Source organism: Mycobacterium sp. SMC-17 (assembly GCF_045310915.1).
GTDB lineage: Bacteria > Actinomycetota > Actinomycetes > Mycobacteriales > Mycobacteriaceae > Mycobacterium.
Genome location: NZ_JBJIAK010000021.1, coordinates 1 through 56,839, shown reverse-complemented (window position 1 = coordinate 56,839; position 56,839 = coordinate 1). Strand labels below are relative to the sequence as shown.

At 67.6% G+C, this 56,839-nt stretch carries 55 protein-coding genes and 1 tRNA gene (1 of these 56 cut by a window edge); 20 read left to right on the top strand and 36 right to left on the bottom strand.

Annotated features, from left to right (window positions below; translation table 11 throughout):
* The 4 genes from dnaJ to ACJH7A_RS15475 form a co-directional block, all read right to left on the bottom strand.
* Positions 1–153, bottom strand: the 5' portion of a protein-coding gene (gene dnaJ, locus ACJH7A_RS15490) for a molecular chaperone DnaJ (RefSeq protein ID WP_133428483.1). 1,032 nt of this gene lie to the left of the window's left edge; the window shows 153 of its 1,185 coding nt (coding positions 1–153); its start codon is at positions 151–153; its stop codon lies beyond the left edge, outside the window.
* A 28-nt stretch (positions 154–181) separates the two neighbouring features.
* Entirely contained in the window at positions 182–829 is a 648-nt protein-coding gene (gene grpE / locus ACJH7A_RS15485; protein WP_406802282.1) for a nucleotide exchange factor GrpE, read from the bottom strand.
* Entirely contained in the window at positions 826–2,688 is a 1,863-nt protein-coding gene (gene dnaK, locus ACJH7A_RS15480) for a molecular chaperone DnaK (protein ID WP_133428481.1), read from the bottom strand. Before dnaK ends, grpE begins: the two co-directional genes overlap by 4 nt.
* 191 nt (positions 2,689–2,879) lie before the next feature.
* Entirely contained in the window at positions 2,880–3,527 is a 648-nt protein-coding gene (locus ACJH7A_RS15475) for a pyridoxamine 5'-phosphate oxidase family protein (protein WP_406802281.1), read from the bottom strand.
* 78 nt (positions 3,528–3,605) lie between these two features.
* Between ACJH7A_RS15475 and ACJH7A_RS15470 the strand changes: the two genes are divergently transcribed.
* Entirely contained in the window at positions 3,606–5,027 is a 1,422-nt protein-coding gene (locus ACJH7A_RS15470; protein ID WP_406802280.1) for a PLP-dependent aminotransferase family protein, read from the top strand.
* 1 nt (position 5,028) lies between these two features.
* Positions 5,029–5,751 (top strand): hypothetical protein, encoded by a 723-nt coding sequence (locus ACJH7A_RS15465; RefSeq protein WP_064857514.1) that lies wholly within the window; start codon positions 5,029–5,031, stop codon positions 5,749–5,751.
* On the opposite strand, the gene ACJH7A_RS15460 is transcribed toward ACJH7A_RS15465, so the two are convergent.
* The 15 genes from ACJH7A_RS15460 to ACJH7A_RS15390 all read right to left on the bottom strand — a co-directional run bounded on the left by ACJH7A_RS15460 (position 5,748) and on the right by ACJH7A_RS15390 (position 15,981).
* Positions 5,748–6,038 carry a hypothetical protein gene (locus ACJH7A_RS15460; protein ID WP_406802279.1) on the bottom strand — a complete coding sequence of 97 codons (291 nt, stop codon included), beginning with the start codon at positions 6,036–6,038 and terminating at the stop codon, positions 5,748–5,750. The two genes, ACJH7A_RS15465 and ACJH7A_RS15460, sit on opposite strands and share 4 nt — an antisense overlap.
* 257 nt (positions 6,039–6,295) lie before the next feature.
* A complete protein-coding gene (locus ACJH7A_RS15455; protein ID WP_406802278.1) occupies positions 6,296–6,637 on the bottom strand; it encodes an amino acid aminotransferase in 342 nt (113 codons plus the stop codon).
* A gap of 149 nt (positions 6,638–6,786) precedes the next feature.
* Positions 6,787–7,323 (bottom strand): type II toxin-antitoxin system VapC family toxin, encoded by a 537-nt coding sequence (locus ACJH7A_RS15450; RefSeq protein ID WP_406802277.1) that lies wholly within the window; start codon positions 7,321–7,323, stop codon positions 6,787–6,789.
* A complete protein-coding gene (locus tag ACJH7A_RS15445; RefSeq protein ID WP_406802276.1) occupies positions 7,316–8,134 on the bottom strand; it encodes a hypothetical protein in 819 nt (272 codons plus the stop codon). The genes ACJH7A_RS15450 and ACJH7A_RS15445 overlap by 8 nt, the downstream gene beginning before the upstream one ends.
* 356 nt (positions 8,135–8,490) lie before the next feature.
* A complete protein-coding gene (locus ACJH7A_RS15440; RefSeq protein WP_406802275.1) occupies positions 8,491–8,859 on the bottom strand; it encodes an HNH endonuclease in 369 nt (122 codons plus the stop codon).
* Between the two features lie 110 nt (positions 8,860–8,969).
* Complete coding sequence (locus tag ACJH7A_RS15435; RefSeq protein ID WP_406802274.1) at positions 8,970–9,107, bottom strand: hypothetical protein; 138 nt, start codon at positions 9,105–9,107, stop codon at positions 8,970–8,972.
* Between the two features lie 23 nt (positions 9,108–9,130).
* On the bottom strand, positions 9,131–10,306 hold the full coding sequence (locus tag ACJH7A_RS15430; RefSeq protein ID WP_406802273.1) for a phage major capsid protein: 1,176 nt from the start codon (positions 10,304–10,306) through the stop codon (positions 9,131–9,133).
* Positions 10,303–10,644 (bottom strand): hypothetical protein, encoded by a 342-nt coding sequence (locus tag ACJH7A_RS15425; protein WP_406802272.1) that lies wholly within the window; start codon positions 10,642–10,644, stop codon positions 10,303–10,305. The genes ACJH7A_RS15430 and ACJH7A_RS15425 overlap by 4 nt, the downstream gene beginning before the upstream one ends.
* 206 nt (positions 10,645–10,850) lie before the next feature.
* The gene (locus ACJH7A_RS15420) at positions 10,851–11,162 is read right to left on the bottom strand and encodes a hypothetical protein (protein ID WP_406802271.1); all 312 of its coding nucleotides are present in this window, start codon (positions 11,160–11,162) and stop codon (positions 10,851–10,853) included.
* Positions 11,159–11,422 carry a hypothetical protein gene (locus tag ACJH7A_RS15415; RefSeq protein ID WP_406802270.1) on the bottom strand — a complete coding sequence of 88 codons (264 nt, stop codon included), beginning with the start codon at positions 11,420–11,422 and terminating at the stop codon, positions 11,159–11,161. Before ACJH7A_RS15415 ends, ACJH7A_RS15420 begins: the two co-directional genes overlap by 4 nt.
* The gene (locus tag ACJH7A_RS15410; protein ID WP_406802269.1) at positions 11,419–11,694 is read right to left on the bottom strand and encodes a hypothetical protein; all 276 of its coding nucleotides are present in this window, start codon (positions 11,692–11,694) and stop codon (positions 11,419–11,421) included. The genes ACJH7A_RS15415 and ACJH7A_RS15410 overlap by 4 nt, the downstream gene beginning before the upstream one ends.
* A 450-nt stretch (positions 11,695–12,144) precedes the next feature.
* Positions 12,145–12,519: a hypothetical protein gene (locus ACJH7A_RS15405; RefSeq protein ID WP_406802268.1), complete on the bottom strand. Its 375-nt coding sequence runs from the start codon at positions 12,517–12,519 to the stop codon at positions 12,145–12,147.
* A 224-nt stretch (positions 12,520–12,743) separates the two neighbouring features.
* The gene (locus tag ACJH7A_RS15400) at positions 12,744–12,968 is read right to left on the bottom strand and encodes a helix-turn-helix domain-containing protein (protein ID WP_406802267.1); all 225 of its coding nucleotides are present in this window, start codon (positions 12,966–12,968) and stop codon (positions 12,744–12,746) included.
* 298 nt (positions 12,969–13,266) lie between these two features.
* Positions 13,267–14,790: a recombinase family protein gene (locus ACJH7A_RS15395; RefSeq protein ID WP_406802301.1), complete on the bottom strand. Its 1,524-nt coding sequence runs from the start codon at positions 14,788–14,790 to the stop codon at positions 13,267–13,269.
* Between the two features lie 75 nt (positions 14,791–14,865).
* Positions 14,866–15,981 (bottom strand): DUF222 domain-containing protein, encoded by a 1,116-nt coding sequence (locus ACJH7A_RS15390; RefSeq protein WP_406802266.1) that lies wholly within the window; start codon positions 15,979–15,981, stop codon positions 14,866–14,868.
* 501 nt (positions 15,982–16,482) lie between these two features.
* On the opposite strand from ACJH7A_RS15390, the gene ACJH7A_RS15385 reads away from it, so the two are divergent.
* Genes ACJH7A_RS15385 through ACJH7A_RS15365 form a run of 5 tightly spaced genes read left to right on the top strand, consistent with a single transcriptional unit; the run spans position 16,483 to position 22,467 of the window.
* Positions 16,483–17,958: an NAD(P)/FAD-dependent oxidoreductase gene (locus ACJH7A_RS15385; protein WP_133428268.1), complete on the top strand. Its 1,476-nt coding sequence runs from the start codon at positions 16,483–16,485 to the stop codon at positions 17,956–17,958.
* 14 nt (positions 17,959–17,972) lie between these two features.
* Positions 17,973–18,950, top strand: a complete 978-nt coding sequence (locus ACJH7A_RS15380; protein WP_133428267.1) for an alpha/beta hydrolase — start codon at positions 17,973–17,975, stop codon at positions 18,948–18,950.
* Between the two features lie 51 nt (positions 18,951–19,001).
* A complete protein-coding gene (locus ACJH7A_RS15375; RefSeq protein WP_406802265.1) occupies positions 19,002–21,851 on the top strand; it encodes an AMP-binding protein in 2,850 nt (949 codons plus the stop codon).
* A 33-nt stretch (positions 21,852–21,884) separates the two neighbouring features.
* Positions 21,885–22,151, top strand: coding sequence for a hypothetical protein (locus ACJH7A_RS15370; protein ID WP_167838060.1), 267 nt, complete (start codon positions 21,885–21,887; stop codon positions 22,149–22,151).
* Between the two features lie 19 nt (positions 22,152–22,170).
* Positions 22,171–22,467: a hypothetical protein gene (locus ACJH7A_RS15365; protein WP_020103971.1), complete on the top strand. Its 297-nt coding sequence runs from the start codon at positions 22,171–22,173 to the stop codon at positions 22,465–22,467.
* A gap of 5 nt (positions 22,468–22,472) precedes the next feature.
* Here ACJH7A_RS15365 and ACJH7A_RS15360 read toward each other — a convergent pair whose 3' ends face one another.
* Together ACJH7A_RS15360 and ACJH7A_RS15355 are read right to left on the bottom strand one after the other, a co-directional pair.
* The gene (locus ACJH7A_RS15360; protein ID WP_406802264.1) at positions 22,473–24,230 is read right to left on the bottom strand and encodes a SulP family inorganic anion transporter; all 1,758 of its coding nucleotides are present in this window, start codon (positions 24,228–24,230) and stop codon (positions 22,473–22,475) included.
* On the bottom strand, positions 24,227–25,276 hold the full coding sequence (locus tag ACJH7A_RS15355) for a sulfate ABC transporter substrate-binding protein (protein WP_267324564.1): 1,050 nt from the start codon (positions 25,274–25,276) through the stop codon (positions 24,227–24,229). The genes ACJH7A_RS15360 and ACJH7A_RS15355 overlap by 4 nt, the downstream gene beginning before the upstream one ends.
* 101 nt (positions 25,277–25,377) lie before the next feature.
* Here ACJH7A_RS15355 and ACJH7A_RS15350 point away from each other — a divergent pair, with 101 nt between their 5' ends.
* From ACJH7A_RS15350 to ACJH7A_RS15340, 3 genes are read left to right on the top strand one after another with little or no spacing between them, the layout of a single operon-like run.
* A complete protein-coding gene (locus ACJH7A_RS15350) occupies positions 25,378–25,923 on the top strand; it encodes a hypothetical protein (protein WP_135357223.1) in 546 nt (181 codons plus the stop codon).
* A gap of 18 nt (positions 25,924–25,941) precedes the next feature.
* On the top strand, positions 25,942–26,871 hold the full coding sequence (locus ACJH7A_RS15345) for an LLM class F420-dependent oxidoreductase (RefSeq protein ID WP_133428264.1): 930 nt from the start codon (positions 25,942–25,944) through the stop codon (positions 26,869–26,871).
* Between the two features lie 6 nt (positions 26,872–26,877).
* On the top strand, positions 26,878–27,267 hold the full coding sequence (locus ACJH7A_RS15340; protein WP_060998993.1) for a hypothetical protein: 390 nt from the start codon (positions 26,878–26,880) through the stop codon (positions 27,265–27,267).
* On the opposite strand, the gene ACJH7A_RS15335 is transcribed toward ACJH7A_RS15340, so the two are convergent.
* From ACJH7A_RS15335 to ACJH7A_RS15310, 6 genes are all read right to left on the bottom strand, one after another.
* Positions 27,264–28,505, bottom strand: coding sequence for a DUF445 domain-containing protein (locus ACJH7A_RS15335; RefSeq protein ID WP_406802263.1), 1,242 nt, complete (start codon positions 28,503–28,505; stop codon positions 27,264–27,266). The two genes, ACJH7A_RS15340 and ACJH7A_RS15335, sit on opposite strands and share 4 nt — an antisense overlap.
* Entirely contained in the window at positions 28,505–29,188 is a 684-nt protein-coding gene (locus ACJH7A_RS15330; RefSeq protein ID WP_406802262.1) for an Abi-alpha family protein, read from the bottom strand. The genes ACJH7A_RS15335 and ACJH7A_RS15330 overlap by 1 nt, the downstream gene beginning before the upstream one ends.
* Positions 29,189–29,239: 51 nt before the next feature.
* The gene (locus ACJH7A_RS15325; RefSeq protein ID WP_267324560.1) at positions 29,240–30,754 is read right to left on the bottom strand and encodes a dynamin-like GTPase family protein; all 1,515 of its coding nucleotides are present in this window, start codon (positions 30,752–30,754) and stop codon (positions 29,240–29,242) included.
* Positions 30,751–32,592 (bottom strand): dynamin family protein, encoded by a 1,842-nt coding sequence (locus tag ACJH7A_RS15320; RefSeq protein ID WP_406802261.1) that lies wholly within the window; start codon positions 32,590–32,592, stop codon positions 30,751–30,753. The genes ACJH7A_RS15325 and ACJH7A_RS15320 overlap by 4 nt, the downstream gene beginning before the upstream one ends.
* A gap of 97 nt (positions 32,593–32,689) precedes the next feature.
* Complete coding sequence (locus ACJH7A_RS15315; protein ID WP_406802260.1) at positions 32,690–33,808, bottom strand: IniB N-terminal domain-containing protein; 1,119 nt, start codon at positions 33,806–33,808, stop codon at positions 32,690–32,692.
* A gap of 254 nt (positions 33,809–34,062) precedes the next feature.
* Positions 34,063–34,599 (bottom strand): Rv0340 family IniB-related protein, encoded by a 537-nt coding sequence (locus tag ACJH7A_RS15310; protein ID WP_318984689.1) that lies wholly within the window; start codon positions 34,597–34,599, stop codon positions 34,063–34,065.
* Between the two features lie 215 nt (positions 34,600–34,814).
* On the opposite strand from ACJH7A_RS15310, the gene ACJH7A_RS15305 reads away from it, so the two are divergent.
* The 4 genes from ACJH7A_RS15305 to ACJH7A_RS15290 all read left to right on the top strand — a co-directional run bounded on the left by ACJH7A_RS15305 (position 34,815) and on the right by ACJH7A_RS15290 (position 43,798).
* The gene (locus tag ACJH7A_RS15305; RefSeq protein WP_406802259.1) at positions 34,815–36,800 is read left to right on the top strand and encodes an Hsp70 family protein; all 1,986 of its coding nucleotides are present in this window, start codon (positions 34,815–34,817) and stop codon (positions 36,798–36,800) included.
* Complete coding sequence (iniR, locus tag ACJH7A_RS15300; protein WP_406802258.1) at positions 36,797–39,289, top strand: isoniazid response ATPase/transcriptional regulator IniR; 2,493 nt, start codon at positions 36,797–36,799, stop codon at positions 39,287–39,289. The genes ACJH7A_RS15305 and iniR overlap by 4 nt, the downstream gene beginning before the upstream one ends.
* A 212-nt stretch (positions 39,290–39,501) precedes the next feature.
* Positions 39,502–42,399, top strand: coding sequence for a heterodisulfide reductase-related iron-sulfur binding cluster (locus ACJH7A_RS15295; RefSeq protein ID WP_406802257.1), 2,898 nt, complete (start codon positions 39,502–39,504; stop codon positions 42,397–42,399).
* A gap of 115 nt (positions 42,400–42,514) precedes the next feature.
* Positions 42,515–43,798 (top strand): pyridoxal phosphate-dependent aminotransferase, encoded by a 1,284-nt coding sequence (locus ACJH7A_RS15290; protein WP_133428259.1) that lies wholly within the window; start codon positions 42,515–42,517, stop codon positions 43,796–43,798.
* A 57-nt stretch (positions 43,799–43,855) separates the two neighbouring features.
* On the opposite strand, the gene ACJH7A_RS15285 is transcribed toward ACJH7A_RS15290, so the two are convergent.
* On the bottom strand, positions 43,856–44,485 hold the full coding sequence (locus ACJH7A_RS15285) for a TetR/AcrR family transcriptional regulator (protein WP_406802256.1): 630 nt from the start codon (positions 44,483–44,485) through the stop codon (positions 43,856–43,858).
* A 36-nt stretch (positions 44,486–44,521) separates the two neighbouring features.
* On the opposite strand from ACJH7A_RS15285, the gene ACJH7A_RS15280 reads away from it, so the two are divergent.
* Together ACJH7A_RS15280 and ACJH7A_RS15275 are read left to right on the top strand one after the other, a co-directional pair.
* Complete coding sequence (locus ACJH7A_RS15280; protein WP_212808111.1) at positions 44,522–44,986, top strand: SRPBCC family protein; 465 nt, start codon at positions 44,522–44,524, stop codon at positions 44,984–44,986.
* A 10-nt stretch (positions 44,987–44,996) separates the two neighbouring features.
* Positions 44,997–46,229 carry a YibE/F family protein gene (locus tag ACJH7A_RS15275; RefSeq protein WP_406802255.1) on the top strand — a complete coding sequence of 411 codons (1,233 nt, stop codon included), beginning with the start codon at positions 44,997–44,999 and terminating at the stop codon, positions 46,227–46,229.
* Here ACJH7A_RS15275 and ACJH7A_RS15270 read toward each other — a convergent pair.
* The 6 genes from ACJH7A_RS15270 to ACJH7A_RS15245 all read right to left on the bottom strand — a co-directional run bounded on the left by ACJH7A_RS15270 (position 46,198) and on the right by ACJH7A_RS15245 (position 53,169).
* A complete protein-coding gene (locus ACJH7A_RS15270; protein ID WP_061007081.1) occupies positions 46,198–46,560 on the bottom strand; it encodes a nuclear transport factor 2 family protein in 363 nt (120 codons plus the stop codon). The two genes, ACJH7A_RS15275 and ACJH7A_RS15270, sit on opposite strands and share 32 nt — an antisense overlap.
* Positions 46,561–46,577: 17 nt before the next feature.
* Positions 46,578–47,327: a maleylpyruvate isomerase family mycothiol-dependent enzyme gene (locus ACJH7A_RS15265; RefSeq protein WP_406802254.1), complete on the bottom strand. Its 750-nt coding sequence runs from the start codon at positions 47,325–47,327 to the stop codon at positions 46,578–46,580.
* Position 47,328: 1 nt separating this feature from the next.
* The gene (locus tag ACJH7A_RS15260) at positions 47,329–48,636 is read right to left on the bottom strand and encodes a cytochrome P450 (protein ID WP_204158589.1); all 1,308 of its coding nucleotides are present in this window, start codon (positions 48,634–48,636) and stop codon (positions 47,329–47,331) included.
* 60 nt (positions 48,637–48,696) lie between these two features.
* A complete protein-coding gene (locus ACJH7A_RS15255; protein WP_133428254.1) occupies positions 48,697–50,025 on the bottom strand; it encodes a UDP-glucose/GDP-mannose dehydrogenase family protein in 1,329 nt (442 codons plus the stop codon).
* Positions 50,026–50,095: 70 nt separating this feature from the next.
* Entirely contained in the window at positions 50,096–51,610 is a 1,515-nt protein-coding gene (locus ACJH7A_RS15250; RefSeq protein WP_406802253.1) for a hypothetical protein, read from the bottom strand.
* A 248-nt stretch (positions 51,611–51,858) separates the two neighbouring features.
* Complete coding sequence (locus tag ACJH7A_RS15245; RefSeq protein WP_212808106.1) at positions 51,859–53,169, bottom strand: ammonium transporter; 1,311 nt, start codon at positions 53,167–53,169, stop codon at positions 51,859–51,861.
* A 166-nt stretch (positions 53,170–53,335) separates the two neighbouring features.
* Here ACJH7A_RS15245 and ACJH7A_RS15240 point away from each other — a divergent pair, with 166 nt between their 5' ends.
* Positions 53,336–54,184, top strand: a complete 849-nt coding sequence (locus ACJH7A_RS15240; RefSeq protein ID WP_406802252.1) for a superoxide dismutase family protein — start codon at positions 53,336–53,338, stop codon at positions 54,182–54,184.
* Positions 54,185–54,416: 232 nt separating this feature from the next.
* On the opposite strand, the gene dcd is transcribed toward ACJH7A_RS15240, so the two are convergent.
* Entirely contained in the window at positions 54,417–54,986 is a 570-nt protein-coding gene (gene dcd / locus ACJH7A_RS15235; protein ID WP_073696683.1) for a dCTP deaminase, read from the bottom strand.
* 45 nt (positions 54,987–55,031) lie between these two features.
* Here dcd and ACJH7A_RS15230 point away from each other — a divergent pair.
* The 3 genes from ACJH7A_RS15230 (at position 55,032) to ACJH7A_RS15220 (ending at position 56,489) form a co-directional block, all read left to right on the top strand.
* Positions 55,032–55,105 (top strand) — tRNA-Gly (locus ACJH7A_RS15230).
* A gap of 329 nt (positions 55,106–55,434) precedes the next feature.
* Positions 55,435–56,016 carry a hypothetical protein gene (locus ACJH7A_RS15225; RefSeq protein ID WP_406802251.1) on the top strand — a complete coding sequence of 194 codons (582 nt, stop codon included), beginning with the start codon at positions 55,435–55,437 and terminating at the stop codon, positions 56,014–56,016.
* The gene (locus ACJH7A_RS15220; protein WP_406802250.1) at positions 56,013–56,489 is read left to right on the top strand and encodes a hypothetical protein; all 477 of its coding nucleotides are present in this window, start codon (positions 56,013–56,015) and stop codon (positions 56,487–56,489) included. The genes ACJH7A_RS15225 and ACJH7A_RS15220 overlap by 4 nt, the downstream gene beginning before the upstream one ends.
* On the opposite strand, the gene ACJH7A_RS15215 is transcribed toward ACJH7A_RS15220, so the two are convergent.
* The gene (locus ACJH7A_RS15215; protein ID WP_406802249.1) at positions 56,486–56,758 is read right to left on the bottom strand and encodes a tyrosine-type recombinase/integrase; all 273 of its coding nucleotides are present in this window, start codon (positions 56,756–56,758) and stop codon (positions 56,486–56,488) included. The genes ACJH7A_RS15220 and ACJH7A_RS15215 overlap by 4 nt on opposite strands.
* Positions 56,759–56,839 lie beyond the last annotated feature (81 nt).

The window sequence follows — 56,839 nt, the reverse complement described above, 5'->3', positions numbered from 1 at the left end:
GCGTTCCTCGGCCGCGGGGTTGTTCGGATTGCGGTCCGGATGGTTGTCGGCCAGCACCTTGCGCGCGGCGCGCTTGATCTCATCCTTGGTGGCGTCAGAGGTGACGCCGAGTTCCTTGTAGAAGTCCTTCTCGACCCATTCACGTTGAGCCATGTCGCGTCACCTCCTCAGCGTCGCTCGGTTACTCGTTTGATTCTGATTTCTGTTCGGTCGCAGCGTCGGTATTGGCGGGCGTGTCGGGCGCATCAGCTGCGGGTTCGGCGTCGACGACACCGACCAACGCGTGCCGCAGCACCTGCTCACCGAGCTTGTAGCCGCGACGCATGACGGTGCCCAACACCGGGTTGGAGCCGTCGCCCTCGTGCTGAACGGCCTCGTGCAGCGACGGGTCGAACGCGTCGCCCTCGGCGCCGAACGACGTCAGCCCTAGGCCCTCCAGCGCACCGGAAAGCTTGTCCGCCACCGACTTCAGCGGTCCGGACTCCAGATCGCCGTGGGCGCGGGCCCGCTCGAGGTCGTCGAGCACCGGCAAGAACTGGTGCACGACAACCGCTTTGGCCCGTTCGGCCGCGGCCTGCTCCTGACGGACCGACCGCTTGCGGTAGTTGTCGTACTCGGCCTTCAGCCGCTGCAGGTCTGCTTTCAGCTCGGCGGCTTCGTCGGTCACCGGAGCCTCCGCGGCCTCGCCACCTTGACCAGTGGCCGGGGAGCCCGGCGCCGACCCCTCAGGGGCCGACGCCGGAGCGCCCTCACGCGGTTCGCCGGTTTCCGGATCGATGCACCGCTTGTCGGTGATGGTCACCGGCTCGTGCGAATCGTCCTGGCTCACTTGTTCTCCTGATCGTCCTCGACAACCTCGGCGTCCACGACGTTGTCATCTGCGGCGGCGCCACCCGGAGCACCCGCACCGGCGCCGGCGGCCTGCTCGGCCTGAGTGGCCTCGTAGATCGCCTGGCCCAGGGCCTGGCTCTCGACGCCCAGCTTCTCCATGGCCGTCTTGATGGCGGCGATGTCGGTGCCGGCGAGCGCCGTCTTGGCCTCGGCGATGGCACCGTCGACCTTGGTCAGCGTCTCCTCGGGGACCTTCGAGCCGCCCTCGGCTTCACGCTGGTCCTTGACGAACTTCTCCGTCTGGTAGACGAGCGACTCGGCCTGGTTGCGGACGTCGGCCTCTTCGCGACGCTTCTTGTCCTCTTCGGCGTGCGCCTCGGCGTCCTTGATCATCCGGTCGATCTCCTCCTGGGACAGGCCGGAGCCTTCCTGGATCTTGATCGTGTTCTCCTTGCCCGTGCCCTTGTCCTTGGCGGTCACGTGCACGATGCCGTTGACGTCGATGTCGAAGGTGACCTCGATCTGCGGCACACCGCGCGGGGCCGGCGGGATGCCGGTCAGCTCGAAGCTGCCGAGCAGCTTGTTGTGCGCGGCGATCTCACGCTCGCCCTGGAAGACCTGAATCTGCACCGACGGCTGGTTGTCGTCGGCCGTGGTGAAGGTCTCGGACCGCTTGGTCGGGATGGTGGTGTTGCGCTCGATCAGCTTGGTCATCACGCCACCCTTGGTCTCGATACCGAGGGACAGCGGGGTGACGTCAAGCAGCAGAACGTCCTTCACCTCACCCTTGAGCACACCGGCCTGCAGCGCGGCGCCGACGGCGACGACCTCGTCCGGGTTGACGCCCTTGTTGGGCTCCTTGCCACCGGTCAGTTCCTTGACCAGCTCGGTGACGGCGGGCATACGGGTCGAGCCACCGACGAGGACCACGTGGTCGATGTCGGAGACCGAGATGCCGGCGTCCTTGATGACCTGCTGGAACGGCTTACGGGTGCGGTCCAGCAGATCCTGGGTGATGCGCTGGAACTCCGAGCGGGTCAGCTGCTCGTCGAGGAACAGCGGGTTCTTGTCGGCGTCGACCGTGATGTACGGCAGGTTGATCGAGGTGCTCTGGCTCGAGCTCAGTTCGATCTTGGCCTTCTCGGCAGCCTCACGCAGACGCTGCATGGCCATCTTGTCCTTGGTCAGGTCGATGCCGCTGGTGCCCTTGAACTTCTCCACGAGCCAGTCGACGATGCGCTGGTCCCAGTCGTCACCACCGAGGTGGTTGTCACCGGAGGTCGCCTTGACCTCGACGACGCCCTCGCCGATTTCCAGCAGCGAGACGTCGAAGGTGCCACCACCGAGGTCGAAGACCAGGATGGTCTGTTCCTTCTCGCCCTTGTCGAGGCCGTAGGCCAGGGCGGCCGCGGTCGGCTCGTTGACGATGCGGAGCACGTTCAGGCCGGCGATCTGGCCGGCTTCCTTGGTGGCCTGACGCTGAGCGTCGTTGAAGTACGCCGGGACGGTGATGACGGCGTCGGTGATGTCCTCACCGAGGTACGCCTCCGCGTCGCGCTTCAGCTTCTGCAGCGTGCGCGCGCTGATCTCCTGCGAGGTGTACTTCTTGCCGTCGATGTCGATGGTCCAGTCGGTGCCGATGTGGCGCTTCACCGAACGGACGGTCCGGTCGACGTTGGTCACGGCCTGGTTCTTGGCGGGCTGGCCGACCAGCACCTCGCCGTTACGCGCGAACGCGACGACCGACGGGGTGGTCCGGGAGCCCTCAGAGTTTGCAACGACGACGGGGTCGCCGCCCTCCAGCACCGCGACGCAAGAGTTGGTGGTCCCGAGGTCGATACCGACCGCACGAGCCATAGTGATGCCTCCTGATAGACGTTGTTGGGTGATCTGAGCGAACTGCGCTCAAGCTTGCTATCGGACGGGGCCGTCTGTCAAGCCGAACTTGAGTCTGTTGCACTCAACTTGTTGTCGGTGAGTCCAACCTGGGCAGTTCGCGATCTATTCCCGATTCCCCAAAAATGTCTACCGGGGGCCGTCGACGCTGGTCAGGCGCCTCCAGCGGCGACCATCGCCCGCACCGAATCCGGCAATTCGGCCGTCGACCACTCCGCCCGCCGGGGCTCTCCGTACGTGACGGAGAACGGCACGATGCCCGCCCACGCGTCGGTTTCCTCGTCGGGCTCAGCCAGCGGGCCGCCGTTGACCTTGTACACCCAGTCGCCGTCGACGATCGGCAGGGAGATGACGTTGGTCGCCGCGATCTCCTTCGGCAGCATCGCGCGCACCTCAGCGGTGCGGCCCGGGATCAGCAGCTCACTGAAGCGCTCGAGCAGGGCCGCCCGATCCTCCCGACGAGCGGGTTCCACCTCGCCGTACAGCACCGCGGAGCGGTAGTGCACCGAGGAGTCAAAAGTGCTGTGCGCCACCACAAGTGCATCCATGGCCGTCACACAGAAGGCAACCTGCTTCCCTGCGCCGTTGACGCCCAGCGTGCCCGCACCGGTCGAACCGTGGATGAGAATCCGATCCTCGTGACGGACGTACAGCGTGGGCACCGCAAGGGGGCGAACCTTGCCGTTCGAGCGGGCCACATCGCCGACGCTGAGCACGCCCCACCACTGCCCATCGAGGAACTCCTCGAGAGCGGCGCGCGCCGTGGACTGACGACCGTACTTGCGGGTGACCTTTTCCATGAGTCCACACCATCATCATTGCGGCCTGGTTGGAACAGCCAGAAATACCCAGTTCTGGCAGGCCAGTATTCTGACTGGGTGGCGCGGCACACACGGGCGGTCCATCTGCCCCTCGACACCACCGATCTCAGCGCCAGGGCGATCGCGAGTCAGTTGGTGGCGCTGATCGCCGCCGGACAGGTCGGCGACGGCGACTGGCTGCCGTCGACCCGCGCCCTCGCGCATGAGGTCGGCGCCTCGCGAACGATGGTCGCGGCCGCCTACGACGAACTGGTGGCCGCCGGATTTCTCGAGGGTGTGCCCGGTGCTGGAACCCGGACAACCGTCGGAGCCACCGCAGCCGCCCGCGCCGGGCTATCCAGCCGCGCACCGCGCCTGGACGACTCCGTGGTGCGGCCGTCCCAAACTACGGCGCCCCACGTCGACGCCGTCGATCTGCGCCCCGGTACCCCCGACACCGGGCTCATCGACATGCGGGCATGGACCCGCGCGTGGCGGGCCGCGGCGTCGTCCCGGCCGACGACGCTCTCGCCGTGGCAGGACACCGACGATTCCTTCACCGCCGCCATGTCGCACCACCTGCGCACCAATCGGGGTGTCGACACCGACACGGTTTTCGACGTTCCCGGTTCGACCGCGGCATTTCAGGCACTGGCGGCGGTCAGCGGCCTCACCCGCTGTTATCTCGAGTCACCCTGCTATCCCGCCGCCGCTGACGAATTCAGCCGCGCCGGCTTGGATCTGGTTTTCGTCCCCGTCGACCACGACGGGCTCTGCGTCGACAGCCTCGGCGACGAGGCCGGCATCGTCTACACCACACCCGCTCACCAGTACCCGCTCGGACACCGGCTCTCGGTGAACAGGCGGGCCGCGCTCGTGGCGTGGGCCAAGCGCACCGGGTCGATCATCATCGAAGACGACTACGACGGTGAGTTCCGCTACGGCGTCGCACCGCTGCCGGCAATCCGGTCGATTCCCGGCGCCGGAGAACACGTCGCCTACGTCGGCACCGCGTCCAAGATGCTGGCGCCGAGCCTGGGCGCCGCCTGGTTGGTGCCGCCACTGCCCCTGCACGACGCGGTCCAGACCTACCTTCGCGAGCACCGCCTCGCGGTCGCCACCATCGCGCGCATCGCCCTCACCGCCTTGATCAGCGGCGGCGAGCTCCAGCGGCACCTGGCGCGAGCAAGCCGCGAATACCGTTGCCGCCGAGACATTCTCATCACCGAACTCGAGGCACGCTGCCCCGACCTCGAAGTTCTCGGCGTTCAGGCCGGCCTGCATGTCGCCATCCTGCTGCCCGATGGCCGCCCCGATCGCGACGTTGCCGAACTGCTCCGCGCCGATGGCCTGCTCGTCTCGCCGCTTTCGGCCTTTCCCCAACACTCCGGCTCCGAGATAAACGGCATCGCAGTCAATTTCGCGCAGATCGACCGGCCGGCCGCCGGGCGCTTCGCCGAATGCACTGCCGCAGCCCTCACTCCGGGCGCACCATGGTGAGATGAATGCCGACCCGCACACGGCAGTCGATGAGATTGCGCCTGACATCTATCGGCTCTCCACCTGGATTCCGGACATCACCGAGAACGGCTTCACGTTCAACCAATTCCTGCTTACCGGCGACGAGCCCTTTCTCTTCCATTGCGGCCAACGACAACTTTTCCCACTCGTGTCTGATGCCATCAGCCGAGTCATGCCACTGCATAAGCTGCGCTGGATCTCGTTCGGCCACCTCGAAGCCGACGAGTGCGGCGCGATGAACCTCATGCTGGCCGCGGCGCCGCATGCCGAGGTCGTGCACGGCGGGCTGGCACTGATGCTGTCATTGGTCGACATGTGCGACCGGCCTCCCGTCCCCGCCCCCGACACGGCGCTGGACATCGGCGGCCACCGACTCAGATTCATTGCCACACCGCATGTTCCGCATAATTGGGAGGCCGGGCTGTGGTTCGACGAAACGACCTCCACCCTGCTCGCCGGTGACCTCTTCACCCACACCGGACACTGCCCACCGCTGACCGAATCCGATTGCGTGGCTCCAGCGCTCGAGGCGGAAGCCATCTTCCACGCCACCGGACTGACGACGAACCTCGCTCCGACGCTCGAGCAGCTCGCCGTGTTGAACCCGTCGACGCTTGCCCTCATGCACGGTTCGTCCTACGCCGGCGATGGTGCGGCGCAGCTACGAGCACTCGCCGAGGGGTATGCCGCGATGGCCGTCTAGAACGGTGCGGGTTCATCCCAGGCTTCTGCCGCGAGGGCCATTTCGAGTTCGCGGCAGCGGCGCCATTCCTCGGCTGCGATGGTTTCTTCGTTGAGCATGCGTGCTTGGTTGACGAGTTGTTGGCGTTCTTGGGCGCGGGTGCGTTTGCGTTTGGGCATGCAGTGACCGCGGCCAGGGGTTCGTGGCGGTTCCTCGCTGATCTCGGGTGTGCCGGTGGGTGTGGCCAGTTGGGGATACCAGTGGGCGCCTTCGGGTTTGGTGATGTAGGTGTGCCCGGTGGGGGCCACCCAGACGACGGTGCCGTCGGGGTATTGGTGGTCGGTCCAGCCGTGGAATGTTTTGAGTAGGTGGTGACACCAACTGGCATGATGACACTTCTAGCCAACGACTCAGGCGACGGTCTGACCAGCGAAGATACCGCAGGCTGACACGCCCGCACCGGCCCGCGGGGTAACGTGACGGGCGGTGCAGCCAAACGGGTCGGTGAGGCCGCGGCGGGATCGGGACCTATGTCGAGCAGGGTCCGCCACGGCGCTGCACCCCGTCACAGCCTGCTGGCGCACTCCGCGGCGATGGTGAACAGCCGGGCCACCCGAGCGGGGTCGGACCACCCTGTGCCGCCCGCTCGCACCGTGGCCGCAAGGTCCGCCAGCTGCCCGGCGGGACGGCCGTCTGCCACGTTGTACGCGACGATGCCCGCGGCGTCCATGGCGTCGCACCAGCGCAAACCGGCGAACGCATCCGCTGCGTCGAGCAGCGCGGCCAGCTGTTGCAACTCCACGCGAGACGTTGCGATGCCGGTAGTTTCGGGCTCCAGGATCAGGTGGGTCAGCGCGGCTGCAGCAGGGTCAGCCGGGTCATCTGGCGGCGTGTAGTCGGTCGTCATGGTGGTGAAGCTAGCTCCAATAGTGGCCAAAAACAATGTGGCACAAGGCTATTCATCCTCGGTGGGGAGTGTTATTCACGGACGGAAATTTTCCCCACCCGCGGGGAGCGAATTTCGTCCGCTGTGATGTAGTCAGCACACCGACTGACTCAAGAATGATCGAATTCCGCGAGTTCGAATATGGTCTGCTGCCAAACCACCTCGGTGTAACTGACTTTCACACCTTCAACCGTTTGCCCAACAGGGAAACCGCCGTCACCGGTCATCAGGTAATCGCAGCCGAGGCGAATCGCAGCCGCCAGGTGCATGGCGTCTGCGCCTTTCATCTTCTTGCGGGCCTCGGCATAGTCTCGCCACTCCTTTGCCAGCCGAGCGGCGTCGCGGGCAAGCACCCTGTCTACGTCGGTGTACTTGCAATCGCGTGCGTCAAACCAACCGCGCACCTTCTTGAGAAACGTCTCGCCATCGTCGCGTTGAGCCGCGAATCGGCCCACCTCGGCGTCGACCAGGGCTGAGGTACCCAATGTCACCCGACCGTCATTCACGGCGTCCAGGAGCTCCTTTGCTGCCTTCCACCGAGGGTCGCTCGTCCTCGGGTGCGGCAGGGGCTCCTGAGTCAGCAGGTCCAAATACACGCAGGTGTCCACGTAGATCAGCGGCGGTGATTCGCCCTTGCGCTTAGCCATCGCGCAGCTGCTCGATGAACTCGTCTACCGACATGTCGCCCAGCCAGCCGGCGGCTATGCCGAGCAGCTCGTCAGTCGATGGCCGACCGGCGTTGTCTTCGGGCATCTGCTCGATACGGTCGACGTCAATGTGGATGGGCTGGCCGTTGGAGTTGCGCTTGATGATCCCGCCCAGCAGCACACGATGGCGCCAGAGCAGGCGTAACTGCTCAGTTTGCGACTCCCCGACGAATCCCGTAATGGCTTGGCGCTGTATGTCATCGCGCAGCGTCACGTATACCCCGCCGCCGCGCCGCTGCACGTGCCTCAGCGCCGAAAGGGTGCCCGTCACCGATCCGTAGGAATAGTGAACAGGCTTCACCGCAGCGGCCGCATTGTCTTTCACCGCGTTGTCCAGCTCCACGAGGTCGCCCGTGCTGCCGTTGTACTCGGCCAACGAAACGCCCGCGACGCCAACAGTCGGCGTGGCCAGCTGAGCCAACCGCGTGACCGTCTTCGTCGCGAACAACTCCGGAACCGCTGGGCGCTCCTGCAACACCTCCGCACCGTCCACCAGCGCCTTGACCGGCACCATCATGTCGGATACGTCACGCCGCGACGGAACGTTGCGCGGCTTCAAGCGAACGACCAGATCATCGCTTCGGTGCTCAAGATGGTCCAGGACCCAAGTCGCACGGGTGCCGCGGAGCAGATACACCTGGTCCACTTCCCGCAGCGACAACACAATTTGGTCGAGCGTCCGAGTGAATGTCGATACCTCGGCACGCTCGCGCCCCTGGTGCAGTCGCACCTCCAAGCCCGTCGCCCCCACGCCCTCACCGTAGCGCCGGGGTGTGACTCTCGTGCCGCATTCGCATATCGAACCGATCAACCGAACGGACAACCGGTGACGGCACGAAAAGTGAACAGAATTCGTTGGCGCACCGGTCGTTCGGTGAAGCCCACGGAATGTGTTGCTGACCAGGCGATTCGGTGTGTCGACCGACCCGTCTGGAAAGCGTTGCGCGGCAGTGCGTGCTGCCATCCGTTTTTCTGACCTTTTGCCGGGGGGGTAAGACCCCTACCGGTCGGCAGGGGCGGTCCCTCATGCCGGCCGACTTTGCCGGTACCCCCCGCCAATGGGGCCGTGGGAGCCCGGCCGCGGGGGTTGGGCCGGGTGGTGCGGGATCACCAGACTTCGGACGGCTCACCGATATCGAGGTGTGGTTCCTCATCACCGCGCATCTGGTTACACACCAGGTGTGACGGACGGAAGTTGTGGATGTCGTCGGCCAGCTCGGGATGTGCCGTCACGGTCTCGGCATGGTCGACGCTGAACGACTCGGGGTGCGGGTACTCCAGGCTGTAGTCGATGCGCCGGAAGCACAGCCAGCACTCGTCATTGCGCTCGCGGCACTCCTGGCGGTACTGGCGCTTGAGGTCCTTGTAGTGGTGCTGGCCTCGGTCGAAGCCAGTGTTGCGTGCCGTCATGGTGTTGGCCTCCAACGATTGCGATGTGCCGTTGTTGTTGTCGATCGGAACGCTGCCCCGGGGCATGGGGGGGTATGGGCCGGTGGCCGTGGCGCGCCCCAACAGGGACAGGCGCACCACGGCCACCGGTTCGGCACCGCGCCAGCGGGAAGACGGGCCGCCGGGGTGCCGGTCTGTCAGGAGTAGTTCGTGACGGCGGGCTCAACGAACAACACGCCGCACCAGGTGCGCGACCGCCACACACGTTGCCGCGCGAGCTGCCGCACCCGATCCTCGGTCAGCGACATTCGTTGCGCCGCTTCCTCGACCGTCACGAACCCCTCCCAGTCGTCCACCGTTACGGGGTGAGGTCGATGACGGCGAACGATGCAGGCTTGAGCACACCGACGCCGACACGCGCCTCAGCGCGGACGATTGCCTGGTTCTTGGTGAACAGCACGCCACCAGCGTCGATGTCGAGCCGCACATCCTCGCGGACGTACAGCCGCAGCTGTGCCCAATCACCCAGCACGGCAGTGCCTTCCGGTACCGACGCCGACACCACACGCGGCGACGTGGGCCCGAACACGTTGGCGCTGCCCGCGTTGGTGTTCTGGTAGCCGTCGAGCAGGAACCCGGCGTCGGCTTCGGCTGCACCGCCCCACGGGAAGCGCAGCAAGTCGATGCGCTCCGCGTCGTTAGGGTGCAGCACCCAACCGGTCGGGGTGACGCCCTTGAGCTGCATCGCCGTGACGGCCGACCGCAGCGTCGTCGGCATGTCGGTGTCGAACGCGACCGCCGTGGTGCCGGCGACGTGCAGCAGGCCCGTCATGTGCTCGCCAGTGCCGTCGCCGCTGATGACTTCGCGCTCGATGGCATCGAGTACGCCCTCGGCCATTTCGTCGTCCAGCCACTGCTCGAGGTCGTGGTGATCCGCGAACAGGCGGATCGGCACGGGCTCCGACAGGTGGGCGATGACGCGGCAGCGGTCCTCGATCGGGTCGACCGTGAACGTGCTGGTGGGCTTGACTGCGTTGTCAGCCACCGGGGCGGCGTTGTTCGTGCGGACCGACTGCCGGTAGTACTCGAAGGCGTTGCCTTGGAGGTTCTTTCGGCTGGTCAGCAGGTCGATCAGCCGGGCAGGCCGATCCATCGCCGCTACCTCGGCTTCCACCAAGGTAGGCACATCCACACTGCCGCTGGCGATTCCGCGGGACTCCCCGGTGCCGAGCGCCGCGGCGGCCCGCGATGCCCACGTCCCACCCTTGTGTCCCTTGGCGTGTGCACGACGGACAGCAGAACCGCCCTTCGACAGCGCGCCTGATCGGTCGATCTCGTCGGTGGTGTCCTTGACCAGCTTGAGTTCGGCGTCGATCTGACTGGTCAGGTCGCTGAACCGTTGAGTTTCGGCCGGCGTCAGGTACTCGCGGCCCTCCAGTTTCGCCGTGTCGGTGATGCCGCTCCGCTGTTCGATCAAGCGGTCCACGGTGTCGAGATGCCGCTGATTCCGGGCGACCATTTCGGCCACGTTCACAGCGCCGCTCCTTCGGTCTCGTGCGAACGATCCAGCCACGCAGTGACTTCCGCCGCCGCCTCGTCACGCCCGCCGCGAGCGACGATCAGGTTGTGCGCCGCGACCGCCACCGCCGCCAGCATCGCCTCGACGGTCAGCCACTCGGGGAACTCGTTGTCCTCGATCTGCTTCAGCGTCGAAGCGACTGCGTCGCCGTCGTTGTGCAGGTGCGCCAAGATCAGCCGCGAAGCCGTTGCCGCGCCGTCGGGGTGACTCGCCTTGAGAACCTGGTCATGAAAGGTCTGAACTACTTGATCGACCATTGTTGCCTCCTGGGCAAATAGGCTGCCGCGCAGCATGATTCAGCGCGAACAGCGCAGAGAGAATGAGGATTCGACGCGCCCCGTGCCGGGGCCGACCATCTCGCGGTTGCCTATTCGCGCCCAGTGCCAGGGCTGGCCGATCGGTTGAATCACCCGCCCAGTGCCAGGGCTGGCGGTGACCCGCGTACCCGGCAGCATACGCCGGATCCGCGGGGCACCAACAGATCCCCGACCCTGGCGGGTTACCGGCCGTGGCGGTCCGCGACGTCGTTGGCGTGATCCAGCGCGGTGAACGCCTCGGCCGTCAGCTTGGCCGCCACCGCGTCGACGTCACCGCCGTTGAGGTGCACCAGCAGTCCGACGTACTCGGCCGCTGCCGCCCCGATCACCGACTGCCATGCCGCTGGGTGCAGCAGCGACAGCTCGGCCAGCACCTGGGCGATGCCGTCACGGTCGTCAGCCGCGACGGCCGCGGCGACACGGTAGAAGTCCGCGCGGCCCGGCGCCACGGAATCGGGAACGTCGCAAGGGTTGTGGATGGGGTTGTCGGTCACCGGGGTCCTCCAGTCGTTGTGGTGATGACCCGCGCGGCGACGATGCCGAGCGGACGTTGTTGTGGCGGAAGGGAATCCAGCCAGCGGGCGCACGGCACCAGTACCGGGCACGCGCGGCACAACGCGATGGCCTGCTCCTGGCGGTGCAGGCTGGCCGGGTCGTCGCCCGTCGCGTCGAACAGCTGATGCCGGCCGACGCACGCCGCGCCCGCCAGCCGGGGCGGGTAGCCGAGCGCCGCCAGCAGCGCGTCGGCCGTCACAGATCGCTCCTCTGGTGACGCGGCTCCGTGATGTCGGGGTAGCCCATCTGCAGCGGCGCGGATTTCGAGGCTGAGCGCGTCGCTGCCGCGCCGGAATCGCCGTCTGGGTCCGACGACCTCAGTTCCGCGGGGATCGACGCGCAGCGGGTCACGCACGGGCAGCGCCGCAGGCGTCCGTCGGGCGTCGCGCAGTACTGGCCGACCTCTGCCCCGCATGACGAGCACGGCACCTCGAGCGCGCCGACGTAGGCGTCGGCTACTGGACCCGGCATCACCGTGGCACCTCGGTAGCAATTGCTAAGCACGCCGCCAAACTCCAGGCCCTAGTACCGTTCCCGGATCTGGTGACGGCTGCTCCCGCGGGACGCTGCGCGCCCCTTGGGTCTGAACAAGGTCGCTGATTTGCGTTGTCGGTCGCGGCTTTCAGTCGGGCCGAGTGCCGATGACGACCGTCGGCCTCATGCATCCCCGTCTCGATGGGTGTCGCGGCGCGCTCACCCGACGGCACGACGTGCTCGATCCGTCGCGGGTTCGCGAGCTTGCGAGCGGTTCCGCGAACGGTGTGGCGAGGGCGCGCAGCGCCCGCTGCAAAGCTTTTGACGATGGGCACCCGACGTAACAACAGACTCGGGTCGGGTCGGGTCGGGTCGGGTACTCCGGACTCCCGGCGGGTGTCCCACCGGGACATCGACCCGGACAACCACCGGGACAACCGATCACGCTCAGGTGCCGCTGGCATCGTCAGCCTCCTCGCGAGCACGCTGCAGAGCAGCAGATTCACGCCACTTGGCCTTCCGAAGACGCTCAGCTTCCCGATCAGCCAGCACCTTGTCCCGAGATGGGTTGTACCGCGCGTAATCGTGGAACATCCAACCTTTTTCACCGTCACGTCTGCTGGGTTCCCATAGCCCCGCCTGCACCAAGTTGGCGGCCAACCGCTTGCCCTTTACCCCCGGCGCCCACGTTGTGACGTACCACTCGGGTACCCATCCGTCGGTCAATTGATCGCCGCTGTACGACAGGCACACGGCCCACAACCCCATCGCCTCCAGCCCTGCCTTGCGGGGCTTGTGGTGGGAGTGCAGCTTGTCGTCCACTCGTCCCCACATCAGGTCCACCGCCTTGCGGGGGCGGTGCCTTGCTCATTTCGCGGAAGGTGTTGGCGCACCGTCACCTCCAGCCCGCCGCACTGGCCGCAGCAGTTCGGCCAGCCGGTCGCGCTGCTGTGTGGTGAATCGTGGTGCCGTCGCTACCAGGTTGGCGATCCACTCGCGGTCCGCGTCCGTCAGTGCGGCTGTTCCGGACGTTGTTGTGGGGCTGGTCATTTCGCGCTCCGACGGGGAGCGGGGCGCTGGTCGGGCGGCGCTGGTGCCATGAAGGCGTCGGCGTCGGCGCGCAGGATCCGCCATTCCCACCCCACCTTGAAGGCCGGTAGTGTGCCGTCGGCGATCCTGCGGCGGATTGTCTTGTTGCAGCAGCCCGCTTCTCGGGCCAGCTGAGCGACGGTCAGCGGTCGTGTTGGTTCGTCGGTAGTGCCCAAGGACACGGCTCCGTTTCATGGTCTGCCTGTCCTCGTTTGTGCCCTATGGCGTTTGGACTGGCCCATGGTGGTTGGGTGTGCTTCGCGGTCGAAGGTACCCCGATGGGACCACCTGGGACCATTAACAATCTGAGCCGCAGTTAACGAAACATGCTGTCACGCAACATGTTTGTCTAGTTGCCTATAACGACCGCCTGGGTTGCGCTCGACTGATACGTCAAAGCCGTTGCCACTCAAGCGGCACCCGAGCAGAACAGAAGAATCCCCCGCGACGGCGTGTCGCGGGGGATGTTCGGGAGTGGCGCTACTGGCGGAAGTCGATCGCCAGCCGGTCGCGCGGCTGGGCATCAGGCCGACGCCCCTTGCCTACGGGCAGCACCGTGACGGTGCACACCAGGTCCACCACGGCCCGATACCGGCCGGGCGTCAGCTCGGCCAGTGCCTGCGCCACCTCGGGCGTGCCCAGCGGCAGCCCGTCCATGACGCGTAGCCGGTCCTGGTCCTGTTCCTGCCGGTCGATGGCGTCGATCTCGGCCTGAATCTGGTCGGTGGCAACTTTGACCTGGCGTGCGGTCAGCAGCTCGGCCGCGTAGTCGATGGCCAGCCGATCCAGCTTCGCGGTCAGGGCGGTGCGGTCGTCGCGCAGCCGTTCGGTGGCCGCCTGGTCGTGCTGGGGCAGCTTGAGCAGGTCGACCGCGTCGGGTTCGGCCAGCCGCGCCGCCACCACGCCGAACACGAGCGGTTCCACGTCGTCGGCGCGCATTGAGACGCCCCGGCACGCCTTGCAGGTGTAGGTGATGGAGTGGCCGCGCTCGCCGCCGGGGTGTTTGACCTGCCCGGCCTTGGCCCGCCCCGGCTGGCCACCGGTCTGCCACATAACCCATCTGCCGCCGAGTCGTCCCGGGCAGTCGGGTTTGCCGCACAGCAGCATCCCCGTCAACAGATGTTTGGTCACCGACTTCGGGCCCGGGCGGCGGCCAGGGGCATCGAGTACCGATTGCACTGAGCGCCATACGAATTCATCAACCAACGGCTCCCACGTGCCGCGGCCGACAATCTCGGTCTTGCCGTTCATGCCGCACGGGTGATCGGTCGGGCATTTCAGCGTCGAGCAGTGGTGAATGTGGCTACGCAGGCCCGCGTTCCGCGGTGACCGCAGAAACAGGCTGACCGTCGAGGGCGTCCACGGTCGGCCGTTAAGTCCATGCGCGCCAGCATCATTGAACAGTCGGCAGATGTCGTTGAGAGACGCGCCCGCCCGCACCGCGGCGTACGCCTGACGCACCAGTGGGGCCGTCACCGGGTCGGGCTGGCGGGTGCCGTCGTCGTCCTCACGGTGCCGCGTCTCGGGAAGGTACCCGAATGCGGTGCGCCACTTGGGCCTGCCCAATTCAGCCTTCTGGCGTGCCGCGCGCCGCTGACGCGCTTTCTTGTGTTCGGTCTCGTGCGCTGCGACGCCTCCCATCAGTCGGGCGATCAGACGCCCCTGTGCCGTCGACAGGTCGACGTCGCCCGAGACGGTGGCCAGCGCCAGGTGATGCTCGTCGGCCAGCGTCATGAAGTGCTCCAGCTCGATCGGCCGTCGGTGCAACCGGTCCAGGTTCCACACCACAACCGCGCCGACTCGCCCCTCCGCGACGTCGGCCAGCATCTTGCGGTACGCCGGCCGCACGCGGCCGCTCGATGCACTGATGCTGTTGTCGACGTACTCGACTGGCTGCCAGCCGCGCTGCTGGCACAGCTTCAGGCAGTCCTCGCGCTGGCGGCTGATGGCCAGCTGCGTCTGCTCGCGATCCAGCGACTGTCGCAGGTAGACGGCCGCGCGCATCACTGCGCCGACCCCTCTGTCGCGCCGCAAGAGCGGGTTGCTGGTCTGGTGTTTCTGCCGGTCATAGATAAAACGTTACATTGCCAATCGTTGTTGGAACCGGCACAGGCATTTGAGGTCTGACGGGTGCGTCGGCCCGGCCGGGTACGGCACGGTGTGGTCGAGGTCGCACGCCTGCGCAGGCCGGTCACAGCCCGGGAACCGGCAGGTCAAATCCCGGCAGCGGACGAACTCGGCCAGTTTGGCCGAGGGCCGGTACCGCGACTCGGCCGCATCGGGCGGGATCTCCACCTGACGGATGATCGCGCCCTCGGCGAGGTGGGCGACCTGCTCGGCGGGGATCTGTCCGTACCCGGGCAGGAATCCTGGGGCCTGCCCGTTCACTGCCTCCGGTGTGGCGATGACGTGGATGACCGCGCGGGTCCCGACGGTCTGGGCCGGCAGCTCGCCGGTGTCCGCTGGGCAGTCGTCCTGTCCGCATCGGCATGCCAGGCGCTGCCCGCGGGCCAGGGCATCGATAGCGGCGGCGCGGCGCTGATCATGGCTGCGCGGATCGTTACGGCACACCCCCTTGGCGAGGTCGTCGATGGCGGCGTCCAGCACGGCCGCGGTCGCCGCGTCCACGGTGCCGCAGATGCTCGCGCACCCCGGGCCGGACGCACGAACATCCAGGTAGCGGGCCTGCGACGGGGGCTTGGGTGGGTGGACCCCGGCCTGATCGGACGCGGCGATGATGGCGTCGATGCGTTGTTCCATTTTCGGTTTCGACAACCGGCCCCAGGCCACGATCTTGGCGGCCAGGTCGGCGTCGACCTGGCCGGCGACGTCGTCGTCGATGATCAGGTCGGTGCGGGCGACGATCATCGCGACCATCACCGCGTCGATCAGGCCTTTGGCGTAGATGGCCGCTACCTTGGGCAGGCGGGTGCGCAGCATCACCGCCCGGTCCACCTGCGCTTGGGCCCGCTTGCGGGACACCCCCAGGGCGGCGGCGACCTCGACGACCAGGCCGGCATAGCCGTCGATCGCCCAATAGCGTTTCTCGATGTCGTCGTCGGGGGCTCGCAGCGCCCACAGGTCACCGATCGCATCCAGGCGGCGGGCGCCGGCGGCGTTCTCTTCCCGGGTGGCCAGGGTGATCGCGTCGACCGCCGCGGCCGCGGCGTGGGGATCACTATCTGATTCGCTCATACGTTCGAACATACGCTCGCCCACTGACAAGAATCGGCGATCGCGACCACTGGGTATCGTCGACGGTTAGGGCAGCTAAACACAAGGGCCGCAGCGGGATTGGAAGGGGCAGGCAGCGCGAGCGGGGATCGTCGACGCTTAGCTCGGCTATCCACCCGGCAGGTGAAGCCGGCGCCGGCGCGACGCGCCGGCCGACCACTCCCCGGCCCGCGACGGTCAGGCGACCGACAGTGATTAGGCGACCTAACCGTTGAGGATCGCAGCGAGGATCGAAGGGAGCGAGTGCCCCTCGTCGGGTCAGATCGGCAAGAACTACGAGCACACCTAACCGTCGACGATCCGTGCCGGCGTCAATGGACAGCGACCCCGCCCGGTGACGCCGGCCGGGCCGAAACTCGCAGTGGACGCGGTAAGCGCGGCAAGTCTGCAAAACCCGGCGTGGACGCGTCGCCGCGCTACTAACGTCGCAGGTACACCCGCCGGACCGGCAAAGGAGTGCCCATGACAACCACCGCTCCCATCGACGTCCTGGTCATCGGCGCCGGGATCTCCGGCATCGGAATGGCGTATCACCTCAAGACTCTTCGCCCGGACACGTCGTTTGCGGTGCTCGAGGGACGAGACGCGATCGGCGGCACCTGGAGCCTGCACCAGTACCCGGGCATCCGCTCGGACTCGGACATGCCGACCTTCGGCTTCGGCTTCAAGCCGTGGACGCATCGCAAGTCCATCGCCGACGGGCACATCATCCTCGACTACCTGCAACAGACCGTCGAGGAGAACGACCTGGCCGGCCACATCCGGTTCGGCCACCACGTGGACTCGGCGAATTTCGATTCCCGGCAAGGACTTTGGACCGTCAACACCACCCACGACGGACACCCCGAGACCTTCACCTCGCGCTTCCTGTTCCTGGGCACCGGGTACTACGACTACGAGAACCCGTATATCCCCGACTTCCCCGGCCGCGACGATTTCGAGGGTCCGGTGATCCACCCCCAACTGTGGCCGAAGGATCTGGACTACACCGGTAAGAACGTCGTCGTCATCGGCAGTGGCGCCACCGCCGTCACGCTGATCCCGAACATGGCCGACAAGGCCGCGCACGTCACCATGCTGCAGCGGTCGCCGAGTTACGTGTTCTCGATACCGGCGTCCGACCCGATCGCCAACGTGCTGAACAAGGTGCTGGGCCATGAGCGGGCGTACAAGATCGTGCGGCGCAAGAACATCTCGCTCAATCGCGGGCTGTTCAAGATGTGCATGCGCTACCCGAAGGTGATGCGAAAGTTGTTGATCGCCAATGTGGCTCGGCAGCTGCCCAAGAATTTCGATGTCGACACGCACTTCACGCCCAAGTACAACCCGTGGCAGCAGCGCCTGGCCATGGTGCCCGACGGCGACCTGTTCAAGATGGTCTCGTCAGGCAAGGCCTCGATCGTCACCGACCATATCGAGCGGTTCACCAAGCACGGCATCCTGCTGAAATCCGGGCAGGAGCTGGCCGCCGACATCATCATCTCGGCGACCGGATTGAACATGATCCCCTTCGGCAAGATCGAGCTGAGCGTCGACGGGCACCTGCTCCATCTCCCCGACCTCACGGTCTACAAGGCCATGATGCTGTCGGGCGTGCCCAATTTCGCGTTCGCCGTCGGTTACACCAACATCGCCTGGACCCTCAAGGTCGACCTGGTGTGCGAGCACTTCTGCCGCATGCTCGACTACATGGACGAGCACGGCTACGGCAAGGTGGTCCCGATCCTGGAAGACGGGACCATGGAGCGAGTTCCGTTGTTGGACATGACCTCCGGCTACGTCCAGCGGGCCGTCGCGAAGTTCCCCCGTGGCGGCACCTACGGCCCGTGGGCGTTCAAGCATGCCTACGAAATGGATCAGGAGCGGCTGCGCAACGGCCCCATCGAGGATCCCGCCCTCGTCTTCACGCCCGCCGCCGCACCGCTGTCCGTGGTCTGACCGAAGGAGCGATCATGACAACCGAGTTCGTTTTCATCAGCCACGGCGAGCGTTGCGCCGCCTGGCATCTGACCGCAGACAGTGACGCGCTGACCGGACAGAGCGGTCGGCCGTGTGTGGTCATGGCCCACGGCTTCGGCGGCACCCGCGACTCCGGACTGATGGCGTTCGCCGAGCCGTTCGCGGCCGCCGGGATGGACGTGGTGCTGTTCGACTACCGGGGCTTCGGCGATTCCGAAGGTGAGCCGCGCCAGGATGTTTCGGTCAAGAAGCAGCGCCAGGACTACCACGCCGCCATCGACGCGGCGCGGAACCTGCCGGGCGTCGACCGCGACCGCATCGCGCTGTGGGGCACCTCGTACTCGGGCGGACACGTCATCGCCGTCGCCGCCACGGACCAGCGAGTGGCCGCGGTGGTATCCGTATGTCCCGCCACCGACGGGCTGGCCGCCCTGGTGCAAGGAGTTCGGGAGGCGAGCGCCGGACACATGGCGCGCCTGGTGGCGCACGGCCTGTTCGATGCCGCGGGGGCACGGCTCGGCCGCAGCCCGCACTACCTGCCACTCGCCGGACAGCCGGGCAGCGCCGCGCCGCTCAGCACTCCTGGTTCCGAGGAGTCGTACCTCGCGCTGGCCGGCCCCACGTGGCGCAACGAGTTCGCCGCCCGCACCGTGCTGGAAGTCGCGTTCAACCGGCCTACCGTCCACGCCAGCCGGCTGGAGTGCCCGCTGCTGGTTCAAGTCGGCGCCAACGACCGCATCGCTCCACCGGATGCGGCGCGCCGCGCCGCGAAGAAGGCGGGGTACCTGGCCCATCTGGTCGAGTACCCCATCGACCATTTCGATTTCTACGAAGAGCCGTGGCAACCGCAGGTCCTCGCCGACGAGTTGACGTTCCTGACCCGCGTCCTCGATCCGATCCGCTCGACCGACGTGCATTTGCGGTCGACCAACCCGCCGGCGCCGCGAATGGCGGTCAAACTGCCGTGGTGAACGCGTCCGCTTGGCATGATCCTCACCGAGTGTTGAGCGAAAGGGCGGACCGTGATCTTCGACAGGGTTGTGGCGACGACGCGTAACTGGCTGGAAGTCGCCCGCTACGGCGGGTTGGAGACGGGCGAGGAGCCGTCGCCGTACGACGTCGTCGCCCAGGGCCGCATCCACAAGCTACGGCGCTACCGCACCACCGGCGAGGCGGGCCGCCCCCAGGTGCTGCTGGTGCCGCCGCTGATGCTCACCGCCGATGTGTTCGACGTATCGCCGCAGGCCAGCGGTGTCCGCACCCTGATCGAGAACGGCATCGACCCGTGGGTCATCGACTTCGGCTCACCGGAGAAGGAAGCCGGCGGCCTGGAGCGCAACCTGGGTGATCACGTGCTGGCGGTCGATGCGGCCATCGATGAGATGCGCACGCTGACGGGCGGCGACGTCCACCTCGCGGGCTACTCGCAGGGCGGCATGTTCTGCTACCAGACGTCGGCGTACCGGCGCAGCGTCGGCATCGCCAGCGTCATCACCTTCGGCAGCCCGGTCGATCTCAGCAAAACCGCGCCGATGGGCGTCCCGGCAGAGATCGCCATCCCCGGCATGGGGTTCGTGATGGAGAACGTGCTGCGGGGCCGGTCGGTGCCGGGCTGGGCGACGCGGCTCGGGTTCCAGTTGCTCGATCCCGTGAAAGCGGTGACGGGCCAATTGCAGTTCCTGGCCGCACTACACGACCGCGATGCCCTGCTGCCCCGGGAAGGGCAACGCCGCTACCTGATGAACGACGGCTGGGTGGCGTGGCCCGGCCCGGCGCTCGCCGAGTTCCTGCAGCAGTTCCTGGTTCACAACCGGATGCTGAGGGGCGGATTCAGCATCGCCGGACGGCCGGTGACGCTCGCCGACATCACGTCGCCGATTCTGGCATTCGTCGGCGATGTCGACGAGATCGCCCCGCCGGCCTCGGTGCGCGGAATCCTGGGCGCGGCACCGCGCGCGGATATCTACGAAAGTACTTTGCACGCCGGGCATTTCGGTTTGGTCGTGGGCAGTACCGCGACGTCGCACACCTGGCCTCTCGTCGCTGACTGGATGCGGTATGCCGAGGGCAAGGGTCCGCAGCCGGAGCACGTCACCAAAGTCGACGCCACGTCCGCGGCCGCCGAAGCGGCGCCGGCGGGACAGGGCGAGGGGGTCCAGACCCTGATCGACGCCGGTCGCATGGTCGCCGGTTCCGTCGCACGCTCGGTCGGCGACGTGCGGGGCATGTTCGGCACGGTGTCGCGCCAGATGCCGCGTCTGGCGCGCATCCGGAAATTGGATGCGAACACGCGAATCTCGTTGGCGCTCTTGTTCGATGAGCAGGCGCAGCAGGCACCCAACGACGTCAGCTTCATGTACGAGGACCGCAGCTACACCTACGGCGAGAACAAGGTCCGCATCGACGCGGTGGTGCGCGGTCTGCTCGCCGCCGGCGTGCGCGCCGGTGAGCACGTCGGGGTGCTGATGGGCACGCGCCCGTCGGCGCTGGCGGTGGTGACGGCACTCAACCGCATCGGCGCGGTGGCCGTGATGCTGCGTCCCGGCGCCGATACCGCGCGCGAGGTCGAGCTCGGCAAGGTCAACCGCGTCATCGCCGACCCCGAACATTCCGAGGCCGACTTCGCCGGCCGTCCGCTGCACACGTTCCTGTTGGACACCCCGTACCTCAATCGGGACCGCACGCTGACGGCCCTGGAGATCGGCGAGACCAACGCCGTACGCATTCCCGACTGGTACCGCCCCAACCCGGGCCGCGCCGGTGAGCTCGCGTTCATCTTCTTCGGCGGCCCCGACGACGACCCGCGTCCCATCCGAGTCACCAACGGCCGCTTCGGTTTGTCGGCCTACGGCACCGCGACGTCGGCGACTCTCAACAACTCCGACACCGTCTACTGCATCAACCCGATTTACCACACCTCCGGCCTGCTGACCGGGATCGGCGGTGCCGTCGCCGGTGGTAGCCGACTGGCGATGGCCACCGATCTGGACCCGACGACGTTCTGGACGGAAGTCCGCCGGTACGGCGTGACCATCGTCTGCTACACGTGGGCGCAGCTGCGGCCGCTGGTCAACGCCGCCCCGCAGCCCGCCGAGCGCAACCACTCGGTGCGGCTGTTCGTCGGCTCCGGTATGCCGCGCGGCCTGTGGCGCCGGGTGCTGGACCGGTTCGCCCCGGCCGGCGTCCTCGACTTCTGGTCCACCAGCGAGGGCGAGGCCATCCTGGCCAACGTCAACCCGGCCAAGCCGGGGTCGCTGGGCCGGCCGCTCCCGGGCAGCGCGACCGTCGAGGTCGTGCGATGGGATCCCGAAGCGCAGCAAGTCGTTTCGGGCGCCGACGGCTACGCCATCCGGTGTGCGGCCGACGAGACCGGCCTGCTGCTGGTGAAGATCAGTTCCGCCACGACCGCGTCGGCGCCGCCGTTACGCAACCTGTTCGAGGCCGGCGACGCCTGGTTCTCCAGCGGCAGCCTGGTCAACCGGGACGCCGACGGCGACTACTGGCTGATCGACTCCGTCGACACCCAGATCCGCACCGCCGACGGTGTGGTGGCGTCCCTGCCCATCACCGCGGCCATCGGCAAGCTGCCGGCCGTCGACCTGGTGCACACCTACGGCGTCGCTGCCGACGACGCGGAAGTGGCGGTCGCGGCACTGTCCCTGGTCGACGGGCAGGACGTCTCTGCCGCCGACCTGGACGAGGCGCTCGCGAGCCTGCCTGCCGAACAACGACCGGCGTTCGTCCGCGTCGTCGACGAGGTGCCGATGACGCCGTGGCACCGCCCGGTCGCCGGGCCGCTGCGCCGCGACCCGCTGCCCCCGCCCGGTCGCTACTTCACCCGGACAGACGACGGCAGTTACAAGGAAAGCTGACGCCACACTGACGGAGTCGTCAATACTCTTTCCATGAAGAAATCCGTTGCTGCAGTGCTGTTCCTGCTGGTGTCCGCGGCCGTGCCGGCCGTCGGCGCCCCGGCCGCACACGCCGATGTGTGCGGCAGCGTCGGCGGCCGCCACGTCAGTGCCGGTGGCTGCACGAACATCGCCGGCGGCGCGGCGGTGGCCGCGGCGGCTCCCGAGGACGCCGCCGCGCAGGCCGCCGCAGGCCGGCCGCCGTGCTACACCCCGGCCGGGGTCCCCTACTACACGCCGGGCGACTTGCCTTGTAACTGAGGCCCTTTAGGCTGGCGGCATGCACAAGTCACTGCAGCGTGCCGCCGTCATCGCCGCGGCCGCCTTGGCGCCCATGGCCATCACCGCCGCGATCGCTCCGGCCGTGAGCAATGCCGACTGCGACAACGGCACGTGGTGGGACCCGGTGCAGAACCGGTGCCAGGCCCCGCTGGTGCAGAACTGCCCAGGCGGCTGGTGGGACCCGAACATCAACAGCTGCCGGCCGCCCGTCTCGACGACGCCGCTCGACTGCCGCGACGGCGCGTGGTGGGACCCGATCAACAACATCTGCCGTCCGCCGCTGCTGCCGCAGTAGTCGCCTCAGACGAGGTAGTACAGCTCGTCGCCGCTGCGGACGCCACCGGGAACCAGCCGTGACTCCGCGTAGCGGACTGCCTTGAGCGTTGCCGAGAACTCCTTGTCCTCTTCGGGGAAGATGCGCTCGTCCGGGAACCACTCACGCAGCCCGACATTGCTGAGGAGGTCCAGGATGTCGGGCCGGACGCCGGCCAGCAGGACGGTGACGCCCAGCTCCGCCAGGTCATGCAGGAACCGCTCGACCCGCTCGATGCCGACCGCGTCGGGGTTGCGGGCCCGTTTGAGACGGAGCACGACGAACTGGGTGCCTTCGGCCTTGACCCGCTCGGTGAGTGCGTCCAGGGCGTGCTCGATTTCCGGTGCGGCACCGAAGAACAGCTCGCCTTCGATGTCGTAGATCAACACCGCCGGGTTGTCGGGCTCATCGCCGACCCGCTCCCGGACCACGCGTTCGGGCGTGACCACCAACTCGGCGATCTTGAGCTTCGAGGCCCGCGGCACGAACAGCAGGATCGACAGCGCAACGCCGAGCAGCACTGCCTTGTCCAGGTCGATGACCACACCGGTGATCGCCGTGACGATCACCAGACCGGCGTCGTAGCGAGATGCTTTGACCGTGCGCACCAGTCGATGGAAATCGACCAGACGCACTGCGGTGACGAGCAACAAGCCGGCCAGCGCCGCCTTCGGGATGTAGCTCAGCAGGGGCGCGAACAACAGCAGTGCGCCGGCCACCGCCGCCGACGCGATGACGCCGGAGAACCGGGTGGCCGCGCCCGCCTGGAAGTTGATCGCCGACCGCGACAGCGAACCCGAACCGGGCAGGCTCTGGAAGAAGCCGCCGGCGAGGTTGGCCAGCCCTTCCGCCACGATCTGCCGGTTGTAGTCGATCTTCTGCTGCGTCTGGTGCGCAATGGCTTTCGCGATCGACAGCGCCTCGATCAAGCCGATGAAAGCGACCGCCAACGCGCCCTCCGACAGGTGCGGCAACCACTCCCAATGCACCACCGGAATGTGGAAGTCGGGCAGGCTGGCGGGAATCTTCCCGCTGATCGACACCGCGGTCTTACCCCCGTGGCCGGGTGTCGACCAGCCCGCGAAGTAGGCGATCAGCGCCGCGAGGACCAGCACGGCAAGCATGTCGAGCTGCGGCAAGCCATAGCGCTGCACCAACTTTCGGAGCACGACGGCGGCGACGACAGCGGTGCCACTCAGGACGACGGCTCGGTAGTTGATCGCGTCGCCGTGGAACAGCGTGAGGTAGGTGCGGTACAGCACCTGCATGTTGCCGTTGCCCCGGTCCTTGACCCCGACCGCATTTCCCAACTGGCCCAAGGCAAGTAGGAACGCGGCTGCCGCCATGAACCCGACGATCACCGACTCCGATATGTAGCGGGTCAGGTCACCCAGTTTGAACACCGAGATCAGGATCTGAATGGTGCCCACCAGCACCCCGAGTACGAACAGCGCCTCGAACAGTTCGGTGCGGTTCTCCGGATCGATGAACGCCAATGAGCTGAACACCAACAGCGAGATGGCGCTGGTGGGTCCGTTGATCAGGTGTGACGACGAACCGAATATCGAAGCGACGAGCGTCACCACGATGGCGGAGAAGACGCCGTATTTGGGGTCGACACCGGCGATCAGGGCATAGGCCATGCCCTGCGGCAGCGCGATGGCGGCCACCGTCAGGCCGGCGATGAGATCACGCCGGGCGAGGGTGCGGTCGTAGTTGAGTTTCAGGTTCGAAAGCAGGCTCACGATCCCACCACCGTTCGCTGCGCAGGGATATGAATGGTGTCGACGATTCCGTTGTCGCCGAAGAACTTTTCGGCGGCGTCGTCCCAGTCCTTGGCGATCGCGGTCACCGGGAACAGCGAGATATCCGGCAACTGAGCCCGATACCTGGCCTGGATCTGCGGGTTGATCGAGCGGTACCCGTACTTCGCGATGACATCCTGGGCCGGGTCGGTGAACAGGTAGTTCAGGTAGGCCTTCGCGTAGGCCTCGGTCTTCTTGCCGGCCACGTTCGCATCGACCCAGGCCACCGCGGGCTCGGCCTTGATACTCACTGGCGGATACACGATCTGCAGCTCGCCCGGCGCCGCGGCCACTTCCCGGATGGCTTCGTTCTCCCACGTCAGGTGCACATCGCCGATCTTCTGCACGGCGAAGCTGGTGGCCGCGCCGCGCGCGCCCTCGTCGGCGACGGCGACGTGCTTGAACAACGCCGCCAGGTAGTCGTGGGCCGCCGCCTCGGTGCCGCCGCGAGTGGTCACCGATCCCCACCCGGCCAGCACGCTGAGCTTGCCGTTGCCCGACGTCCGCGGGTCCGGGGTCACCACCGAGACGTCGCCCTTCACCAGGTCGGGCCAGTCGTGGATGTTCTTCGGGTTGTCCTTGCGGACCACGAACACGATGGTCGACGTATAGGGGACCGAGTTGTTGGGCAGCCGGTGCTGCCAGTCCTTGGCGATCAGCCCGCGCTTGGCCAGCTTGTCGACGTCACTGACCAAGGCCAGTGACACCACACCGGCTTTCGACGTCCCGTCGATGACGTTGCGCGCCTGTCGGCCGGACCCGCCGTGCGACTGGCTGATGTCGACGGTGACGCCGGTCTGCTTGCGGTACTGCGCGACGAACTGCGGGTCCAGCGCGGCATACAGCTCGCGTGTCGGGTCGTACGACACGTTCAGCAGGGCATCCGGCGACGGACCGTGAATGTTCTTGAACCCGATCAGAACTCCGGCCACCGCGATGGCGACGACGCCGACCACACCGAGCGGGGATATGTGTTTTCTGCTCATCGCCACCTCTGTTCACTACGGAAGTTCGACGTTAGGCAGGAGGACGCGCCGGGGCAGCGGTCTGGATCAGCGCGATCAGATCTCCCGTAGCCTGATTGCCGATGAACCACACACGGCTCACCATGTCTGCCACCGCCGCGCTGGCGGTGGCACTGCTCGCCGGCTGCGACAGCACCACCCCAGGAAGCCCGAAGTCGGGACTGCCCAGCGGGGAAACGTCCGCGGCGAGCACACCGACGCCGAGCGAGAAGGCGATCCGCCCGGTTCCCGTCAGCCCCATCCCGGTACCGAGCGCCGTGCCGCCGACCGCACAGGCCCTCGCCCCGCAGAACGGCTACGTCTTCATTGCGACCAAGTCCGGCCAGACGCGGTGCCAGCTCAACGCGGCCGCCGTCGACTGCGAGTCGGACTTCGCCAACGCGCCGCAGGTGAACGGGGAGACCGCGCGCGGCGTACGGGTCACCGCCGATGGCAAATTGTCCTGGGGCCTGGGCAATCTCGGCGCGATCCCGACCGTGACGATCGACTACCAGACCTACTCGGCGGTGGGTTGGACGATCCTCGCCGGCGCCGAGGGCACACGCTTCACCAATGCCGGCACCGGCCACGGGATGTTCGTCTCGACGGCGGGCGTGAAGGCCTTCTGATTCATTAGGCTGGGCGGCATGGACTTCCGGGTATTCGTCGAACCGCAACAGGGTGCCACCTACGCCGACCAGCTCGCCGTCGCTCAGGCCGCCGAAAGGCTCGGCTACTCAGCGTTTTTCCGATCCGACCACTACCTGGCCATGGCCGGCGACGGGCTGCCCGGGCCCACCGACTCGTGGGTGACGCTCGGCGGCATCGCCCGCGAGACCAGCACCATCCGGCTCGGCACCATGGTCACCTCGGCGACGTTCCGGTACCCCGGGCCGCTCGCCATCGCCGTCGCGCAGGTCGACGAAATGAGCGGTGGCCGTGTGGAATTGGGCCTCGGCGCCGGGTGGTTCGCCGAAGAGCACGAAGCGTACGCCATCCCGTTCCCGGCCCTGGGCGAACGCTTCGACCGGCTGGAAGAACAACTGCAGATCATCACGGGCTTCTGGGACACCCCGCTCGGCGAGCACTTCGACTTCGCGGGCAAGCACTACACCGTCAAGAACTCCCCGGCCCTGCCCAAGCCGGCGCAGGCCCACCCGCCGGTGATCATCGGTGGCGGCGGCGCCAAGCGGACCCCGGCGCTGGCCGCCAAGTTCGCCGCCGAGTTCAACATCCCGTTCGTCGACATCGACACCCTGACCACTCAGTTCGGCCGGGTTCGGGCGGCCGTCGACGCAGCCGGCCGTGCACCCGAAAGCATCACGTACTCGGCGGCTTTCGTGCTGTGCGCGGGCAAAGATGAGGCGGAGATCGCCCGGCGGGCCGCCGCCATCGGCCGCGAGGTCGACGAGATGCGCGGCAACTCCCCCACCGTCGGCACCCCGGCCGAGATCGTCGACAAGCTGGCGCCGTTCATCGCGGCCGGCGTCGAGCGCATCTACCTGCAGGTGCTGGACATGGCCGATCTCGACCACATCGAGTTCTTCAGCACGGAAGTCATTCCACAGCTACGCTGACCGGCCATGACCGAGCGGCCGTGGCATGAGCGCACCCCTCATCTCGTGGGTGCCAGCATCGCGGCGCTCGCGGCCATCGCGTTGCTGTACTTCGCCGGGGCATGGTTGACGCGGCACTACAACCAGCCACAGCCGCCGCCGGTGCCCGTCATCGTGAATGACCCGGTCCACTCGTCGACCACGGCGGTCACGACCACCACGACGTCGACCAGCTACACGTCGGTGACCCCGTCGACGACCGACATCGACGTGTCGCCCCCGACGCAGACGACGGACACCACGTCCGAGACATCCACCCCGCGGGGCGACAGCACGACGACCAGCCGTACCCCGCCGACGTCGACGTCGATCACGCAGTCGAGGCGCACCCACCCGCCGGGGCCGCGACCGCACTAGTGCGTGAAGAACTCGATCATCAGCACCTGGAGTTCACCGACGCAGCCACCGAGGATGGCGCCGATGGCGATCATCAACGGTTCGTCGTCCTTGAACACCGGCCGCAGAATCGACTCGTACTCCTCATTGGAGAGCTGATTCATCTTGTCGATGATCGTGCGCTCGAGGTCGATCTTGCTCATGGCGTAGTCCTGCGCGTCCAGCAGCGTGGCGGGCAGCCGCTCGACCACCAGGTCGACGACTCTGTCCTTCAGCGCGTTGTACTTCGACGTGCCGACCGCGAACTTCACGACCGTGCCGGTGAAGCCACCGACCTCGTTGTCGATGGCGGCCTCGACCTCCCGCGCGATCATGGCGAACAGCTTGTCGGCGCCGGGACCTTTGAGGATGCCGTCGAAGAGGATGTCGGGCGCGAACAGGTCCTCGGAGAGGATGCGGGCGTAGTCGGCGGTGATCTTCTCGCGCTGGGCGTGCAGCAGCCCCTGGAACTTGATGAAGCCCAGGTACTTGGTCGGCTTGATGGGCCGGAACAACATGTTGAGCGCGATGTAGTCGCTGATCAGACCGATACCGAAGCCGAAGGCCGGCATGATCCACGGCAGTTTGAAGATGGCCCAGACGAACATCTGCGCGGTACCGATGATCAGGCCGAAGTAGATGCCGCTGCGCCGGACGAACGCCATGGCGTCGTCGGACAGGCCGCGCATCAGCTTGTTGAGCTTCTCCTTGTTGCGCACCAGCGTGGTGACCGCGAGGAACTGCAGGTCGACGAACCGGCTCAGGTCCGACTGCATCTCGTTCAGCATCTTCTCGGTGATGCGCGGCGCCTGGGCGTGGATGCGGTTGAGGATCGCCTGGCGGCCCGCCTCGGGCAGGGAATCCCACAGCCCCGGACGGATCTCCTCGGCGACGTCGCGGGCGATGTCGTTGATCGACGCCGACAGCGGCTCGCGCAGCACCTCGACTGCCTCTTTGGCGTCGATCCGCGACAGCAGTTCCTCGGGTTTGAGCAGATTCGCGGTGAGCAGCTCGATCGTGGTGGAGCCGACCTTGCCGGCCCGCCGCGGGATGATGCCCTGCCAGCCGATGGGACCGATGCCCTTGAACTCCAGCGGCCGATAGATCATCTCCATCGCGACGATCTTGGTGCTCCACCCGACGAAGGCGGCCACCAGAGGCATCGAGAAGTAGATGATCCAGTGCGCGCGGAAGTCGATAAGGATCTCGGTCAAAGACATCAGCGCCACCCGTCTCGGTCGTCCTCCGCGGTGGCGGCGGCCCACAGCGATCGGCCGAGCGGCGACAGCGTCAACGTCAGCTTATCCACCTTGGCGGGCAGCGGACCCTTTGACGCGGCCTTGATCGCGTTGAGGACGATGCTCTCAGCCATCAACACCTCGTACTCGGTTTTCAGCGCAGAATCCTCCGGACCGATCTCCACGAGGCGCAGCGCCAGCAAATGCCCGACGTACTGCGGCGTCATCTGCGGGAGCGCGACGTTGGCGGTCCGCCCGACCAGTGCGGCGTTCTCCAGGACGGCCTTGCGGGTGCGGTCGTACACGTTGACCAAGGGTGAGACGGAGCCGTCGGACAGTGCGCCGACGATGCGGGCCTCGTCGGCCACCAACTGGTCGAGCAGATGGTGGTACAGCTCGGTCTGGCTGCCGGCGGTGTTCTGGTCGAGCGCCCGGTTGAGCAGCTGGCTCATCTTGGAGTTGAGCGTCTCGTCGCCGGCGGCCGATTTCGGCGCGTCTGCGGCGGCGACGACGTCGTCGGCACCGTCCTCGGGTTCCAGTTCGTTGAGGCCTTTGCGCAGGGCGCCGACGATCTGCTGCTCGGTCCAGCTGTAGACGTCGAGACCGAGCCGAGCGGCGTCCACCGCGCGTCCTACCAGGCCGAAGGGATCAAACGATTGAGCCACCCGCAAACGGTAGCCGCGCGGGGCACCAAATTGCCAACGATCTCGAATATCTCACCTTCCCTGCGCCGCATAGTCGGCGACCAGGGCCTCGGCGCTGCGCACGGCGGCCCGGCAGGCGCGCGCGGTGAAGGGGTCGTTGAGGGGATGGTCGGCCCGGCGGCGCCACCGCTGCACCGCCGCGAAGGCTGCCCGCGGGCCGTCGTACGGCGCGTCGCTGCTCAGCCCGAGCCGGCTCGCCGCGTCGGTCCCCGAGCCGCCGATGATGCGGCGCAGCGAGGCCATCTCGTCGTCGTTCAATGTGGTTGGCCGGGAACGTAATTGACCGAGCAATCGCAATTCTTCGAACGCGTGCGTGTCGGCCAGCAGCGGATCGATGTCCGCCAGGATGAACGGCGTCGCGTAGATGGGATTGGCCTCCACGAAGCGCCGCAGCGAGCGCAACGCGGTGTGCGCCTTGAGCATGTCGGCGCGCTGCGCGAACTGCTGATCGATGACGTCGCGCAGGGCCACCAGCCCGCTGCGGTCCAGCAGTTCGTCGGCCAGCCCCTGGGAGTCGGTGACGCCGGCGCGCAGCACCGCGATCGCGATCCGGATGCCGAACATCCCGAACCGGTCCAGCAGCGCGGCCCGGGTGATGGCGTCCACCGGCAGCGAATCATCCTGCCGGGCAAAGCGATCCGCCGACAACATGGCCTTGGTCAGGGCGGTGGCGCCGTCACCGTCCAGGGCCGCGAGCTTCTGCAGGGCCGTGAACTCACTCTGCTGCAAGGTGCGCGCGGTCAGCGCCAGCAGCCCCGACACCGGGACGACGGCCTGGCAGACGCCGGTGCGGTCCAGCTCCGCGGTGAACCGGGTGGCCACCTCACGGGCCGACATCATCGCGTCGATGCGTCCGGCCCCGATCTCGTCGGCGCGCGACGCGACCCCGATGACCCCGAGGGCACCCGAGCCGCTGCCGACGAGTTCCCCGATCTGCTTGAGCAGCGCGATGTCCGGCGCGTTGAGGGTGCGCAGCAGGAACACCACGGCGTCCACCCGGGGCACGCCGTCTCGTGGCACCAGGAGTTGGAGTGTGCGGTCGGAGACGTCACGCGACAGCGACGATGTCCCCGGTGTGTCGATGATGGTCGTCTGTTCCAATTCGGCTGCGGGCCACTGCACATCGAGGTCGACGATGTCTCCCACGTTGGCGGCGCCCTGCGCGCCGGAATACCGCGCAAGGTCGAAGGTCAGGCCGTCACCGCGGGTGATCGGCACGTCGGTGCGGCGACCGTCCCGATGGTTGGCGGTGACGCGGGGCGTCATGCCATGCCGGAACCAGGTGACCAGCCGGGTGGCCTCGGTGGCGTCGGTGGGCGCAATCTCTTCGCCCACAAGCGCATTCACGAGCGTCGACTTGCCCGCCTTGAGGGTGCCGGCCAGGGCGATGCGGATCGGCTGATCGAGCCGGCGGCCGATCCAGTCCAGTTCGGCCAGGGCCTGCGGCCGGTGCTGGTAAACGGGGTCTGACCGGTAGGCCGAGATGACGCCGCCCAGGATGGCGCGGACGCGTGCGCTTGTGCTCACTGCGCCAGGGCCGGAGTGAGTTTCACCGCGTTGTCGATGACCTGGCGCAGGATGTTCAACTGCCGCTCCAGTTCCCGCACGCGGTTGTCGCGCTCGCCCGCTTCGATCTGCGCTGCGGCGAGGGTGGCCTGCAGCGACTCGCTGAGCGAGCGGGTGGTCTGGTTGGCGATGCCCCGGTAGTGATCGCGCAAGTGGCGCTGAATGTTTCGCAGCCGGTCACGCGATTCCTTGCCGACGGCGAACGACACGTCGTCGACGAACCGGCGGACGTTCATCTTCGCCTCGCCGCGCACCCGCAGCATGCGGTTCTCCATGTCTTCCTTGTAGGCCTTGCGGCCCAGCACAAGTCCGGCGCCCAGCGACAGCGGGTTGAACATGCCGAGCCCGGCGAACGAGGTCAGCATGCCGAACATCAGCACACCGCCGTAGGACCCGCGCATCCCGGTGATCACCTTGTGCCCGGCCCGGATCGGCTCGGACTCCAGTCGCGCCACAGGGTTGAACTCGCCCAGGCCCGCACCCATGTCGCGGGCCCTGACCTCGGCCAGTTCGACCGAATCCAGCCCGGCCTCGACGAACGTACGGGCCACCTCCGCGGCGAGCGCCTCGGCGCGCTGATGCGCCCAGACGAAGTTGTCGCCCACCGCGGTCGCGACGACGTTCTCCAGCTCGGCGCCGATCTCGGCCCAGTGCTGCGTGGGATCGCAGCCGTCGATGACGCGCTCGGTGTGTGCGGTGATGTTGCGGAACCGGTTACGCAGGTCGTGGTCGACGTCGGCGGTCAGGTCGGCGATGCCGTCGTTGAGCACCTGTTGCCACAATGCGGTCTGCTGCAACGCATTCTGGGCGTCTTCCTTCTTCTGCTCCAACTCGGCCTTGATGCGCTCGATCTTGGCGGGGTCGTTGATCGCGGCCAGTTCGGTGGACACCGCCAGGGTGAGATGTTCGGCGGCCGCGTGGATCTCGGTGACCACCTGATCCTTGATGCGGTCGTTCTCGCGACTGAGCACCTTGTCGGTGAGGAACTTGATGATCGCCGGGAAGTTCGACTCGTCGTTCAGTTCCTTGTCGTTCAGCGCCAGCGCATGGGTGCGCAGCGCCGAAGAGACCGGAACCACGGGGACGTTCAGCCGGGCGCGCTGCAGATGCGCGCCATTGGCCGCGACGATCTCGCGCCAGTGCGGATACAGGTCGGTCTTGGTGGCGACAATCGTTGCCACCGGGCAGATTTCGAGGGCCTGCCGGATGAACGTGAGCTCCGGCTCGGTGAACTCCTGGCTGGTGTCACTGATCATCAGGAGGGCGTCGGCGTCGGGCAGCAGGCCGAGGGTGGCCGACAGGTGCGGCTGCCCCAGCCCACCCACCCCGGGGGTATCGACAAAGGTGAGGCCGCCTTTGAGCATCGGGCTCGGCGCCGCCACCTCGACACGCAGCACCTGACGACCCTGGGCCTGCGGGGCGTGGCGCAGATCGGTCGACAGCTGGTTGGGCGGAATGGCGACGACGGACGGATCGGCCCCTTCCTGATCGGGAGCCAGCACGAGCTCGGCAGCCGCCGCGTCGCCGTAGTGGACGACGGTGGTGAGCACCGTGCTCTCGTCATCGCCGACGCGCGCGACCGGCATGTTCAGCAACGAGTTCAGCAACTGACTCTTGCCCTGCTTGAGCTGCCCGGCGATCACCACCCGGATCTGCGGATCGCTGATCCGGGTCTTGGCCGCCAGCAACCGCTGCGCCAGGTCTTCGCGGTCGTTGAGGCCTGCGATCCGGCTGGTGTGGTCGATCAACTCGACGATCACCGCGACCGGGCGCGGGTTCGCCTCGTTCGGCTGCGTCACTGGGCTCTCCTCGACTGCATTGTCACTGTCTAACGGTATGCGCAAACATCCGGCGGGGCCTGTAGGTGGCCCCGCCGGAGGAGTTTGTCGCGATCGATCAGTGCATGTGCGGATCGATGTGGGTGGTGTGGCTCATGTCGGTGGTGGTGTGGGTTTCGGTCGGTGCGTAGGTGTTCATGCTGGCCTCGTGCACCGAGCTGTCGGCAACCGTGCTGTGCACCGAGTTGTCGGCGCTCAGGTCGGTGTGGGTGGTGTTCCCGCTGCCGATATTGGTGTGGGTGCTGTTGCCGCTACCGATGCTGGTGTTGGCCGTGTTCCCGCTGTTCAGGCTGGTGTTCACCGTCGAGGAGTGCGACGAGTCGTCGATGACGCTCTTGTTGCCGCTGCCCAGGTCGCCACCGACGGTGGTCTGGTTGCCACCGACGTGCGTCGACGAGGTGTTGCCGTCGTTGATGACGATGTTGCCGCCACTGCCACCGCTGCCGCCGCTGGCGTGGCCGCCACCGATCAGGCCGCCGCCGGCGCTGGCGCCGCCGCCGTTGCCGCCACCGGTGTTGACGTCGTTGACCACCGGACCCGAGTTGCCCTGGATGATGTGGCCGCCCGCGGTCTGCGAGTTGTCGGTCGCGTGGTTGCCGGTCCCGACGATCACCGGGGAGTGGCTGCCGGTCAGGATGTCGCCGTTGGTGACGGTGTTGCCGTCACCCTGCACGGCGCCCTTGCCGCTGGCGATGTCACCGTGGTTGTTGCCCGCGATGTTGACGCCGCCGTCGCCCTGCTGGACGTGGCTGCCACCGAGGGTGATGTCACCGAAGCCCAGGTTGAAGGCACCCTGCTGGGCGTTGGCGCCGGCGTGCTGGTCGGGGCTCAGCACCGGGATGTCGTTGCCGCTGGCGATCGGCACGTTGTTGTGGCTGGCGAAGTCGGTCTGGTTGCGGCTGGCGAACTCGGTGTTCGGGGCGAAGGCGGTCTGCGGAGAGAACGGCGAGGACATGCTGTAGTAGTCCGAGACCGCGTTCTGCAGGCCGACGACCGGGTCGCCGCCACCGAGCACGACGCCGGCGGGAACGGCACTCGCGGCGACCGAGGCGAGCTGCGCGGAGGTGACACCGGCGAGGCCGGCGTCGCGCATGGTCTGCTCGGGGTTCGCGACGAACGAGCTCGCGACGGTCGGGAAGCGGAACAGGTCGATGATGAATTCGATCAGGCTGGTCATTGGAGTCCCTTTCGTTGGGTGTTGCTCTGGGGAAGTTCTCTCGCCGCTGTCCGGCGAACTGAGAACAACGTTAGGGGCCGTCGAGAGCCGTGCAAACGGGGCAACCACCCCTACCCCCAACGAAACGTAGTGGGGTATCCACGCTCCCCCTATTAGGGGATTAGGGGATGGCTAGGGCGTTTGCTGAATATGCGGTGAGAGAACACAAAACGCCGGTGGCCATGGCGGCCACCGGCGTTTCGGGGATGAGCTGGTCAGCTGAAGAAGTCGAAGTCCTGATGATGCTCGACACCGGCCGACGGGTCTGCGGTATCGACGGGGTGCCAGTCGAGCGCACCCGGATCCGAGAGCTGCCCGGCATCGACGACCGGGACGTCGCTGTGCAGGCCCAGATCGTCGGACACCGCCAGGTCCGGCACGGCGTCGTGGGCCGGCAGGACCGGGCCGCTATCGAATCCACCCAGGTCAGGGTCGGAAATCACCTGCGGCGACACCACTGTCGGCACATGTGTGTCGAAGGCGTCGAACGCATCGAACGCCGCGGTGGCGGCACCGCTGGTCCAGACGTTGACGCCGGGATCGTCGAAACCGGAGGTCGGCACGCCACCCGCTGCGGACGACACCGTGCCCAGAGATTCGGACACCACCGGGATCAGGTGCGCGACATCCGCCGTGGTGACGCCAGTAAGGTTGGCGTCGGCGATGGCACCCGCGGGGTCGGCGGCGTAGTGGGCAGCCACGTCGGGGTCACGGACGACCGACATGACGAAATCCAGTAGCGGATTTGCCATGGCACCTGCTCCTTTCTGGGGACCCGTTGATAACTATTTCGATGCTATCGCCGATAAAGCACCTGGAGATCGGTGCTGACCCCAACACCTGACGTCATCCGTTAGGGGCACTCCCATTAGGGATTCACCAATCGTTAGGGGATTGTGTCCCACCCCCAGGCCGCCAGCGCATAGGGTGGCCTGAGTCCGGTAGCGCATCAAAGGAGTGGACGTTTATGAGCCTCGGTTTGTCGATCGGCCAGACCAATCTGGTGGCCGTGCCGGCCGGGCGACCGCCGCTGAGCCGTCGCGCGATCCTGGCCCTGTACCCGGACCGGCCCGCCGAAGCCGGCATCCCCACCCAGCCGGGCGGCCTGGTGCTGACCGGGTTCGTCGAGCGCGTCGGCGACCCGATCCCCCTGATCGCCCCGGATGGTTCGGCGCATCGCGGCGAAGCCGTCCTGGCCGAGGCCCTCGACTCCATGGCCCGCACCGCCGGTGGCGGCGCCCCGATCGTCATCGCCGCCCCCGCGCACTGGGGCATGTCCACCATCGGCGCGCTGTCCGCGGCGCTGCGCGGAAAACCGGGCCTGGCCGCCGCACCGGTGGTCTCCGACGCCGCCGCGGCCCTGGCCGGCCTCAAGGCCGGGTCCGGACTGCCCGATCACGGCGTGGTGGCACTCTGCGATTTCGGTGGCAGCGGCACCAGCGTGACCATCGCCGACGCCGCGACACTCAGCCAGATCGGCGAGACCGTCCGTTACCCGGAGTTCTCCGGCGACCTGGTGGACCAGGCGCTGCTGAACCACGTCATCGCGGGCATCAGCGAGTCGTCCGATGCGGATCCGGCCGGCACCGCGGCCGTCGGCTCGCTGTCCCAGCTGCGCGACCAGTGCCGGCAGGCCAAGGAGCGCCTCTCGTCGGAGACGTCAACGTCGGTGAACGCCAACCTGCCCGGCTTCGCGTCGGCGCTGCGCATCACCCGCCCCGAGCTGGAACGGCTGCTCGAACCGGCCCTCGCCGGTCTTCTCGCCGTCCTGCAGGAAACCCTGCAGCGCAACCAGATTCCGGCCGGCGTCCTGACCGCCGTGGCCACTGCCGGTGGCGGTGCATCGATTCCGATTGTCACCCAACGCCTTTCGGAGCACTTCCGGGTGCCGGTGGTGACCTCACCGCAGCCCGCGCTGACCGCGGCGGGCGGCGCCCCGAAGGTCGATCAGCGCACCATGAGCGCAGACGCCCCGACGGGGATGGCCCCGACGATGGGCTGGGCAGCCGGCGGCGCGGCATGGGCAGGCGGGCCCGCGACCATGGCCGCTCCGGTACCGCCGGCCGACGCGAACCCGTCCTCGACCGTCGGGCCGTCGCTCGCCTGGTCCGACGACGAGGACCCCGGCGCCGCGGTCGGCGGCGAGTACCCCACCGACTTCTCGACCGGCTACGCCGAGGCCGCCCCCTACGGCGAGACCACGGCGCGGCCGGTGATGGACTTCGCCCACGAAGAAGAGGACAACCTGCCCGACGTGGCGCCGGTCCCCTGGTACCGGCGCCCACCGCTGATCTTCGGCGCCGCCGCGGCGGCGTTCCTGGTCGCCGGCGGCAGCTGGGCCGCCGTCGGGCTCACGAGCAACGACACCCCGTCCGGTCCGGTGACGGTCGACGTCACGACCACCATCACCGGTCCTGACGGCTCCATCACCACGAGCACCTACAAGGCCACGAAGTCCGTTGTGACACAGACGAATCCCAATGGCCAGGTGGAGACGTCGACGGTGACCAACCCCGTCACCACCACCGACGCGCCGGTCACCACGACCACCACCGATCCGTCGACCACCAGCTCGACGACCACGACCACGACCACCACCTCCACGACCACCACGACGACGACCCCGTCGACGACGACCACCACGACCACGACGCCGCCGCCCACCACGACGACCACGCAGCCGCCCACGACGACCCAGCCGCCGACGACGACGCAGCCGCCCACCACCACGCAGCCGCCGCCGACCACGACGAAGCCGCCGACGACGCAGCCACCCAGCACGCAGACTCCGACGGCCGCGCCGACGACCCAGGCGCCCAGCAGCCAGCCCACGGTGGAGCAACCGCCCAAGACGGCCTCCGTGGCGGCCGAGACCGGGTCGGCTCCGTCGGCATCGGTGGCCACCGCGTCGGCGCCCATCACCGCACAACCCTCGGCATCGACCAGCCAATGACCGCAGCGGCCGGCACGTCGCTGGTGCTCGGCGGAATCGGCAGCGGCAAGACCACCGCGCTGGAAGCGGCGCGAAAGACGTTGCGGGCCAACGGCACGACGATGCTCGCGCGGGTACCCAAGCCCGGTGAGGCACCGGACGCGGCCATCGTCATCGACGATGCCCAGCTGCTGTCACCGGAAGAACTGACCGCGCTGACGGAGCTGGCCGGCGACCCGGCCCGCACCGTGGTGGTCAGCGCCGAGCCGTTGGCGCACGACCGCGCCCTCAACGCTCTCACCACCACGCTGAGCCGGCAGCAGCCGCCGATTCAGCTGGCGCCGATGACGCCCCGGGAGATCAATGAGGCGCTGGCCCGCGCCGGCGTCCCCGGCACTCAGGTGCCCGCACTGATCGCCGGCACCGGCGGTATCCCGCTGCTGGTGTACTCGGCGCTGTCGGCGCTGGCCTCGGGCGCCGATCCGATCCGGGCCGCGTCCGTCGCGTTGAGCGAGCGGCTGCGCCGGCTCGACGAGCACCTGCTCGACACGTTGTTGTTGTGTTCGCTCAGCCCCGAACTGGGACCCGACGACATCGCCGCCGCGCTGCAACTGCCCGGCGACGACGCGGCCGTGCTGATGGACCGGGCCCGCGCCAGCGGCCTGCTGTCCGCGTCGCTGCACCCGCGGTTCATCGACACGCTGCACCGGTGCCTCACGCGGCTGGTCGGGGCCGCGCGGCACCGCGAGACCGAATGCCGGCTGCTGCGCTCGCAGATCGAATCTGCCACGCTGTCAACCGAATTGGCGCTGAAGCTGGCCGAGCACGGCACCGTCGACGACCTGCTGGCGGCCGATCTGATCCACCGCGCCGGGTCCGCCGCACCCCGCCAGGCCGCGCGCCTGTACCGCGCCGCGGCCCGTGCGGGCACCGCCCCGGCCGACGCCCATCTCGCCGACGCCCTCGCCGTCACCGGCGACTGCACCACCGCCGGCACCCTGGCCGACGAGCTGCTCGCCGCCGACGACGCCACCGTCCGCGCGCAGGCGGTGCGCATCGCGGCCAGCGTCGCGATGCACGACGGCGCCGCCGCACACGCCGCGGATCTGTTCCGCTGGCTCGGCCCCGATCCCGACCCGTTCGTCGCGGCCGCGGGCGCGGTGGTCGGTGTCGCCACCGCCGACGCCGAACTGGCCCGGGCCTGCCTGCAGGCCGAGAACTCAATGCCGCCAACGTCTTCCGCCCGCGCGGCGCGCGGTATGGCCGAGGGCATGCTGCTGACGCTCGATCAGCCGTTCGCCGTCGCGATGGCACGGCTCACGCAGGCCCTCGGGTCCACCAACGGTGTCCACGCTGTCGCACCGGACAGCCCCGCCGCGCTGCTGAGCCTCGTCGCCCTGCACGGCGGTGACGCGGTCCGCGCGCGCAGCGTCATCGGCCGGGCCATCCGCACCGGCGGTGGCGACGCGGGTTTCACCGGTCTGCGCCACCGGCTGCTGCTCGGCTGGATCCGGATGCTCGACGGCCAACTCGATTCCGCCGTCCCGGCATTGGACGCGACCGCGGTCGCCGACCTGCACCGCCGCGACGCGCTGTGGTTCACCGCGTTGCAGACCGCCGTCGCCCGGCGCAGCGGCGACACCGGCGCGCTGCAGAAACACTGGTACGCGGCCATGGAGGTGCTGGCCGAATACTCCCTGGACCTGTACGCCCTGCTCCCGCTCGGCGAGTTGTGGGTCGCGGCGGCCCGGTTGCAGCAGCTCGACCAGCTGCGCCAGCCGCTGGCCGAGGCGTTCGGGCTGCTGCGGGCCGCCGGAAATCCGGCGCTGTGGGCGGTCCCGCTGCACTGGGCGGGCGTGCACGCCGGCATCCTGGCCAACGCGCCCGAGGCCGTCGCGCCGCACGGGCAGGCCCTGGCCGCCGCGAGCCGGGCCGAGGGCGCGCATGGCGCCTACGCCACCGCGCTCGCCACCGCGGGCCGGACCTGGCTGCGCGTCCTGGCCGACGGCGTCGACGCCGCGGAGGTGACGGCGGCCGCCCGCGGGCTGGCGCGCTTCGGGCTGACGTGGGACGCCACGCGCCTGGCCAGTCAGGCCGCGTTGCATTCGGCCGACGGCCGCATCTCCGGTGCCATGCTGCAGCTGGCGCGCGACCTCAAGCAGGACGCCGCCCTCGAGGCAGCGGCCGATCCCATCGAGCCCGCGGCCCCCGCTATTCCGCGTGAGCCCACTTCGGGCGCGGATGTGCGCAACACCACACCACCTCCTGCCTCGGGTGACGCTCGGGCCACATCCGCCGCAACGCCCGCCTGGACGCGGCTGTCCGATCGCGAACGTGAGGTCGCCGAACTGGTGCTGCAGGGCATGCCGTACCGCGATATCGGGGCCCGGCTGCTGATCTCGGCGAAGACCGTCGAACACCATGTCGCCCGCATTCGCCGCAGGTTGGGGGCCGAATCGCGGTCGGAGATGTTGTCGATGCTGCGGGCGCTGCTCGTCGAGAAGGTCTGACGCCGCCCTTATATAAGGAAGCCCTCGGCCGACGCTTCGCCGAGGCTGATTCCGGGTAAAGAAGTGACCGCAAAGCGGCAGCTCAAGTTAGGACAGCCTTGCTAGCGTGCGTTCTACCCAGGATGCGACTATGAGCAGGCATCTAGCTTAAGTTACCCGTTGGTAACCTCAATAAGTTACCGGCTAGTAGCTACATAACTGGGAGAGGCGCGGTGGAGAATCTCGAACACACGCTCGACGTGGCCAGACTGGTCATCGGGCTGTTGGCAACGGTCATCGTCCTGGGATTCGCCGCAAAGCGCGTCCTGTGGCTGACCAAGCTGATCAGCTCGGGGCAGAAGCTCGGCGACGAACGTGGCCGTAAAGACGATCTCGTCACCCGCTTCCTGAACCAGAACAAGGAAGTCTTCGCCCAGTCGAAGCTCCTCAAGTGGTCGATCCCCGGTCTCGCGCACTTCTTCACCATGTGGGGCTTCTTCGTCCTCGCGTCGGTGTACCTGGAAGCCTATGGCGTCCTGTTCGACCCGAAGTTCGCCATCCCATTCGTCGGACACTGGGCCGTTCTGGGCTTCCTGCAGGACTTCTTCGCCCTGGCCGTGCTGGCCGGCATCGTCGTCTTCGCGATCATCCGCCTGACCAAGAACCCCAACAACATCGGCCGCGAGTCCCGGTTCTACGGATCGCACAACGGTGGCGCGTGGGAGATCCTCATCATGATCTTCCTGGTCATCCTGACCTACGCGATCTTCCGCGGTGCCGCCGTCAACGTGCTCGGCGAGCACTTCCCGTACCAGAACGGCGCCTTCTTCTCCGACGGCATGGCCGCCCTGCTGGCTCCGCTGGGCCACACCGCCAACGTCTGGATCGAGACCATCGCGCTGCTGTCGCACATCGGCGTCATGCTGGTCTTCCTGCTGATCGTGCTGCACTCCAAGCACCTGCACATCGGCCTGGCCCCGATCAACGTCACCTTCAAGCGCCTGCCAGACGGCCTCGGCCCGCTGCTGCCGATGGAGTACAAGGGCGAGAAGATCGACTTCGACGATCCCGCCGAGGACGCGGTGTTCGGCCGCGGCAAGATCGAGGACTTCACCTGGAAGGGCAACCTCGACTTCTCCACCTGTACCGAGTGCGGTCGTTGCCAGTCGCAGTGCCCGGCGTGGAACACCGGAAAGCCGTTGTCTCCCAAGCTCGTCATCATGAACCTGCGCGACCACTTGTTCGCCAAGGCGCCGTACATCATCGAGGGCAAGCCGATGCCCGAGGAGGGCTCGGTCGACTTCGCCAAGCTGGGCGACAGCCTGCACGGCCACGGCGTCCCCGAGGACGGCTTCGCGCGCATCGAGGGTTCCGGCCCCGAGCAGGCGCTGCGCCCGCTGGTCGGCACCGCTGAGCAGGGCGGTGTCATCGACCCCGACGTGCTGTGGTCCTGCACCAACTGTGGTGCCTGCGTCGAGCAGTGCCCGGTGGACATCGAGCACATCGACCACATCGTCGACATGCGCCGCTACCAGGTCATGGTCGAGTCCGAGTTCCCCGGCGAGCTCGGTGTGCTGTTCAAGAACCTGGAAACCAAGGGCAACCCCTGGGGCCAGAACGCCAAGGACCGCACCAACTGGATCGACGAGCTGGACTTCGACATCCCGGTCTACGGCCAGGACGTGGAGAGCTTCGACGGCTTCGAGTACCTCTTCTGGGTCGGCTGCGCCGGCGCCTACGAGGACCGCGCCAAGAAGACCACCAAGGCCGTCGCCGAGCTGCTCGCCACCGCGGGCGTGAAGTTCCTGGTGCTGGGCACCGGCGAGACCTGTACCGGTGACTCGGCCCGCCGCGCCGGTAACGAGTTCCTGTTCCAGCAGCTCGCCGCGCAGAACGTCGAGACCATCAACGAGCTGTTCGAGGGTGTCGACCCCGGCAAGCGCAAGATCGTCGTCACGTGCCCGCACTGCTTCAACACCATCGGTCGCGAGTACCCGCAGCTGGGCGCCAACTACACCGTCGTGCACCACACGCAGCTGCTCAACCGCCTGGTGCGGGACAAGAAGCTGGTCCCGGTGAACTCGGTGAGCCAAGAGGTCACCTACCACGACCCCTGCTTCCTCGGCCGCCACAACAAGGAGTACGAGGCCCCGCGTGAGCTGGTCGGCGCTGCCGGCGCAAAGCTCACCGAGATGCCCCGCCACGCCGACCGCGGCCTGTGCTGTGGTGCCGGTGGTGCCCGCATGTGGATGGAAGAGCACATCGGCAAGCGCGTGAACGTGGAGCGTTCGGAAGAGGCCGTCGACACCGGCGCCTCGGCGATCGCGACCGGCTGCCCGTTCTGCCGCGTGATGATGAGCGACGGCGTCGACGACGTCGCCGCGACCCGCAACATCGAGAAGACCGAGGTGCTCGACGTCGCTCAGCTGCTGCTGAACTCGCTCGACACCAGCAAGGTGACGCTGCCCGAAAAGGGCACGGCGGCAAAGGCTTCCGCGGCGCTCGCGGAGAAGAAGGCCAAGGAGGCCCCGAAGCCGGCTCCGGCTCCCGCTGCCGAGGCCGCTCCGGCCGCCGAGGCACCTGCCGCCGCTGCCGCTCCGGCCGCCGCGAAGCCGGTCACCGGCCTGGGCATGGCCGCCAAGCGTCCGGGCGCCAAGAAGGCCGCCGCTCCGGCGGCTGCGGCTCCGGCCGCTGAGGCTCCCGCCGCCGAGGCTCCGGCTGCCGAGGCTCCGGCTGCCGCCGCGCCCGCCAAGGGTCTGGGTCTGGCCGCGGGCGCCAAGCGTCCGGGTGCCAAGAAGGCTGCCGCTCCGGCTGCTGCTGCTCCGGCCCCGGCTGCCGAGGCTGCTCCCGCTGCTGAGGCTCCCGCTGCTGAGGCTCCCGCCGCTCCGGCCGCCCCGGTAAAGGGTCTGGGTCTGGCCGCGGGCGCACGTCGCCCCGGCGCCAAGAAGGCTGCTGCTCCGGCAGCACCGGCGGCGCCCGCCGCACCGGCCGCTGAGGCTCCGGCTGCCGAGCCGGCCGCCGAGGCTCCCGCCGCACCGGCACCTGCCGCCCCGGCGGAAGAGGCCAAGCCGGAACCGCCGGTCGTCGGACTGGGTCTGCGCCCGGGCGCAAAGCGCCCCGGTAAGCGGTAACGCGAAGTACACCGCAATGGCCAGCTACGACCCGCCGCCAGGAGCGTCGTAGCTGGCCATTGGCATATGTGGCCCTGATCGCACATGGGCAAAAGAATTCGACACCGATGAGAGCATGGAACCCGTGACCACCCACCAGGTACCCGCTGACCGCACATGGCACAGCGGTCATCCGCGTAATCAGCGGACGTTCGCGCAGTCGACCAAGCTGCAGGACGTCCTCTACGAGATCCGCGGCCCGGTACACGAGCAGGCCTCCCGGCTCGAGGCCGAGGGCCACCGGATCCTCAAGCTCAACATCGGTAACCCGGCGCCGTTCGGCTTCGAGGCGCCCGACGTGATCATGCGCGACATGATCGCCGCACTCCCCCACGCCCAGGGCTACTCCGACTCCAAGGGCATCGTGTCCGCGCGCCGCGCGGTGGTCACCCGCTACGAGCTGGTCGAGGGCTTCCCCCGGTTCGACGTCGACGACGTCTTCCTGGGCAATGGCGTCTCCGAGCTCATCACCATGACGCTGCAGGCGCTGCTCGACAACGGCGACCAGGTGCTGATCCCGGCGCCGGACTACCCGCTGTGGACGGCGTCGACGGCGCTGGCCGGCGGCACCCCGGTGCACTACCTGTGCGACGAGACGCAGGGCTGGAACCCCGACATCGCCGACCTGGAGTCGAAGATCACCGACCGCACCAAGGCGATCGTCGTGATCAACCCGAACAACCCCACCGGCGCGGTGTACAGCCGCGAGACGCTCGAGTCCATCGCGAACCTCGCGCGCAAGCACCAGCTGCTGCTACTGGCCGACGAGATCTACGACAAGATCCTCTACGACGAGGCCAAGCACATCCCTATGGCGTCGGTGGCGCCCGACATGCTGTGCCTGACGTTCAACGGCCTGTCCAAGGCCTACCGCGTGGCCGGCTACCGCTCCGGCTGGCTCGCCATCACCGGCCCCAAGGAGCACGCGTCCAGCTTCCTGGAGGGCATCAGCCTGCTGTCCAACATGCGGCTGTGCCCGAATGTGCCTGCGCAGCACGCCATTCAGGTGGCCCTCGGCGGACACCAGAGCATCGAGGACCTGATCCTGCCCGGCGGCCGGCTGCTCGAACAGCGTGACGTCGCGTGGAACAAGCTCAACGAGATTCCGGGCGTCTCCTGCGTCAAGCCCGAGGGCGCGCTGTACGCGTTCCCGCGGCTGGACCCCGAGGTACACGAGATCCGGGACGACGAGCAGCTGGTGCTCGACCTGCTCCTGCAGGAGAAGATCCTGCTCACGCAGGGCACCGGATTCAATTGGCCCACACCGGATCACCTGCGCATCGTGACGCTGCCGTGGGCCCGCGACCTGGCCGCCGCCATCGAGCGCCTCGGCAACTTCCTGGCGAGCTACCGCCAGTAATCTCCCCGGGGATTTGTGCACGATTTTCCGCGCCCGCCGCGGAAAATCGTGCACAAATCACTGGTGTTTCAGGCCCGCGATGAAGGTCCGCAGCAGTGCGGCGAGGGTGTCTTCGAACTCGGTGCCGGGTTCGGGTTGGTTGACGGAATCGATTGCGGCCCAACCCCATACCGCGCCGACGAACGCGTGGATCGCGGCGGTCAGCAGCACCAGGTGCTGACGATCCAGCGGCAGCCGGGGCCTGAGGGTCTCGCGGAGCCGGTCCTCGACGTCGCGCGCCTGCGTGCGCACCGTCTCGGCCGCTTCGGGTGTCAGCCGGTTCATCAACACCGGCGCCGCGCTGATCAGGTCGCACAGGACAGGGCGCCGCGCGAGGGTGTGCGCCAAAGCCTTTGCCGGACTGCGCCGTTCATCGCGCAGCTGGGCCCGCAGGTCGTCGAGCCAGCCCAGGTGCTCGTGGTACATCACCAGGAGCAGTAGCGCCTCCCGGGAGCCGGCGTAACGCAGCACCCCCGATTTGGCCAGGCCCGCCGCGGCGGCGACGTCGCCGAGCGTCAGCTCGCCGGCCCGGGTGCTGTCCAGGAGCGCGCGGGTGGCCTCGGTCAGCCGGCGCAGGCGGTCCTCCCGCTGCTCCGGGCTGCGCGCCCGCGCAAACGTCAGCGCCCGCGGTGAATCCGGCAAATCCATTGCCTAATAGAACACCGTTCCGTTAACTTGGTCAACATGACACACCACTACGAAGTCCGGGTCACCCGCCATGCGCAGGCCATGCCGAGCACGCTTTTCGAGGTGGTGGCGGACGGCTCCCGCTGGTCCGAGTGGGCGCGTCCCCTGATCAACTACTCAGCCTGGGAGACCCGCGGACCTGCCGATGACGGCGGCGTCGGGGCCGTCCGCGCCGTCGGCACGCCCCGTTTTCCCGCGCGGGAGCAGACGACGATCCACGAGCCCGGTCAGCGGCACGGGTACACCATCATCTCGAAAACCCCGGTACGGAACTACCAGGCGCAGGTGACCTTCACGCCCGAGCCGGACGGCACCCGCATCGATTGGCAGGGGACCTTCGAAAGTCCTTGGCGCATCGTCGGTCTGGGTTACCGGGCCGTGGTCAAGTACGTGCTGACGACGCTGTCCGCCAAGCTGGTGATCGAGGCGGAGCGTCGGGAAGCTCTCAGGCCGACCCCCTAGGCTGACTCGGGTGGCGCACTCGCATACCCACTCGCACAGTTCCGGCCCGGCGCCGCTCAGCCCGCTGGCCGCGAAGATCGTCGTCGGCCTTCTGGCGGTGATCGGGCTGGCGACCGTGATCGGCGCCGTCGTGCTGTGGCCGCACGGCAAGGCCGTCGACATCCCGCTGCCGTTCCAGAACGCCCACGGCGGCGCCGTGAGCACCGAGGCCGGGCACGTCGTGTCGACGGGCATGAACAACTGCGGCAGCCCGTCGGTCGGCGCGGTGCTGACCTCCGCCCCGGTCACCGCCCCGCCGGGCGCCGGGAGTTGCGTGCAGTCATTGATCGGCATCGACTCCGGGCCGAACTCCGGCGCCAACACCCTGCTCGAGTTCAGCACCGGCCCCGGCCAGCCGCACCTCGCCGCCGGCGACCACATCCGGGTGACCCGCCAGGTCGACGACTCCGGCACCACCACCTACGCCTTCTTCGACTTCGAGCGCACCTGGCCGCTCGTCGCGCTGGCTGCCGTCTTCGCCGTGGTGGTGGTCGCGGTGGCCCGCTGGCGCGGATTGCGGGCGCTGGTCGGTATCGCCGTCGCGTTCGTGGTGCTGACGGTCTTCCTGCTCCCGGCGCTGCGGGACGGCGGCTCGGCCATCCCGGTCGCGCTCGTCGCGTCGTCGGTGATCCTGTACGCCGTGATCTACCTGGCGCACGGCGTCAGCCTGCGCACCAGCGCCGCCCTGCTCGGCACTCTGAGCTCGCTGCTGTTGTCGGCGGTGTTGTCCTGGGGTGCAATCGAATTGGCGCACCTGACCGGGTTGTCGGAAGACCAGAACAACGAGATCGCGGCCTACATGGGGTCCGTGTCGATCACCGGGCTGTTGCTCGCCGGCTTCATCATCGGCTCGCTGGGTGTGCTCAACGACGTCACCGTCACGCAGGCGTCGACAGCCTTCGAACTGGCCGAACACGGCGCGTCCCGGCGGGCCATCTTCACCGGCGCCATGCGGGTGGGTCGCGACCACATCGCCAGCACCGTCTACACGCTGGTGCTCGCGTACGCCGGCAGCGCACTGCCGCTGCTGCTGCTGTTCAGCGTCGCCAACCGGTCGTTGGGCGACGTGCTGACCAGCGAGAGCGTGGCGATCGAGATCGCCCGGTCGGCAGTCGGCGGCATCGCGCTGGCGCTGTCGGTCCCGCTGACCACCGCGATCGCGGCGGTGCTGGCTACACCGCGTCCGACTCGATCAACTCCGTAGCCGCCAGCGCCGAGGCCAGGTCGTCGTGCCGGAACGCCGAGGTGACGTGGTCGTGCACCACGCGGAACGCCGTCGCGGCCGCGCGATCGGCACCGCCGCCCGTGATCGTCTGCTCCACCACCACAACACCGTCGTGCACGAACATCCGGCCGGGCGTCGACTTCTCGTCGAGATCGGTTGCCCAGGCCCGCAACGCATTCCGCCCCTGGGTGGCGCCGTTCGCGTCACCGATCTCGATGTCACCGCTCGACAGCTTGTCCAGGGTGTCCAGGTCCCGGTCGTTGAGGGCGTCGATCCACGCCAGAACCGTGGCGATCTCGGAAGTCGTCATGACTGAAACCTACCCCCTCAGAAAGCCGAGTGATCCACCCAGCGCTGCCACACGGCCGCGTCGCCGATCAGCTCCAGGCCGGCCTCCTCGACCGTCTGCCGGCGATTGACCGCGAGCAGCAGCCCGGTCGCCGGACCTCGCACTGCCGCATCGCCTTTGGCGTGCTGATGTGACCAGCCGAGGCCGTCCTCGTCGTTGACCACCAGCCACTCACCGGTGGGGCCCAGCTCGGATTCCGCGGCGTGCAGGTGCAGCGACCGGCCGCGCTCCAGCGGCGGATCGCCGGCCGGGGCCATCATCGCGACGCGTTCCAGCGTCTCGGTCACCCCGTCGGCGGCCAGCTCGGGATCGAGCACGAACGGAAGGCCCAGCGCCAGAAGCGCATCGGCACGGTGCACGGTCTGCTCGTGGAGCCGGCGCCGGATCCACCAGCCGGCGGGCTTCGGCCCGATGAACGTCCACACCTTCGCATCCGAGCCGACGTGTTCGACGGCATCGATGAGGGCCTGTGCACCGGCGTTGAGCCAGTCGATGGCGCCGTCGAGGTCCTCCGGCGGTTTCCCGTCGCGCACCTCGCGAGGATCGAGCGGTTCCCTACGGTGTTCGGCGACGATCTGGGCGCACCAGCGGTTACCGCGACCGACGTGCTTCAACAGCTGCTTGAGCGTCCACCCCGGACAGGCGGGCACCGGGGTGTCGAGATCGGCAGTGCGGATGATGTCGCCGAAAGCGGCGGTTTCCTCGATCAGGGCTGCGCGGAAGGCCATTTCACGACGGTACCGCTGCGCGCGCCTGCCCGAGTGCGATCGGCAATGCCGCCCAGCCGCGCAGCACCCTGGTGTCGCGGCGGGTGCCGGGACCCGCCAGCTGCGCGTCGGGGAACCGCTCGAAGAACGTCCGCAGGCCCACTTCGCCCTCCGATCGGGCCAGCGCCGCACCGAGGCAGAAGTGCCGTCCGCCGGAGAACGAATGGTGCTTGCCCGCGTTGTCCCTGGCGACGTCGAAGCGGTGCGGGTCGGGGAAGACGGCCGGGTCGCGGTTGGCGCCCGCCAGGTAGACGACGACGGGCTCGCCCGCCTGCACGTGGTACCCCGCGAGGTCGACGTCGACCTTGGCGATGCGGGCCGACAGCTGGACCGGCGAGTCGAGCCGCAGAATCTCTTCGACGGCGGTGGGCCAGAGGTCGGGCTGTGCCAGCAACAGGGCCAGTTGATCGGGATGCTGCAACAACATTCGGATGCCGTTGCCCAGCAGATTCACCGTGGTCTCGAACCCGGCCGCCAGAACCAGTCCCGCGGTGGCGCGCAGTTCTTCGTCGTTGAGCCGGGCGCCCCCGTCGCTGGCCTCGATCAACTGGCTCATCAGGTTGTCGCCGGGATTGGCCCGCAGCTCGCGGATGTGGGTGCTCAGCCAGGTGTTGAAACCGTCCAGCCCGTCTTCGACGCTGAGGTACTGCTGCCACGTCAGCCCGATGTCCAGGCTGGGTGCGGCCAGTTCGCCGAATTCGAGGATGCGCGACCGGTCATGCTCGGGCACCCCGAGGATGTCCGCGATCACCGTGACGGGCAGTTGCGAGCAGTAGCTCTGCACGACATCGACGGTGGCACCCGCCGTCAGGTCGTCGATGAGCCCGGTCGCGGCCTGCTGTACGCGTTCCCGCAATGCCGCGACGGCCCGCGTGGTGAACACCGCCGAGACGGTCTTGCGGTAGCGCGTGTGCTGCTCGCCGTCGACCGACAGCAGCGAGGGCGGCAGCAGGGGATGCAACCGGCCCTTGACGGTGGTCTTGCCCTCCAGCCAACCGAGTGCGCCGGGCAGCGTCCCGCCGATCTGCGTGACGGTGAAATCATCGGACCGCAGAATCTGGTGCACGAGAGCGTGATCCGCGGTGATCCAGGCTGCCCGGCCGCGGTACATCCGGCCTCGGCTGCGCAGTTCGTCGGCGAACGCGCCGGGGTCGGCGCGCACCGACGGGTCGGCGATGAGCCGGCCTTGGAGGTCGCCATGCCGCGCGCCGTATGCGGCGAGCTTGCGGATGACGGCGTGCAGCGCGAACCAGTTGAGACGTTGCCTCAGCGTCATGACGCCGAGCTTAGGCACGCCCGGCAGCGTCGGGCTACATACTGCAGTCGGAAATCAGGGGGTCAGATTGCGGCCCAGCGCGTGCACCCGCCAGCCCGCGGCCTGCCACTTCGCGACGTCGAGGCAATTGCGGCCGTCGACAATCACTTTCACGCGGACGGTGGTCGCGAGCTGTTCGGGGTCCAGGTCCAGGAACTCCTGCCATTCGGTCAGGACCAGCACGGCGTCGGCGCGATCACAGGCCTCGATGACGGACGTGGAGTAGTTCAGCGTCGGGAAGACCCGGCGGGAGTTGTCCATCGCCTTGGGGTCGTAGACGTTGACGGCGGCGCCGTTGAGCTGCAGCATGCCGGCCACGTTCAGGGCGGGCGAGTCACGCACGTCGTCGGACTCGGGCTTGAAGGCCGCACCCAGCACCGCGATGTTGGCGCCCAGCAGCGTGCCACCGCACGCCTTGGTGGTCAGCTCCACCATGCGGGTGCGCCGGCGCATGTTGATGCTGTCCACTTCGCGCAGGAAGGTCAGCGCGGGGTCGGCGCCGAGTTCACCGGCCCGGGCCATGAAGGCGCGGATGTCCTTGGGCAGGCAGCCACCGCCAAAGCCCAAGCCCGCGTTGAGGAATCGCCGGCCGATGCGCGGGTCGTAGCCCAGGGCGTCGGCCAGCACGGTGACGTCGGCGTTGGTCGCTTCGCACACCTCGGCGATGGCGTTGATGAAGGAAATCTTGGTGGCCAGGAAGGCGTTCGCGGAGACCTTGACCAGTTCCGCGGTCTGCAGGTCGGTGAGCAGGAACGGCACACCGCGCTCCAGGATCCGCGCGTACAGCTCCCGGATCGCCGCTTCGGCGCGCCGCGAATCCGGTTGCACGCCAAGGACGATGCGGTCCGGGTGCAGGGTGTCCTTGACGGCGAATCCCTCGCGCAGGAACTCGGGATTCCACGCCACCTCGACGTCGACGCCCGCCGGCGCCAGCGCGCGGGCCCGGGCCCCGAGTTCGGCGGCAGTGCCCACCGGAACGGTCGACTTGCCGACGATCACCGCAGACCGGCGCAGGCGCGGGACCAGGGTGTCGATGACGGACCGCACGTGCCGCAGGTCGGCGGCGTACTCGCCCTTCTTCTGCGGGGTACCCACACCGAGGAAGTGCACGTCGCCGAACTCGGCGGCCTCGTCATAGTCGGTGGTGAAGTGCAGCCGCCCGGCTTCGATGTTGTCGCGCAGCATCTTCCGCAGCCCGGGCTCGTAGAACGGGATGTCACCGGCCGCCAGCTTCGCGATCTTGCCGGGGTCGATGTCGACGCCGAGGACCTCATGGCCGAGCTCCGCCATGCCGGCGGCATGCGTCGCCCCGAGGTAGCCGGTACCGAACACGGTGCATCTCATACTGCCTTGATAGGCAGCCGCGATGAGCGCATCGCTACGCGACACTGAGCGTCAGGCCAACGGCAGATGACTACTTCGGGGCGCAGAAGATCAGGAAGCAGGTCTGCTTGGGCGGCTTCTGCTTTCCACCGTTGTCACCGGGGTACTGCGGATACTGGTTGCCCGGGTATCCGTTGCCGGGGTACTGGTTGCCGGGGTGGCCGTTGCCGGGGTAGTTGCCCGGATAGCCATCGTCGTCGTGACCGCGGCCGCCGCGACTCGGGTAGTCCGGGTAGTTGTTGCCCGGGTTCCACTGCGGCTGCTGCGGACGCGGCACCCAGGGATTCCAGGCGGGCGGCTGCGGGCCGGGGATCGCGATGACCGGCGGCGGCAGCACCACCGGCGCCGGGGCCGGTACCGCCGCGGGCGGGGGCTCGACCGGTGCGGCCGGCACGTCGGGCATCGATACCGGGACGGGTGCCGGAGCCGGCGCGGGGGCCTCCGGGGCGGGCGCGGGAACGTGCACCTGCGGTGCGGATTCCTTGACGACCTGCGGCGCTTCGACGCGGCGCGGTGCCGGGGCGACCGCTTCGGGCGCCGGTTCCGGGGCAGCTGCCGGTGCCGGGGCGGGCGGCGGGACGGCGGCCGGCGGCGGCGCGGGAGCGACGACCGGAGCGCTGGGCACGATGGCGGCCTGTGCCGGCGCGGGCCGTTGATCGACCGTCGGCCGGATGCTCACCGCAAGCGAAATGGCAAGGGCCACAACGCCGACGACGAAGATCGAGGTGAGCGCGCTACCGACCAGCAGGAAGGGCTTGCGGCCCTGGTCGGCGACCACGGGGGCGTCGCCCAGCTCGTCGAAACCGAACTCGTCGGCCGTCAGCAGCGGCGCCGCCAGCGGAGCCGCGGCAGCGACACCACCCGGTGCGGCCGAGTAGGCCAGGCCGGCGGTGGCAGCGTCGAACATCGGCGCGCTGGCCGAGGCGAGGGCGGCACCACGAGCCAGCGCCAGGTCGGCGTCGCCCGGGGCGTTCACCGGGATGTCGAGCAGCTCGGCCAGGTGCGCCTGCACCGCGGTGACGTCGACGCCGGATCCGACGACGAACATGCCCTGCGGCGAGGTATCGGCAGTGGCGACGGCGGCTGCCATGTCGCCGAGGACGGCCATGGCGTCGGTGCTGTGCAGGCTGCGGCTCAGCACCTTCGAGATGGCACCATCGGCATCGACGACGGACATGGTGGCGGTGTCGCGGTCGACGAACAGCAGACCGGTGCTCGAGTAGCCGACGGCCCGGCCTGCAGCCTGTGCCAGCGACCCCGCGGCGTGCAGCTCGGAGACCATCATGACGTCCTTGACGCCTGCGGCGTCCAACGCGTCGCGCAACTGCGCGGCGGCGTCGTGGTCACTCCATGCGACGCCCACCGATTTCAGGTGGTGGCCGCCTTCCTCGGCGCTCTCCCGGGTACCCAGGATCGCGCTGACAACCTGCTCAACCGGCGTTGCTGAACCGTCGGCCGTCTGCGTTTCGAAAATATCGTGGTCGACGATCTCGCCGTCGGCCTTTTCACCCTCAACCAGCGCCATACGCACCGTGGTTGGCGTCATAGACACACCCAGAACGATGTCCACTGACCCTCCAATAGTGTTCGCTACGCTATCTAGGCCGACACCGAGAATTCCCTGCCGCGCAGGCCACAACCAGATACTTCATCGCAGCGAACGGCGGAGTCGTTACCGATTCCCCCAGCTCATGGAGCCACGATGCAGTTCTTGCCGCGGCGCTGGCTCACATGGTCCCGCCAATGCCGGTGGTTCAACCCTACCCGCGTTCGGCGTAGATGACCTAAGCAGTTTCAGGCGTCCTCGGCGTCCGGGCGAGGCTGCTTCAACAGATCGGTCAGCGAGCTGGAACCCGTCGGGCGGCGGGTGCCCAGGTGGCCGTGCACGCCCTCCGCGTAGGCCGTTTCGGCGTGCTGGGTGAAGTCGACGCCGGCGGTCTCGTCCTCGGCGCTGAGCCGGAAACCCATGACCCTGTCGATGATCTTGCCGAGGACGAACGTCGCCGTGAAGGCGTACGCGGCGACGACGGCCATCGCGAGCAACTGCTTGCCGAGCTGGGCGAATCCGCCGCCGTAGAAGAGGCCGCGGACGCCGCCGGTCATGACATCCGTCGCCAGCAGGCCGATCAGCACGACGCCGACGACACCGCCGACGAAGTGCACGCCGACGACGTCGAGCGAGTCGTCGTAGTTGAGCTTGAACTTGAGGCCGACCGCGAACGAGCAGACCACACCGGCCAGCAGGCCGACGATGAGCGCGCCCAGCGTGTTGACCGTGCCGCACGACGGGGTGATCGCGACCAGGCCGGCGACGACGCCGGACGCCGCGCCGAATGTCGTCGGCTTACCGTCGCGTACCTGCTCGACGGTGAGCCAGCCCAGCATGCCGAGACAGCCTGCGACCAGGGTGTTGAGGAAGATCGCAGCGGCGGTGCCGTTGGCGGCCAGCGCCGAGCCCGCGTTGAAGCCGAACCAGCCGAACCACAGCAGACCGACACCGAGCAGAACGAACGGCAGGTTGTGCGGGCGCATGGCGTCCTGCTTGAAGCCGATGCGCGGGCCCAGCACGATGGCGAGCGCCAGCGCCGAGGCGCCCGACGCGATCTCGACGACCAGGCCGCCCGCGTAGTCCAGCGCGCCCATCTTGGCGAGCCAGCCGTCCGGACCCCAGACCCAGTGCGCGATCACGCTGTAGACGACGATCGCCCAGATCGGCACGAACACCATCCACGCCGAGAACTTGGCGCGGTCGGCGATGGCGCCGCTGATCAGGGCGGCGGTGATGATGGCGAACGTCAGCTGGAAGGTGGCGAACAGCAGCTCCGGGACGGCGCCGTGCGTGGTGCTGGGGCTGATGCCGAGCATGCCGAAGTGTTCGAGGTTGCCGAGGAAACCGTCGCCGTCCGAGAAGGCCAGCGTGTACCCGAGCACCAGCCACGCCACCGTGACCAGCGGAATCGAGATGAAGCTCATCATGATCATGTTGAGCACGCCGGTCGTGCGGACCATGCCGCCGTAGAAGATGGCCAGGCCCGGCGTCATCAGCAGGACGAGAGCGGTGCTGGCGAGCAGCCAAGCGGTGGCGGCGGGATCGATGCCTTGCACGTGAGACTCCTTCGACAATCTTGACGAGGATGTATCGGCGGCGTTTCCGGCGCGCGGCGACTGCGTTTCCGACGTGTTACACCAGCCTCACATGGGTATTTGGGGCGTGGTTCCCCGTGAAACAAGTGGCGGTTAGACGCTGGTGGTTCCGGGTATCAGGGTGTTCATGTTGAAGCGCACAACTGCAGCTGCCGCCCTGCTCACCGCACCGGTCTTTGTGCTGGCCGCCTGCAACTCCTCCAACCAGAACACGTCGAAATCATCGACCTCGGCGCCGCCCACGACCTGGACCCAGGCCAATCCGTCGGCGCTGAACGTCGTGCTGAAGACATCCGACGGCAGACCCGTCGCCAATGCCTCGATCGACTTCACCGACGGCTACGCCACCGTGACCGTGGAGACCACCGGCGGCGGCATCCTCGCCCCGGGTAGTCACGGCATGCACATCCATTCCGTCGGCAAGTGCGAGGGCGACTTCACCTCGGCCGGCGGCCATCTGCAGGTCGCCGGGCATACCGGGCATCCGGCGAGCGGCGACCTGACGCCGCTGAACATCCGCGGCGACGGCACGGGCAAGGTCGTCGCGACGACCGACGCCTTCACCGAAGCCGGCCTGAAGGGGCCCGAAGGCAGTGCGCTGATCATCCACCAGGGACCGGACAACTTCGCCAACATCCCGCCGCGCTACACCCACAACGGGACGCCGGGCCCGGACGCCGAGACACTCGCGACCGGTGACGCCGGTGGGCGCGTGGCGTGTGCGGTGCTCGCCCCCGCTGGTTCTACTTCGTCTTCGTCGCCGTCTACTTCGACGTCGACCGCGACGGTCACCGAGACGACGGGCGTGCCGGTGGCGCCGCCGCCGGTGACGTCTTCGAGCGCGACTTCGACGTCCACTTCCCCGACGTCTACTACTCCGTCGACCACGACTACGACGTCCACGACGGTGCCGACCACGAGCACGACGATTCCCACCAGCCCGGTCGCGCCGGTGAACCCGATGCCGGGTGGCTGAGTTTGGTCTAGGCGTTGACTGCGACGTGAGGGCGCAGAAGTACGAGTAGGCAGTGCCCTGGATACAGGGTCAACGTCAGTGAGCCGCCCGCGGGCGTTGAGCCTGCGCCTGCGGCGGGAAACACCGAGTAACCCGCACCGCTGTCGCGGACTCAGCACCCAGGTGGCGTTGACTGCGAATCTACGCAGCCCGCTACTCGCAAAAGTTCTGCGTCAGTTCGCAGTCAACGGGGCTAGGGCTTGGCGAAGTTCAGGTACGACCGCGAGGGCGTCGGCCCGCGCTGGCCTTGGTACTTCGACCCGACCTTGTCGCTGCCGTAGGGGTGCTCGGCCGGGCTGGTCAGGCGGAGCAGGCACAGCTGGCCGATCTTCATGCCGGGCCACAGGGTGATCGGCAGGTTGGCGACGTTCGACAGCTCGAGCGTGATGTGCCCGGAGAAGCCGGGGTCGATGAAGCCGGCGGTGGAGTGCGTAAGCAGGCCGAGCCGGCCCAGCGAGCTCTTTCCCTCGAGACGGCCCGCCAGATCGTGTGGCAGCGTGCAGGTTTCGAGTGTCGAGCCGAGTACGAACTCGCCCGGGTGCAGGACGAACGGCTCGCCTTCGGCGGGCTCGACCAGGGTGGTCAGCTCGTCCTGCTGCTGCGCCGGGTCGATGTGCGTGTAGCGGGTGTTGTTGAAGACCCGGAACAGGCTGTCCAGCCGGACGTCGACGCTGGACGGCTGCACCATCGAGTCATCGAACGGGTCGATGCCGAGACGTCCAGCAGCGATTTCAGCACGAAGATCGCGATCGGAGAGGAGCACGTGGGGAGCCTATCGGGCCGAGTTGATATCCTGCAGCGGCGCCATGCCGATGTAGTTCAATGGCAGAACATCAGCTTCCCAAGCTGAATACGCGGGTTCGATTCCCGTCATCGGCTCCACCCTTGTTACTGGTCAGCGCGTTTTCCGGTCTGGCCGTGAGCGATTCCGGCCCCCTTTTGTTCGGATTTCGTTCGGTTAGCAATCCTGTTCGAATGGCTACGCGCTCGCTCGTGTGCCAGCTAGCAAACACCGGTGTCCACGCAGGTCAGAGCCAGCGCCGGGCCGGTACGTGGACAATGGGCTGGTCAGTTCCGCACCTCCGCGCGTGTCGGCTGAATGACGGAATCGCTACCCAATTGGCCCAGCATCAGTCCAGCGTGTGTCAGAATTCGCGCAGGTTTCACACAGCTAACGGACAGGGGCGCATACGGTGGGGTTCAGTAGCGAAATGCGGCGAGTGCGGTTATTCGGTGCACCCGTTCTAGGAATCGCCATCGCCACCGTGGCGGCGTGTGGCGGCAACTCGGGGAACAACGCCACCACCGTTACGCAGACCGTCGCATCGACGACAACCGTGCAGACCTCGACCGCATCCATCGCGCCGTCGGGCGATGGAGTTGCCACAGCTGCCGATCTCAAGGTTTGCGGCGCGCCCGACGGATTAGAGACGCGCGGAATGCCCTTTGTAAAGTCGTTTCGCGGCTTCAAAAATACCCTTGGTACTAATACTTCGCAGACCGTGAACGCTAAGGAATTAACTGAGCAACTTTATGCGCTGACCACCATCGGCGCTACGGCTGGCTTCACAGACGGAAGCGAGGCCATCAATGAAGCCAGTTTGGAGGTAAGGCAAGCCACTCGAAATCTTGTACAAGGTGCTCAAAGCGTCATACACAATCTCGCAAAAGGCGAATCCTTACAGATCAATCCGAGCGAATATACTGACCTCATGATTACGTTCGCGTCGGCTATCCGCGCATGTAAGGACGCCGGGTACACAGTTTCTTGGTACCAGGCAGTGCAACAATGACAGACCAGCCGCGGAACTACCTTGCGATACCACTTCCAGGGCATAAGGGTATAGCAATCATTTTCACCGCGATCGCTGCGACATTCCTCGTGATATTGATTTCGCTCGCAGCAATGCCAATGAAGGTAACCAATGGCGACTGCGGTACCGTATTCGCATCGTCGGACACTTGGACATACGACTCGAACATCAAAGCCGCGAACGACTTCGCACGAAAATCCGTACGCTCTTCGGCAGACCTCGATCGTTTCGCGTCCAATCTTGTCGACAATATGATGTCAGACCTGGCGTTCGGCAGCGCCGTTCACGGTCAATGTAAGGAACGCCACGAAACCCGCCTGACATGGATTGTAGTTGTCGGAATTACGGCCGCCATATTCGTAGTTGGTGCGATCCATTTTGGCCGCCAACACCGACGGGTCACGTCATCCAACGCAACACCAAGCCATTCGGCCAACATCGATAGCGATTAACCCCGGCGACGCATCGGCAGCACATTCGAGCCGGTAGGTGCATCGAGCGCGTCGAGCGCGGCCATAGCGTCGCTGGCGTCATCGGTACGGAATAGGTGCACGTAGATATCCCGCGTGGTCGATGGCTTTGCATGGCCTAACCACTCGCTGATTTCCTCGACCGACCGGCCCGCAGCGGCGCACAAACTCGCGTACGTGTGGCGCAAGCTGTGGAATTTGAATTTCGGTGGCAACAGCTCGCCGCCGTGACCCGCGATCTGGCCACCCATTGACGGCTCTTCATGATTGAGGGTGTAGAACGGTCAGCTGCTGTCGGCCTGTGATTGGGGTGTCTGGTTGGCTGGGTGTGT

Coding starts and splice junctions, on each gene's coding strand:
- dnaK (WP_133428481.1), bottom strand. CDS start 2,688: ATGGCTCGTGCGGTCGGTATCGACCTCGGGACCACCAACTCTTGCGTC.
- ACJH7A_RS15475 (WP_406802281.1), bottom strand. CDS start 3,527: ATGGAAAAGGTCACCCGCAAGTACGGTCGTCAGTCCACGGCGCGCGCC.
- ACJH7A_RS15465 (WP_064857514.1), top strand. CDS start 5,029: ATGAATGCCGACCCGCACACGGCAGTCGATGAGATTGCGCCTGACATC.
- ACJH7A_RS15455 (WP_406802278.1), bottom strand. CDS start 6,637: ATGACGACCGACTACACGCCGCCAGATGACCCGGCTGACCCTGCTGCA.
- ACJH7A_RS15450 (WP_406802277.1), bottom strand. CDS start 7,323: ATGGCTAAGCGCAAGGGCGAATCACCGCCGCTGATCTACGTGGACACC.
- ACJH7A_RS15440 (WP_406802275.1), bottom strand. CDS start 8,859: ATGCCCCGGGGCAGCGTTCCGATCGACAACAACAACGGCACATCGCAA.
- ACJH7A_RS15425 (WP_406802272.1), bottom strand. CDS start 10,644: ATGCTGCGCGGCAGCCTATTTGCCCAGGAGGCAACAATGGTCGATCAA.
- ACJH7A_RS15410 (WP_406802269.1), bottom strand. CDS start 11,694: ATGCCGGGTCCAGTAGCCGACGCCTACGTCGGCGCGCTCGAGGTGCCG.
- ACJH7A_RS15395 (WP_406802301.1), bottom strand. CDS start 14,790: ATGCGCGCGGCCGTCTACCTGCGACAGTCGCTGGATCGCGAGCAGACG.
- ACJH7A_RS15390 (WP_406802266.1), bottom strand. CDS start 15,981: ATGAGCGAATCAGATAGTGATCCCCACGCCGCGGCCGCGGCGGTCGAC.
- ACJH7A_RS15385 (WP_133428268.1), top strand. CDS start 16,483: ATGACAACCACCGCTCCCATCGACGTCCTGGTCATCGGCGCCGGGATC.
- ACJH7A_RS15380 (WP_133428267.1), top strand. CDS start 17,973: ATGACAACCGAGTTCGTTTTCATCAGCCACGGCGAGCGTTGCGCCGCC.
- ACJH7A_RS15370 (WP_167838060.1), top strand. CDS start 21,885: ATGAAGAAATCCGTTGCTGCAGTGCTGTTCCTGCTGGTGTCCGCGGCC.
- ACJH7A_RS15365 (WP_020103971.1), top strand. CDS start 22,171: ATGCACAAGTCACTGCAGCGTGCCGCCGTCATCGCCGCGGCCGCCTTG.
- ACJH7A_RS15355 (WP_267324564.1), bottom strand. CDS start 25,276: ATGAGCAGAAAACACATATCCCCGCTCGGTGTGGTCGGCGTCGTCGCC.
- ACJH7A_RS15350 (WP_135357223.1), top strand. CDS start 25,378: ATGAACCACACACGGCTCACCATGTCTGCCACCGCCGCGCTGGCGGTG.
- ACJH7A_RS15345 (WP_133428264.1), top strand. CDS start 25,942: ATGGACTTCCGGGTATTCGTCGAACCGCAACAGGGTGCCACCTACGCC.
- ACJH7A_RS15340 (WP_060998993.1), top strand. CDS start 26,878: ATGACCGAGCGGCCGTGGCATGAGCGCACCCCTCATCTCGTGGGTGCC.
- ACJH7A_RS15335 (WP_406802263.1), bottom strand. CDS start 28,505: ATGTCTTTGACCGAGATCCTTATCGACTTCCGCGCGCACTGGATCATC.
- ACJH7A_RS15315 (WP_406802260.1), bottom strand. CDS start 33,808: ATGACCAGCCTGATCGAATTCATCATCGACCTGTTCCGCTTCCCGACC.
- ACJH7A_RS15310 (WP_318984689.1), bottom strand. CDS start 34,599: ATGGCAAATCCGCTACTGGATTTCGTCATGTCGGTCGTCCGTGACCCC.
- ACJH7A_RS15305 (WP_406802259.1), top strand. CDS start 34,815: ATGAGCCTCGGTTTGTCGATCGGCCAGACCAATCTGGTGGCCGTGCCG.
- iniR (WP_406802258.1), top strand. CDS start 36,797: ATGACCGCAGCGGCCGGCACGTCGCTGGTGCTCGGCGGAATCGGCAGC.
- ACJH7A_RS15290 (WP_133428259.1), top strand. CDS start 42,515: ATGGAACCCGTGACCACCCACCAGGTACCCGCTGACCGCACATGGCAC.
- ACJH7A_RS15285 (WP_406802256.1), bottom strand. CDS start 44,485: ATGGATTTGCCGGATTCACCGCGGGCGCTGACGTTTGCGCGGGCGCGC.
- ACJH7A_RS15280 (WP_212808111.1), top strand. CDS start 44,522: ATGACACACCACTACGAAGTCCGGGTCACCCGCCATGCGCAGGCCATG.
- ACJH7A_RS15270 (WP_061007081.1), bottom strand. CDS start 46,560: ATGACGACTTCCGAGATCGCCACGGTTCTGGCGTGGATCGACGCCCTC.
- ACJH7A_RS15265 (WP_406802254.1), bottom strand. CDS start 47,327: ATGGCCTTCCGCGCAGCCCTGATCGAGGAAACCGCCGCTTTCGGCGAC.
- ACJH7A_RS15255 (WP_133428254.1), bottom strand. CDS start 50,025: ATGAGATGCACCGTGTTCGGTACCGGCTACCTCGGGGCGACGCATGCC.
- ACJH7A_RS15250 (WP_406802253.1), bottom strand. CDS start 51,610: ATGACGCCAACCACGGTGCGTATGGCGCTGGTTGAGGGTGAAAAGGCC.
- ACJH7A_RS15240 (WP_406802252.1), top strand. CDS start 53,336: ATGTTGAAGCGCACAACTGCAGCTGCCGCCCTGCTCACCGCACCGGTC.
- ACJH7A_RS15225 (WP_406802251.1), top strand. CDS start 55,435: ATGCGGCGAGTGCGGTTATTCGGTGCACCCGTTCTAGGAATCGCCATC.
- ACJH7A_RS15220 (WP_406802250.1), top strand. CDS start 56,013: ATGACAGACCAGCCGCGGAACTACCTTGCGATACCACTTCCAGGGCAT.
- ACJH7A_RS15215 (WP_406802249.1), bottom strand. CDS start 56,758: ATGGGTGGCCAGATCGCGGGTCACGGCGGCGAGCTGTTGCCACCGAAA.